The organism is Peloplasma aerotolerans (assembly GCF_030012175.1).
In the GTDB taxonomy this organism is placed as follows: Bacteria; Bacillota_I; Bacilli_A; order Acholeplasmatales; family Acholeplasmataceae; genus Peloplasma; species Peloplasma aerotolerans.
Map to the genome: position 1 here is coordinate 57,672 of NZ_JASCXW010000002.1, position 57,671 is coordinate 115,342.

A 57,671-nucleotide genomic window follows, 5' to 3' on the forward strand; every position below is an offset into this window, starting at 1 on the left:
GGTTTGTTTTTCAAATGTTTAACTTGATTCCAAACTTGACAGTTTACGAAAATATACTCTTGTCATCAGTCCTTGGAACACAAAAATCAAAATCTGAAATCCTAGATGTCCTAGACCTCGTGGGTATCAAAGAAAACAATGACTACTACCCGTACCAATTAAGTGGTGGTATGCAACAAAGAGTTGCTATTGCACGGGCATTAATCAATCATCCAAAAATTATTTTTGCTGATGAGCCTATCGGTAGTCTTGATTATAAAAACGGTTTGTCCATCATGCAACTATTCAAAAAATTGAATCAAGAGCTAAACGTGACTATTATTATGGTTACACATAATGAAGACACAACCAAGTATGGAACAAGAACATTGCATATGCTTGATGGGAAAGTGATTAAAGATGAAAACAGTAATTAACAAATTATTGTTTAGTTTTCGTTTTGCCTTTAAAAACATCATCCGTTTTAAAGTTCGGTCTATCTTAATTGTTTTAAGTTTTTTTGCATTATTTGCATCTTTACTTTTAGGTCTCTCGGTTAATGATTTTTTATATACATATTATTATGACGAGTTAGAAGACCAATATAGAACAATAGATTTTTCTATGAAAACAAATCTCAATAGTAATCTGAGATATTTTTCCATTACTCACCTTCAACAGAATACAGAGTTAAATGGCTACATAGAGACATATTACCCATTTTTTGAAATTGAGACAATTGTAGAGATTGATGCGTCAAATAAAACATATGTTAAGACGATGAGTTCGACGATTGAACATTTGATACCTGTGTCGAACTTAGACGAAAATACATCAATTGCATTAACAGATTCCCAAGTTGTCATAACAAAAAGTTTTTCTGAAAAGTATAGTTTAAACTTGAATGATTCATTTATGATGTACATTGGCTCAGCACAAAGAGATTTGCGAATAATTGAAATTGTTGAGGATGGGGGGCTATTTCAAGGCGATACTGTCTTCATCAACAAATCAAGTAGTATATCATTATTTTTAACCGCTATGAATCCTTCCTTAGGCACTTTGCCTCCATCTCTTTTAGTCAACATTTATAATAGAGTTTATTTTAATGTTGCCCAGGGTGTATCGGTAGATGAGGCAATGAATTTTGTCCAAAGTATAACCGCCTATGAGTCTTATGATATAGAGGAAGTCATTCAAACAAATGAAATCAATACAAGAATTAGACAAAATACCGTCATATTAGAACTTGTGATTTTTATCGTGATTGCTGCAATACTTCTTGTTATGCACACGACCTTTTTATTGTATTATGATGAGAAGAAAAAAACCTTTGCAGTCATCGGTTTATTAGGTGGACAATCTGCATTCTCATTGAGAATTGTTTTAATTGAACTTTTAATCCTTTACATCATCGCCTTTATTCCATCTATATTTATTGCCAACTTAGTTTTTACTAAAGGATTAACCTATCTAGGTTCAACATCAAATTATACAATAAATATTCAATCAGTAATAATAACCGCTTGCCTTACTACCGTGATATATCTTATGAGTACCTTATACTATTTGCATAAATTTAACAAAGCATCAAATATCACACAATCGAGTGATCTTGGCGCTGAAAAAAGATACCCAATGAAGACATTGACTTATTCACTTATTTTATCTGCTTTGTTATATGGACTCTTGTATCTTTCATTAATCAGCAAACCGCTGGGTAACATGCTACCTGTAATTAAAACTTTGTTTTCTTTGATCTTGCTATTTATATTATCATTCTTTTTAATTGGTCTCATCATACTCATATTTAAGAACAACTCGAAATTTACTCGATTTTATCTCCATTTAAAAACACTAGTTTCAAAAAATGCATTCCCTCAATATATATCAGTCATGATGGTTTGCTTCATTAGTATTTTTATGATTGTACAAGCAAATGATTACATGAAAGAACGCATAGAGATATTTGATCGGGAATATAGAATTGATTATGTCCTAACAAACTTCATCAGTCGTTACGATAGCACATATAACGATGTTCAAAACATAGAGAATGTTGAGACTGTAACAAAAGTAGGGTATTATCAAAACGTCGACTTTGGACATGAAATTGATAAAATTATTTCTGTTATCTCAATTGATAGTCAAGAGATAAGCACTTATTTCTCGCTTGATATCTCTCAAGATGATTTAAGTAAATTATCTCAATCATACGAACTCATCATTTTGCTTCCTCAAAAATACAATGAAATATATAAAATACATATTGGGGATCAGATCTATTTAACATTTAGCCCAACTAAGGAAAACATACCCTTTATAGTTGGTGGCTTCTTTGAAAAACAGTTATCCAATCAAGCTTTTATCAATATGCATCTAGTCGATGAGTATAAAGATTCCACATATAACGCAATGTTTATCAATAGCACCACTGATGATTCAACATTAAAAACAGAACTCATTGATAGGTACGGCCAAAATATGGTCTATATTATAGACTTTAATGAAATCATATCAAGTAGGATTTTTGAAATGGCTCAAACAACTTCTTATATTACTATGATCTTATCTGCAATCGTCCTTTGCTTCATTTTAGCTATTATTAATCACTCTTTCTTACTTCTTAATCAAATGGAAAATACTTATGCAAAACTGTATGTTGTAGGATTATCAATCAAGGGTATTCAAAAACTAATCATCAAAGAGTCGCTTATCGTTTTTACTCTTTTATTGCTTGTATCAATCTTTGGATACATACTAATAGCTTCACAGTTAAGAGGACTATTTATTTTACTGGGTCAATATGAAAATGTTGGTCTCTATGGAAGTTCCATTTGGTTTGGCAGTATGCTCTTGCTTATTGTGTACATATTAACAAAACTGATCTATTTACTTGGAATAAATCGAGTAAATCCTTCAAAAATACTCAAATATCATTAATTTTTTTGATTTTTTTAACTTTTAATCCCTCCTATTTGTAATATCTACAAATTTAGATGTATAATGTGGGTAATAACATGGGGGAAATAATCTTGAAGTAATTATATCCTTTGTGTTCGTATAATTATTTGTTGTTTGGCTGTTGGTCTAGACAGTATTTTGCTAAGTTTTATTGTGAACTATCAAGTGATATTTCATAGAATTAAAAGGAGGAAAAATGAGAAAATTATTAAGTTTTTTGGTTATGTTATTGGTCTCCTTAGTTATTGTAGCGTGTGGAGATACAACCATTGAGTTGGATACACCTGCAAATGTCGTTATCAATAACGGCATCGTTACTTGGGATGCAGTTGAAAATGCAGAAGAATATCGTGTTATTGTTGGTACAAACACTTACACTGTCACAACAACGACGTTTAACTTAAATACATTAGCTTTGGCAGAAGGTAGTTATCAGGTTACAGTGGTTGCAGTTGCGGGAGATACGGTTTCCTTACCTTCATCTTCAGCATCATATGTAGTTCAGGCTGATATATCTGATCCTGATCCAACAGTAATACCGATTAATGTCTACGCTGAAGTGCTTGCAATCATTAATGAAGAATATGTTCCAAATATGGTTGTTGGTGATTTTGACGAAGACTGGGAATTTGAAGAGTATCAAAGATTTTCTAATTTAGCTACTGCTTACAGTAATGCAACTCTTGCTAGAGGTATGACAGCTGTTAATGCAATTGGTTTCTTTGCACATATTAAAAATATGGCTGAATCAATGCCAATGATGGATTCTGTTAGTGGTATGATGGATGAACTAGATGCAATTTCTGATTTCAATATGTCAACTGAAGATTTCGCATACGTCGCTGTTGAACTCGGTTTAATCGCTATGGGAATCGGCTTAGATGAGATGGCCGAAAACAGTATGTATAGACAAGAAGAACTTGCACTTTATGAAGATCAGTTAGATGACATTTATGCAAGTCCTCAATATACAATGTTCTATAATGAACTAGAGGCATACACAACGACTGAAACACTACCTTATTTAGATGACGTTTTTACAGGTTATGATGAAGATTACTACTATATTACTAGTCAAATATCCTATATAGCAAGTCAATTGTTATATAATTATGATTTCCATGATTCAAATTATTTCTTAACACATTGGGATCCCGTTGTAAGAGCATTCTATGGAATACTCTTAGCTGCAAAGATGGATGGTAATAATGATTTACTTGAAGATTTGCTCGACAATAATGAAGCACCTCTATCTGTTTTAAATCAGGTTTACTGGCTTGCTGGTGAAATAAGATATCTAACACGAGAAATTGAAAAAGATCAAGAAAATATGATTAGATTAGGTGAATTACTCGCTTATTTCACTTTGAATAAAGCAATGTTGAGATCAACTATTCACGACGTTACTGATTATTTAGTAACAGTCTATAATAGTATAACTCCAACTTTAGTTGTTCTATTAGATGATGTCATGGAAGAAGGCCCATCGATGGAAGAAATGTTCTTAATTAAAGATGAAGTTGTGGCTATTTTACATGCAACACTTCCTGATGCTGAATATTTCTCTGATATGTACTATTTCATGTTTAATATCGCAAATGCATTAGGAGACTTTGATTTAGAGGACTTCTATGATTATACAGATTTTCTAGGTGAATTAGAACATGCTAAATTTGATCTATTCCTAGCATTTGCAGCTGCGGTAGATCAACAAACTGTTGAAGATATCATGATGATTGCTGATGAAATGGTTATCCCTGGTGAAGAACTCTATGACCCAGAGTATCAATATTGGTATTATACAGATGATACTTATGATTTTGAGAAAGTGGTAGCTTTAGCAGTATATGTCGGAACATTCCTAGAAGACTTCAAACTGGATAATGAAGCTAAGTTTACAACATTAGAAACATTACTTGGTGACGATGCGGTTAAAGAATTACTTCTTCTATTTGGTGATTTGGTCAAACAAGTCATGGCATTAGAGATGGATGAAGATGAATATGCAATGGCGGAATTCGTTATTGATGAAGTTCTAGCTGATTATGATAACATTGTTGCTGGTTTGAGTACTATATATGGTTTAGGTGCAGATGTGTTTGCTCAGTTTATTGCAACTGAAGGACAATTCTTCCTAGACTTCTATCAACTAACACAATCAGATATGGAAGTTATCGATCAAGCTACTGTTGCTCAAATCGAAAACGTATTTGCACAGCTTGTTGACTATAACAATATCTTAGCAGCAGGATTAACACAACCTGAAATCGAAAAGATTCTAACAGCAATTCGTGTTCCATTGATGATGCAAAATATGATGGAAGATGAAATGTTTGATCAAACTGAGTTCAATCTAACATTTGCACAATTAGTAACTCCTGTATCAACGGTGATTGCAAATGTAATTAATCTTGAAAACCAACTACTTACTATAGTTGTAGGTATGGATGTTGCTGAATTAATGTTTGACTCAAATTGGAATATTACTGAACAACATGCTTTAATGGGTATTGTGATTCTTGCTCTAGATGATTTATTTACATTAGCTAATGAGACATTATTCTTTGACACAATTGGTATCATAGGTGATGATATTCTATCAAATTCATTTATTATGGACAAAATGGGAACAACTCAACAAGAAATCGATGATATGATTGGTGGTATTGAATCTCACTTCCAAGCAGTATTTACAGATCTTCATATGATCGCTGCTTATGATTTCACAGATTTAACTGAAGGTCAAATTTCAGAAATCGAACAATTCTTTGCTTCAATGTTTGCTCTATTTCCTGAAGATTAATCCTTGATTAAATAAAACATTCAATAAATTGAAAGAGGCTATATCAAATTAGCCTCTTTTTCTTTTATTTGATATAATGATATTAACTAAATTCTTGAGGTGAGTCATGTATATTATAACTGGAGCAACAGGACATATAGGTAATAACGTAACCAGATTTCTAGTAAATAAAAACCAAAAAGTTAGAGTCCTTGTTAGAAAAATAGATGACTCAATTAATGATTTGCCTATAGATATTAAAGTAGGTAATATTTTTGATGAAGATTTTTTAAATGAACATATTCTAGAAAATGATATTGTTATTCATTGTGCGGGATATATTGATTTACTTAACAAAGAAAAGATGCAGAGTTTTCGAACTAATTATCAAGGCACTAAAAAAATAGCAGATCTTTGTTTAAGAAAAAAGAATCGCTTTATCTATATTAGTTCTGTTGATGTTATACCAAAAAGCAAACGAGGATTGGTTTATGAACCTATTTCATTGACACCAAAAAAGATGAAAACATATTATGCAACCTCAAAGGCAATGGCAACAGATTATGTCTTAAATCAAATATCTAATGGCTTAAATGCGCTAGTACTCTATCCATCAGCAGTTATTGGTGTCCATGATTATAAACCTTCAGCTGCAGGCAAAGAAATACTATCAGTACTCAATCATAAAATATTATTTTCATTAAATGGTGGATATAACTTTATTGATGTGAAAGATGTTGCTAAAGCAATATTTATAGCAGCTAACTCATCATATAGAGGGCATATGATTTTATCTGGTGAGGATCAAACGATTAAAAGTTTATATCGCTCAATAGAAAAAGCAACCACAGTGCCAAAATTAATCATACCATTGCCCACAATTATCGTTAGACTTGCTGTATTTTTTTCTCCAAAGTACTCACAAATGATGATTACAAAAATAAAAGAAAACTACCATTATAGTAACCAAGAGATGAAAAAACATTTAATACCTGAATTAACACCATTTGATCAAACGATTAAAGAGTCTATTGAGTGGTTAGTCAAATATTATCTATAAAAAAAAGAATTTAGCAATTGCTAAACGCTCTTTTTTTATAGTATACCTAATTCATCTGCTATTTCTAAAAATATATCATTAATTGCATAATACTCAACATCAAGTCTCTTAAATAAATCAAATGTCATTTGATCCAATTTAACAAACATATCCATTGGCACTTCTTCTTTACTTTCAAGTTTTTTTAGAATATCTTGTTCAAACTGGACAAGACTATCCATATCTTTTTGCTCAAAATTTTCAACACCTAATAATTCATTCTGAAAATCTATTGTGCTTAACAATAAATTGACATCCTTAGCTCTATTTTCTAAGTCTTTAATGTTGTTGTCATAAGCACGATTGAGTAATTCAACAATTTCATGAATCTGATCAGCAAGATAATAAAATCCTGTTTCAAATATATGATCTTCTTCATCAGTATATGTCGTATCGTCAATCAATTTATCATATAGATGATCTGTTACGTCGATGACATGCTTAAAACGAATAATCAAGTCTGAGTTTTTATCAACTAAATACTTTAGCAACTCATGATGTTCAAGCTTCCAATTGGCATACTCGTGATAAACTTTTTCATCACGCATACAATCACCTCTTCTTAAGCTTTATTAACCGAACCAAACATTTCAAGTTTTTCTCTAATTGTTTGTTTGATTGCTTCATATCCTGGATTTAATAATTTTCTTGGGTCAAATCCCTTACCTTGACGGTCTTTACCTTCTTCAATGTATTTACGCGTAGCTGCTGCAAATGCTAATTGAAGTTCAGTATTCACATTGATTTTTGATACGCCTAATGAAATAGCCTTTTTTACCATTTCTTCAGGAATACCTGTTCCACCATGTAAAACTAGAGGTACACCACCAGTAACACGTTGAACCTCTGCTAACACTTCAAAGTCTAAACCTTTCCAGTTTGGTGGGTATGTCCCATGAATATTACCAATACCAGCTGCAAACATATCTACACCGGTTGCTGCAATTGCTGCACACTCTTTAGGATCTGCAATTTCTCCAGCTCCGATTACACCATCTTCTTCTCCACCAATTGATCCAACTTCAGCTTCAACAGAAACACCTTTTGCATGACATGCTTTTACGATTTCTTTTGTTTTCGCTAAATTTTCTTCAAATGGGTAATGTGAACCATCAAACATAATTGATGTGAATCCAGCTTCTAGAGCTTTATATGCTCCTTCATATGTTCCATGATCCAAATGAACAGCTACTGGTACGGAAACATTATAATGCTCATCTAATGTTCTTACCATCGCCATAACATTCTTATATCCTCCCATGTATTTAGCTGCACCTTCAGATACACCTAAAATAACTGGTGATTTAAGTTCTTCTACAGTCGTTAAAACTGCTTTAATCCATTCTAAATTATTAATGTTTATTTGAGCAACACCATATCCTTCTTTGTGTGCTTTTAATAACATTTCTTTTGCTGATACTACTGCCATTATTATATTCCTCCTTGAATTTTGGTCAAATCTATTATATTACAAAGTATTGCTTTTAGCAATAAAACTGGGCTTGTAATCGGTTGCATGAATCATTATGTGAAACTTACTTTACAATTGCCCCAATAAAATCTCTAAATAGCGGATGTGGACGTAGTGGTCTTGATAGAAATTCTGGGTGAAATTGAACAGCAACAAACCATGGGTGGTTTGCAAGCTCAACCATTTCAACCAATTGATATTCACTATTATATCCAGATATAACCATATCGCTTTCTTCGAACTGTTCTAAGTAAGCATTATTGAATTCATATCTGTGACGATGTCTTTCTTGAATGAGTTTAGTCTGGTAAGCTGAAAATGCACGTGTTCCTTCTTTTATTTCACAGTCATATAATCCTAAGCGTAGTGTGCCCCCTAGATCTTCATCTGAGAGTCTACCTCTTTGTAGAGAAATAACAGGATTTTTGGTGTTTGGTTCAATTTCTGTTGAAGAAGCGTCTTTAATATTTAATACATTTACTGCATACTCAATGACTGCAAGTTGCATTCCATAACATAATCCCAAATATGGAATATTGTTTTCTCTTGCATATTGGATTGCTGCCAATTTTCCTTCTGTTGCTCTTTTCCCGAATCCTCCAGGAACAACAACACCTTGACAACCTTTTAAGTTTTCTTTAATATTTGATGCATCAACAGCTTCTGCGTTGATCCATTTGATATTGATTGTATGATTGTGAAAGTATCCAGCATGTTTCAAAGCCTCGCTAACCGATAGATATGCATCATATAATTGAACATATTTACCAACCAAGCCGATTGTAACTTCTTTTTTTAAGTTTTTAATACGATCGACTAAATCTATCCATGGTGTTATATCTGCATTAGGCTGATGTTGGTATCCAAAGTGTTGTAGAATCCAATCATCTATTTTTTGCTTGTGTAGATTAATAATAACTTCATATAATACATCAACATCTAGCGATTCAAATACAGCTTTTGCGTCTACGTCACAAAATAAAGCTATTTTGTCTTTGACTTCTTGAGATATAGGCTTTTCGCTTCTAAGCATAATAACATCTGGGTGTATACCTAAACTCATTAGCTCTTTAACGCTATGTTGAGTTGGTTTTGTTTTAATTTCATTTGCTGCTTTTAAATAAGGGACCAAAGTATTGTGAATATATAGGGTATTGTTGAAACCAAAATCACGTCTTGCTTGACGAATAGCTTCTAAAAATGGAAGTGATTCAATATCGCCGACTGTACCACCAATTTCGGTAATGACTACATCAGGATTCGAGTGTTTAGCAACATCGACTAACTTCTTTTTAATTTGATCTGTAATATGCGGGATAACCTGGACAGTAGCACCTAAATAGTCGCCACGTCTTTCTCTTTTTAAAACAGTTTGATAGATCTTTCCTGTTGTAATACTTGAATGTCTATTGAGGTTTTCATCAATGAATCTTTCATAGTGTCCTAAATCAAGGTCAGTTTCTGCCCCATCTTCAGTCACAAAAACTTCCCCATGCTGATATGGACTCATTGTCCCTGGATCAACATTAATGTAGGGATCAAATTTTTGCATAAATACTTTCAGCCCTCTACTTTTCAATAATTGACCGATTGCTGAAGCTGTGATTCCTTTTCCCAAACTAGAGACAACTCCTCCAGTTACAAATATATATTTAGCCATTTTTTACCCTCCTACTTTTTAAAAGAAAAGAATCTCCTGTAATTAGGAGACTCTTTGGTGTGCCCTTATCTATTATATCAAAAGATGGTTGAAACACAACATATATTTAATTTTTTTCAGATTTCTTTTATGAATACATTATTGTTTTCGATAAAACCCATTTTCTTTAAATATGCTTGGTGTTTTATGTTTCCAGGATGTGTTGTTAGTTTTTTAACACCTAATTTTGAAAAAAAGTCTTTTTTATCTTCATAGAGAAACTGTCCTACTTTAAAATCACGATATGTTGGAGTAACATAATCAATAAGAATTTTTAATGTATGCTTATCTTCATATTCACCTACAACTACACCTGCGGGTACTGTGTTTCTCAAAATAAATAATTTTAAATATTGATCATCTTCTAAATGATCATCAACATTCATAAAACTTTTCATGTTATCGCGATAAAAACTCATAAAATACTTAAAATATTCTGTGTCTTTTTTCATTTCAATCAGTGTAAAGTAATCTTTTTTTGTATACATTTGAAATAAGTAGTAAACATTGATCATTGCAATACCGGTATTCATAACTCCTACTGGGATTGCTCCAATTAAAAATCCATATACAGCAAAAACTAGAGACCCAAACAAGTTGATCCATCTCAACCTCTTTACAGAACTCATGAGCAATGACACCAGAACAATAAAAGATGCCACATAACCTAATATTTCATAAAAATTTTCCATAAATAAACCCCACCTTCATTATTTAATTATATTGATTATATCAACTAAATCAAACTTTTTGTTTGATTCGATGAAAAAAGGGTATACGCAATGTATACCCATTAGAATACATTTTTATAGCTGATGTGTATTACTCATCATACATATCTTCATAATCGTCCATGATTTCGTTATAATCGTCTTCGTCATAATCATCGTCGAATTCAATTTCAACATCATCATCTACATCGTCATCATCTGTTGACTTCGTTGGTAGATCAATTTCGATATAAGCTTTTTCTTCCTTGATTTCTTCGTCGACTTCTTCATCTTCTTCATCATCATCTTTTTCAACTTTCACCTTAACTTCTTCTTCCTCTTCTTCAAGAGTATACTCAGTAAAGTCTAAGTCTTCTTCGACATCTTCTTCAATATCTTCAGCTTGAACAAAGGCGAAACCGTCTTTATCCCATAATTCTAAATTTCTTTCTTTCAAATCCCATTGGTCATCACCACAATACACAAACTTTGCGCTTTGTGTTATATCCATGTAAAGTTGCGTCAATTTGTCAACATCTTCTAGTGAAATTTCTTTGATTTCAGCAACACTTTGAATTAATTGTTGGATGGTCATTGGCTTCTTGCTGTCTTTTAATAGAATTTCTGCTACATCAAGCATTGCTAATGATTTCATTTTATCGCTCATTTCTGCCTCCTAAAACCGTATATATTGTATACTAATCATCTTGTTTTTGCAAGTGTTATTTATCTTAATTGAGTAATTAATAAAACGATAGCAAGAATCACAGCAAGTACAATGAATAATTTTAGCATTTTCTTAACAAAACTCATAACGCCAAGAACTAAAATAATTCCAGCAAACACAATACCGACAATCTTTATTAACTCTGGCAATGGTACGACAAACTCTTCATAGAGTCCGATTAACTTTTGATCAATGTTTAATGTTGTCTGCAAAAACTCGTTAAACCTACCATAAATAGATCCTAAAAATCCTTTAATTGTATCCCACATCGTTTTTTCCTCCTAATACTTCAGTCTGTTTTCAACAGCCTTACTCAATGTTAATTCATCTGCATATTTCAAATCTGCTCCAACGGGTAGTCCATATGCTAATCTTGTTACTGAAAGTCTATTATCATCAAACAAAGATTTTAAATACTTAGCTGTCATCTCACCTTCAACAGTTCCACTTGTTGCTATAATCATCTCTTTAGCATTTTTTAAGCGTTCCTCTAAAGTATCTATGTTTAAATCTTTATCTGTAATACCTCTTGAAAAATCTACTAAACCACCAAGAACATGATAAAGCCCATGGTATGTCTTCATCTTTTCCATAACAAATACATCTTTTGCATCAGCAACCACCATGATGATATGATGATCTCTATTTGGGTTGCTGCAAATCTCGCAAACATCATGATCGGTAATCATATGACATTTATTGCAGTATTTGATTTCCTCTTTAAGGTTTGCTAAATGGTTAGAAAATTGAATAATTTCATCATTATCAATTTTAGTAACAAGATGTAGTGCTAACCTTTCAGCAGTTTTTTCTCCAATACCTGGAAGTTTTTGAAAATCTTCAATGATTTTCTTTAGTATGTTAGGATACATTAAAATCCAAACCCACCTAAACCACCACTAAACTGTCCCATCGTTTCTTCTTGTTCTTTTTCAATCTGTTTCAATGCGTCATTCACTGCAAGCAAAATAGAATCTTGGAGTAAATCAACCTCTTCTAAAAACTCAGGATTGATTTGCACATCAATGACTTGTCTTGTGCCTTGCATAACGACTGTGACTCCAGATGCTTTACCAAAGAATTCTTTTCTTTCTAACGCTTCTTGAGCTTCCATCATTTGCTTTTGTATTTTTTTTAGTTTGCTTAACATATTTGGATTCATTTTGTTACTCCTTTATTATCGCTTTTTCACCGAAATAATCTTTTGCTAACGATATAATTTCGGGTTCTTTCTTTTCTTCGTCAACCAAATCAACATATAATTTAAGATCATATGGAGGTAATTTAGGTTTTTTGCTACCTTTCTTCCAAAGATCTAAATAAACTTCTTTTATAACTAGCCAGTCTGTTTTAAGTATTGCTATATAATCATCTATTAAATGTTTTTTGCTATTAATGATTTCTAGAACCATCTTTTTAGTTTCGGGTTCTAATATGCGTTTGCACAAGTTAATATCATCATATACAAGAAGCATTGAATCTGAGACAGCTTCTAACTCTGCTTGCGAAAGCAAGTATGCAACCATTTTCAAATGGTTCTTAGGGTAATCTTTTAAGTGCTCCCAACCTGTTTGTAATAGTTTCTTTTTTTCTTTATCGCTATGATTTAAAATGCTTTCCACTTGTTTGATTGATACGAGTGGTTTCTTACTACTTTGGACAACTGCTTTGGGTTGAATCTTCATTTGTTCTTTAATTTCTTGCATGCTATTTTTCAAGTCCATAATCGTTGCTTCATAATCGATAGCATGTAATGTTTGATGCTCCATCATTTTGATCAATGCTAATTCAACATAGGCTCTTTTTTGATGTGTCCATTTCATATCTTGTTGTAGACGATTTAAAATATCTAAGTAAAAGTATATTTTGTCAAATGAGAAGATACTCACTAAGTCTTTATACTTCACATATTCAACCTTAACAGATTTTTCTAATAAGATATCACGAAGTGCTAAGATAAGATCGTTAACAATTCTGCTAATTTCTTTACCTTCAGCAAGTAAGTCTTTTAGAATAATCATTGCATTACTGATTTCTTTATTTGAAATCGCTGTTAATAATTTTATTAACGCTTTTTTTGAAACACTACCTGAGACTTGGTGTACATCATCTTCTGTGATTTCTCCATCTGCATAAGAAATGGTTTGGTCAAGCAAACTGATGGCATCTCTTAATCCACCTTCTGCATTTTCTGCAACTGCATAGATTGCATCATGGGAAATCTTAATGTTTTCCTTTTCAGCAATATGTTTTAGTTTATCTACAATATCATTAGTTTCAATGTTTTTAAAATCGAAACGCTGACATCTTGATAAAATTGTTGGTGGAATCTTATGAACTTCAGTGGTTGCTAAAATAAAGATGACGTGTTTTGGCGGTTCCTCTAAAGTTTTCAATAAAGCATTAAATGCTCCTGGTGTTAACATATGAACTTCATCGATGATGTATACTTTATAGCGACCAACACTTGGCATGTACTTAACTTTATCTCTTAACTCACGGATTTCATCAACACCATTATTTGATGCAGCATCAATTTCTATAACATCAGGAATATCTCCTTTGTCGATGCCTTTACAAATACTGCATTCATTACATGGTTCATTGTTAGGTTGATGTTCGCAATTTACTGCTTTAGCAAAAATCTTAGCGATACTTGTTTTACCAGTACCTCTGGGTCCACTAAATAAATATGCATGGGCAACCTTATCATGCAACAACGTATTTTGAAGTGTTTTGATAATTACTTTTTGTCCTGATACTTCACTAAAAGCTTTTGGACGATAAGCACGATACAATGCTACATATGCCATAAGAATACCCTCGCTTTCTTTCTTTTTTCATTATAACACATATTATACTTTATAATATGATAGATTCTTAAAAAGGAAATGACTTATTTACCTAGACAAAATTTAGAAAATAATTCATCTAATAAATCATCTTGATAATTTTCGCCTAAGATTTCACCTAATGCTCTCCATGCTGCTGTTAGATCAATTGCATACACATCTACTGGCATGTCTAACTCAATTGACTTTAAAACATTGATTAAAGATTCTTTAGCCTCTTTAACTTTCATAATATGTCTAACATTCGACAAATAATTAAAGTCCCTTTGTCCGATATCCTCTAGAGATAATAATCTTAGAATAGCTTTTTCGAGTTCTTTTAATCCCGACTTAGTAATCGTTGAAACTTGAAGAACTTCTTCTAAAGATAACACTTTTTTTAGATCCGATTTGTTGCCAATTATTAAACGCTTTTTGTCTCTTGTAAGATCTAAAAGTCTCATGTCTTCTTCAGATAACGCTTTACTTTGATCTAAAACAAGCAAGACAAGCTCAGCATCCTGAAGTGCTTCAATTGAGCGATTTACACCAATTTTTTCAACGAAATCTTCTGTGTTTCGTATACCTGCAGTGTCGATTAACTTAAGCGTAACACCACTGATATTTATATAGGCTTCAATTGTATCTCTAGTGGTTCCTTCTATATCAGTTACGATAGCCTTTTCTTCATCTAAAAGTGCATTTAACAAACTACTTTTCCCTACGTTTGGTTTACCTACAATAACTGTCTTTACACCTTCGCGAATAAGTTGGTTCTTTTGAGATTCTTTTAAGAGGTCGTTGATATCTTGAATGAGTTCTTCAGTTCTTGGCTTTATAATTTCTTTGCTCATAATGATTGCATCATCATATTCAGGATAGTCAATATTAACTTCTATTTGTGCAACAATTGTAAGCAGTTTCGATCTTAGATTTCGGATTAATCTTGATGTTTCTTTTTGAACACCAAGGTTAGCTATCTTTAAAGCTTGTTCACTTTTTGCATGAATAAGGTCCATGATTGACTCTGCTTCGACTAAGTCAATTCTTCCGTTAAGGTAAGCTCTTTGACTGAACTCACCTGGTTCAGCTAATCTGATATTTAAATCTAATATGCGCTCTAAAACTTTTTGCGTGATTAAAATACCGCCATGTGTTGATATCTCAACTGTATCTTCAGCAGTAAATGATTTAGGGGCCTTTAAAACAGCGACCATAACTTCATCTATGATTGAACCATTCTCGTCGAGAATATGTCCATAGTTTAAAGTATGGCTTTTCACTTTATTTAAATTTTTCCCTTTAAATATTTTATTGAATTCAGAAATTGCATCTTCACCACTAATACGAATCACAGAAATACCTGCGGTTCCAAAAGCGGTTGAAATTGCTGCAATTGTATCAAAATTCATGTATTATTCTCCATCTCTTGAATGGGTATGTTCACGGTTTGCTTTTGGTTTTAATGGGTTGAATCCTCTCGCGATATCTCTTGATAAAACAAATATGACGATGAATACACCTAGGATTGTTCCTACAACCAAATAACCACTACCAAGAATTAATCCAATCATTGCTGTAAACCAAATGGTTGCGGCTGTTGTTATACCTTTAACAACATTTGCTTGATCTTTGATAATGACACCTGCTCCAACAAAACCAACACCAGTAATGACTTGTGCAATAACTCTTTGCTGTTCTGGGTCACTAAATCCTGCTGAAATTTGTTGTTCAAACATTAATCTTTGCATAACTGCGATACCTGCACTTGCCATAGCAACTAAAATGTGTGAAGATAAACCTGCAGCCTTCCCTACATTTTGACGCTCAAGACCGACGAAAGCTGCAACAAAAAATGTAAGTGCTAATGGAAGTATAACTTTAAGTATGATATCCGTTAAAGTTAAATTTGCATCTAATATCATTTCTTTTTTCTCCTCTCATCATAGAGTTCATTAAAATGTACTCTCTTTGTATCATTACGATAGCCTAAGATAGCTTCCAAATTGACGTTGGTAGCAGAGTTGAATATTTGCTGATCAACGTCTGGGTTGACTTTTCTTAAGTTTTCGATTAATTCCTTAATTTCTCTTCTTTTCGAAGATGTCTTTTCAGCAACAACTGTACATCCACAGTTCATTGCTTGAATCCCACTATGTTTTATCCACCTTATAATATCTTTTTCTCTAACAAACATCATAGGTCTAATTAATTCAATGTCTTCAAAATTCTCTGCCTGAATTTTGGGTACCATTGTCATAAATGCTCCATTATAGAAGATATTTAAGAGTGTTGTTTCAATAACATCATCCTTATGATGCCCTAATGCTAACTTGTTGCATCCTAGATCTTTAGCTGCTTTATAGAGAAATCCTCTTCTCATCCTTGCACACATATAGCAAGGATTTTCTTTTGCAATTTTTCCTATAACATCAAATATTTCAGATTCTTTAACAACAACTGGGATGTCTAGGTAGCTACAATTATTAAGTAATAATTCTTTATTGACTTGTCTAAATCCAGGATCCATTGCAAGAAATACAAGTTCAAATGGTATTTTATTATGTCTTTTTAATTCTTGAAATAACTTCGCAAGGATTAAACTATCCTTGCCTCCTGATATACCAACGGCAATCTTATCTCCTGGTTGAATCAGATTATACTCGTTTATCGCTTGTACAAATGGTCTAAATATATCTTTTTTGTATGTTTTAATTAAACTTCTTTCAATTTCATTTAAAGGAAGCTTAGGGTTTTCTACAATAATGGTCTTACATTCTTGTTGCATGATTGATTAAACCTCATGTTGATAAGCTTTGATCACTTCTTCAACATCTTTTATAAATTCGGGGAGTTGTTCCCAGTTTTCTAATTTAGCACCAGCAGCTTTGGCATGTCCACCACCACCATATTGATTTGCTAATTTGTCAATCGTAGGACCGTTTGATCTTAAACGTATTCTGATTTCTCCTGGATATTCAATAAACAACGCCCATACTGGAAATCCTTCAATACCCCCAATTAAACTAACAACAGAGGCTGCTTGTTCATCAGATACATCATATTTTTCAATAATGTCTCTTGTCATTTTGAGATATACAAAACCATTGGTTGTTACAAAATTGCTGTAAACATAACCTTTTAGTGCAATCATTTGTAAAGATTCTTTACCTAAATTTCCATCAATGTATTCAACATCTACACCTTTTTCAATCAACATCCCTGCTATTTGATGTGTGAGTTTTGAAACCCCTCTAAAACGGAATCTACCTGTATCAGTAACAATGCCCGTATATAAAGCATTAGCACCTTCTAATGTCATACTGAGTTCATTTTTAAACTTGTTATAGAAATAAGCAATCATTTGGGAACAAGCAGGAAATGATGTGTCAACCCAACGAAGGTCACCATAGTCATCTACTGGAATGTGATGATCTATTTTGATGACTTCTTTTCCTTTTGTATATCTACTATCACTAATTCTATCTTGTACTGCTGTATCAACAACAATAGATAAAGCATTTTCATAAACATCATCGGTTATTGTATCTACTTTTCCTAAAAAATCAACAAAATGGCTCGTCTCCCCCACAACATAAACTTTTTTGTTTGGAAATGATGTTTTAATAATATTTGATAGACCAAATTGAGAACCATAACAGTCTCCATCTGGTCTTTTGTGTCCATGAATAATAATTGTGTCATATGACTTGATTTTATTTAATATTCTTTGCATAGTCTTTTGCCCTTTCATCAAAATCTTTTAGTACAAGATCAACTTCATCCCAATTCTTGAGGCTTGCTCCACAAGCTTGGTTATGGCCACCACCACCATATTTTTTTGCAATATCTACAATGGTAATGCCTCTAGATCTAAACTCTCCAACGATAACATTGTTTTCAACATCTTCAGTAAAGTTCGCCCAAATAGGAATTTCCTTAATTCCAGCCATTTGATTAACCATACCTCTAGATATAGCTTGAAACTCTAATCCACTTTTTTCAATTAACTCAACATCGTTTTTTCGATATGCAACACCGTTTGGTGTTATATCAAATGATGAGAATAAATTTTTGGTCTGTCTTTTTTGTAATGTCTCTGTATAAATATAATCATAAAAATTTTGATACGATGGATTGAATTTGGTTATATATGCCGCAAGCTCAAATGTTTTACTCGCATTGTTTAAGTATAAAAATCTTCCTGTATCTGTTACCATGCCACCATATAAATAAGTTGCTGCTTCTGGTGATACTCTAAGACCGTATTCTTTGATTAAATCGATAATCATCTCTGATGCTGATGCAAAAGTTGCATCTTTATAAAATATGGAGACATCAGGTAAATCAGTGTCATTTTGATGATGGTCAATAATGATGATTTCCTTAGCGAGTTTGTATCGATCATCACTAATTAATTTGGACACAGACACATCAGTAATAATCGCTAATGCATCTTGGTAATATTCATCTGGTATTACGTCCATTGATGCAAGATACACCATGTCGTTTACATCACCGACGATGTAAACTCTTTTATTTGGATAGTTCTCTTTGATGGTCAAATATAAACCATACTGTGAACCAATAGCATCCATATCTGGTCTTATATGTCTATGGATAATTATTTTATCATATGCTTCAATTTTTTTGATAATTTTTTGTTTAATATTCATGGTGAACTCCTTTTTTTAGTGATTAGAATAGTATATCATAACTTGAGTAAAAAAGCGATTTTTATTTATCGCTTTTTCAAATTATTTATGCTTTTTTTGTTCGGTATTATCTTGGTGTATTCTTTTAATATCTTTTTGTAAATTACTTGATGGTCTTGCTTTCCCAAGTTTTCTTCTTGGTCTAACAGAATAGATATAGTAAGTATATAATACAATAAGTACTAATGTGATTCCTCCTGAAATAACTAAAGCAGGAAAAGTGTTAATTTCGACATGTTGATGTAATTTTATCTCATCTGTTTCTAATGTAGGATAATTATTATCATGATTATTGTAATAATCTATGATTATATTTGCAAACACAAAATCCGCTTCTTGTTTTTGAACATCGATGATGATTTCTGTTTCAGATGTAGCATTTTCAGGCGTATAGCTTAGTATTAAAGATTCTAAAACCGTTGCTCCATCTTTAAAAATATCTGATACTTCAAAAACTTTATAACTTGATGAATCAGTCACCACTGTATAAACTTCTAAATTAAAATATTTTAAAAACCAAATTGGTATTTCTTCAGTATCCGTTTTAAGGGTAGCGGCCATATCAGTTAACCCGATTTCACCATCAATGGTGACGATTGTGAACTCAAAATAATGCTTTAACTCACTATTAACTACCGCTGCTGTTTCAAAACCTCTAATGTTTAAAGTGAACTCATCTGTTGTGATAACTTCATTTATCATTGGCTCTTTACTTTGAAAGTTTGCTCTTAATAAGACATGATAGTTATCTTCTTCTAATGCAGTATTGATGACATCTGCCATTTTTCTAGCTGCAAAAACACCTTCTACAAAAATGATGACACCAAAAAATATTAAAGCCATTAATAATGTAAATAAAATTGCCTTGAAATACTTCATTCCTTATGCCCAAATTCCTATTCTTTGTGCTCTAGCGCTTGCCTCTGCTCTTCTAAACCACTCATTTAATGTAACTCCATTATATATAAAGTGCTCATTTGGATCTGCATAGTTGTTTTCGCTATGACCCATTAACATCATTTGATAGTTCGTAAGAACACCATCGGCCCATACTAAACCTAAACTTCTACCATAGTGTTCGACTGGTCCCAAATATGGATCATGTTGAACATAGATTGCTGATGCATTTGAAAGTAAGCTATCCAGATAGTTTTTCGCTTGTTCAGCTAGAGCTCTATCTTTTGGATCTGGTGCGCTTATTTCTCGAGCATTAATACCACCAAATCTTACTCTTTCATCTCCCATGAATCCAGGGCTAAAATATGCAGTATCACCATCAACGACTCCAGCTCCATCCAAGACAACTAGCGACATACCTCTTGGTGTATCAAATCCACCAGGAAGTTCTAAATCTTCTTGTAAAAACGTAAATGATTGTGGGAATGGTGTTGGATGACTATCTAGAATCTCAAAATAATCTCTGTGATAAGTATCCCATTCGCTATTAACAAACTCTAAATTAGATTCAACTATATTCTGATTTCTAACCATAATTCGATTAGCAAAAAACATCACATAGACTTTATAAAATCCGAATTCATCAATAAATGACCCTTTGTGATCGAGTAGTTTAATATAATCTTTACCCACAAACGTGAGTTCATCTGACAAGATATCTGCTTTTTGTTTCATCTCATTTGATGCGTCCGGATGCACAATCAGTAATGTATCATTAGCACCAAGTTTTGTTCCCTCTGGAATAACAAAAGCATTAGATTCTTCTTCAGCACCATCTAAATAGAATGATAGTTTATATCCCTCTAGTGATACTTCTTTATCCAATGAGTTATATATTTCAATAGCACGATTAAATCCAGTACCTGATGCATATTTAGATATATATATTGGTGATCGATAAGCACTAGGATATCTAGCGATAACAATTGATACTATCGAACCTGCTTGTAGTTCTTGACCAACTTCAAATGTTCCGCCATACTCAATAACAGTCCCTTCATTGTGTTCAGTTGAATCACGATATGTAACGTTATATTGCAGATTAAGATTGGTAAGTGCTACAGCTGCTTGAATTTCTGTTCGACCTGACAAATCAGGTAAAAGAATCTTATGTATTGAAATATAGATTAAAAGATCAGTTTCAGATAAATTTACCAACATGCCTGCTGATAATCCGTTACCATATCTAATAAATGAATCTTCAGGGATATTAAAGTTAATCTCTTCAGTAAACTCGTAGTTTGCTCCCAAACTATCAAGTTCAGCTATTATTTGTGTTTTTGTTAAGCCATTTAAAACTGGTAATTGTACTTCTTTATTTGTATTGCCATTACATGCAACAAGCGTTAATCCAATAATTAATATGGATAATATGCTATAAATTCTCTTTAGCATTTCATATTCCTCTTTTCTTTGCTTCTTGTGTAATTATTATAACATATTTAGTGAGAATTTTTATTATATAATTACTTATGTAATAAGTAACTCAGGATTATATTGAAAGAAAAAGACTTGGTTCTTACGAGGTGTAAGTACCAAGTCTTTTGATTGTTTGTAAATAAATGTGCTAATTAACTATTCTGTAAATCCATAAAGCTTGATTCCGTCGATGTTCATTCTTGAGTTATTTCCATCTGGTCCACTAAATACCCATTGAACCATTAAGCTGTCACCATATTCAACATCAGTTAAATCTTCATAATCTAATACAACAACAACTTCTTCTAGAGTGCTTTGAGTACCTTCAGGCATTGTCCAAACATTAATCCATGTTGTCCCACCATCTGCTGAAACTTCAAATGATAAAACTCCTAATGTAAGACTTCCATAGTGAGCATAATTGAACTCAATTTGTGTTAAATTATTGTATGCATTATTAATTCTTGCATATCCAGGACCACGTCCTCTAATAGCCCAACTTCCAATTTTCTTATCATCAGCTAAGTTCCCTCTTACAGCCTCACTTAGGGTCCATTCTGTACCTTCATCATCCATGGTTCCTGTAGCATACGAAGTTTTAGCTGTTGAAGTCTCAAAACTTGTTTCATATAATACTACGGCTTGTGGTTCAGATGAATCAACATAATTAACTGTTACAGTTACAGAAACAGCTAACTCTTCTACACCTAATTTAAGTGTTAATGAAATTGTATAAACTGTGTTTTCAGTAACATCATCCCATACTTGTACTTCTTCAACAACAACGATTGCTCCAATTGGATCAGATATGATATCTTCAACTGTTATTGCTTCATCACCTAGTGAAGGTGTAGGAACTGCTGTTCCCATATCAAAAGTTTTACCTTCAAAAGTTTCTTCCATAATAACTTTTGCTGCTTCTAATTTTTCCATATCTGTTAATTCAACAAATTCGAATTGATTAACTGATATTGGGAAAAGTCTTGGCCCAAAATTCCAATCTACATGAATTTCAGTAATGTTAACGGTTTGTCCAACTACAGCATCTTTAAATAAGTCATTGATGACGCCTGAAGAGGTTCTTGCTCTAACGGTAATTGTTTTACCATCAAGTTCTATAACCATTTCTTGTCCGCTTGTAGTTACACTTACTACTTCACCACTTAAACTAACTCTTCTTCCTTGATATAAAACATTATCAAGAACATCTAGATCAGTAATTACTTCTGGTGCTGGTAATACAAAATCACCTTCTGCTGGTGTATATGTAGCACCTTGGGCAACCTGTATCAATCCATTGAAGTTACCAATTTTACCATCGACATGGAATATATCTCCAATTTCAACATCGATTGGTAGTGCTGGGTTGTGTAGAACAATTGTTCCAGTCTCATCTTCCATAAAAGCTTTGGACCAGTTTAGGAAAGTAGTATTCCATCCATCAAATCCAGTCACAACACCAACAAATAAAACTTCTTCATTAACTTCTTTAGCTGCTGCTTCAGCAATTGTCATAATAACAATTTCTTCCCATAAAGCAACTAAAGTTATATCTTCAGTTATAGGTGTATTGAAATCAAATAAATCTGTTTCTCCAAATAATGCCCAACCTAAGAAAGTAAAGCCTGCTCTTGTTGGGTCTGAAGGTTGAGTAACTAGTTCATCTTTTTCAATAGTTACGATTGTAGGCTCATCTGCATCATCATAATTTAAATCAAATGTCACGTCAACTGGCTCATCAACAGTAATAAACTTATGAACTTCAATAGACTTAACAGCTAATCTTAATGAGAAAGTTCCTGATTGTACTCCAGCAGATCTTACAAATAATCGAACATATACGTCACCTGTTAGATCAACTGAAATGATATTAGATGCTGAACTAGCAGTATCCCAAGTATCTTTAAAGTTCGTTCCATCTGTCCAAGTGATTCCATCATCTGAAGTTTGAATATAAATGCCCTCTGCAAAATCTATATTGTATTGTGCATCCGTTGTCCAGTTTTCAATATTGAATACTACTTTGTGTGCTCCGACAACTTGATTTTGAATTAACAAGTATGGACTGTTCCAACTATTTCCAGATCTAATTCCTAGTACAATTGCTGAATAGCTTGTGCCAGTCGGAGTACTAATGTTTGCATTCAATCTTGTAAATGTTTCTCCATTTACAATTGCATCCGTTGGTACTGTTACATATGAGGTCGCATTATCTAAATCATTAAAATCATAAGTCGTAACTTGATTGATAGCTGCTACCCATTTAGCATATAATGTTAAATCAGCTTCAACTTCTGTATCAACATCCCATTCTAATGTTAATTCAGCATCAGTAAACCAACCATCAAATGCGAAATCTTCTTTTATCATTGTTGGATATTCTAAAATTTTTCTTCCATCAACAACTTGAATTGTTTCAACTACATCTTCACCATCCATGAAAACAACATCGTGTCTTTCAAGATTAGGATCTGCTTCTACTGTAACTTGGCCAGAAACATAATAGCCAATTTGTGGGTTGTTGCTTGCCCAAGTTAATGGCGCATCAATAACATCAATTAAGTCGTCTACTTCAGCATTTGCTAATATGTTAGCTCCGCCTGTGATTGCAACTCTTGCATCCCATCTAATAACAATAGATTTTTCACCTAATGTAATTGTTACTGCAATGTTTCCATGTTGATCAACAGCTACATCACTAACTGTACCACCTGTAATTGAAACTAATTTACTTTGGTGAGTCAATAGTGCTGCTGGAGTCCAATCTAAATCTGTAATGTCAACTTTTAGAATATGAGCAGCTTCTGTTGTTACTTCAACCTCTACGATATTTCTCAATTGCTCTAATCCATTAAATGTAGATCTATATCCTTCAATAACAACAACTTTACCGAAAGCTGCTCTAATAGCATCAGCATTGTCAGTAGGGGTTCCACTACCAATAAATAATGCCATTGCTCCAGTTTCATCATGAAGGATAACGGTATCATTACCACTATAACCCACGACTGTACCTTTAACTTTAATATTATCAGTACTTGTTATCGCTAGTGCTTCTTCAATCGTTAATACTGGTAGTTCACCAACAAGAATTACTTTTTCAAATTCTTCTACTGCATCACCTCTAGTAATTGCTGCTGTTAATGTAACTGCAATTCTTTCACCTTCTACCGGTGTTACTACACCATCTGTCGAAATAACATCTTCATTATCAGATGACCACACAATCGTAGTACCAAATAATTCTGTTATTAAATCGATTGTCGTTTCTTCAACGGCTGTATTAGGTGTTGTCATCTGTAATGTTTGCTTAACTGCTGCTACTGCTTGTTCATCTGTCATTTCATGAACAATAACATCACCAATAGTACCTAAGAATACTGCGTTATAAATTAATCTGTCATCTCTTAATCCATACATAACAACATCAATAGTAACTGTTAATCCGTTTAATGGGGCTAATGCGGTATTATTTGAAGAGTAATAAACAACTATAGCTTGATCAGTATATGGTGGGTTACCTGCTCTTCTTTGAGCATCTATATCAGAATAATCTCCATCATAATCAACATCTACTAGGAATATACCATAATCATCAGCAGCATTTTGAACGTAAACTTTAGCTTCTAACGTTAAGTATTCCATTTCAAATATACTAGTAAGTGAATAAGTTGGCATTGTATCTGGTAAGTAAGCCGCAAGACTTTCGACAACAGTTGGGTTAACAGTTACTGGATCGCCTTCTTTTTCAATCAAAATGGTTGGTTGACGGCTAGATAAAGTGCCCGTACCATTAATCTGAATTACTCCATAGTAGTAAGCAAAGTTCCCGATAACATCATATAATTGGTCTTGTTTAGCGTTTCTATATGCATTGCTTTGACTACCGAATGCAAAGAATACACTACCTTCGCTATCAACAAACATTAATCCGTCATCTAAAATACCGATGACTGAAACATCTGTAATCTTAACGTATCTACGTTCGTTTGTTCCATCAACATCATCTAAATAATAAGCTTGAGCAGCTAAGAATGAATCGAACTCTTCGTATGGTTCTGCTTCAGCTAAAACTCTAATTTGAATTTCTTTTGTAGTTGTTTGTTCCTGATATGAAATTGTTGCTGTTAGAGTAACAATTTCATCAGATGCTTCTAAACCAGGTCTTGTGACCACACCAGTATTCGTAATATAGTTCGTATTAGAAGAAGACCATGTAACGCTTGCGTTATATAGTTCATCATAAATACCTTCAACTACGATGGTTGTAGGAAGCGTCATATTTTCAACAACTTCTGTCGGAGATAAGATTAATTGAGTACTTGCCGTATTTAATATATCTGTTACAGGCATATCAGTAATTGCTAATACGTCAACAATAAACTCTTTCTCTAAACTACCAATATATGCAGTTAAAATAACTCTAGCTGTACTTTGGCCATAAACTGGTCTTGTTACTGTACCATTGACTGCAATCGCCGCTGCAGATGATTCCCAGTTTACTGCTAAACCTAACGAAGTTGCTGGTAAAACAACATTTTTAGTAGTAGAATAAATACCCTCATCTTCTTCTAGGTCTTCACCGGTAATCACAAGTGCATCAATTGCTTCTTGTGGTGTTGTCGTCGCAGGTGCCATAATAACTTTAACGGTAAACTCTTTTGTATCACTTTCCTCACCTTTTGTTAAGGTTGCAGTCAATGTTACATTCGTGTCTACTGCCGGTCTTGTTACCACGCCAGTTTGAGTCACTATAGCAGGATGAGAAGTTGCCCAAGTAATCACAACTTCATTAATTCCGCTGGTAGGTAAAACCAAGTTTTGTGTAACACTGTTTGCATTATCGTTACTTGCGTACACGATTGCTAAAACTGTTTTCGCTTCTGCAACATCAGCTTCATCAGTGTTTCTACCTGAACAACCAGCAATTACAAAAACCGTAGTTAGTGTTAATATCATCATTAACAATAACTTAAATACTTTTGTTTGCCCTTTCATTTTTTAACCTCCATTTTTTATAAAAATCTGTTACCTTGTTTTATATGTTTTAAACCTTATTGCTTAAACTAATTTATGAACCTAAACTTGCCTCTGAATAGGCCCTATCTAGTGCTGCTTGAATATTACCATCACCAGTAATAATCATTTCGAACGCTAGACCAACTTCAGTTCTTGCTCTTGAAGATCCAACAAATGCAGGATCAAAGAAGAAATAATCTCTTTGTTGGAAAGCTGCTTGTGCAGATAATGCATTAGCTTTTTGAAGATCCGTCATCCCTGGTAAGGTTTGATTAAGGAAATTAGTATATCTTTCACTTGTAATTCCGCTTTCTCTAACTGGAATATATCCTGTTTGAATTGCAAAATCAACAGTAACATCTGCTCTCATCAAATATTTCAAGAATAACCAAGAAACAAGTTTTTGTTCCCTCGTACCTGAATCAGTTAAACTAATATTTGTCCCTTGTTGAATGACTGCTCTGTTATTAGGACTAAGTGCATTGTACGGTATTGGTGCTGTGCCTAATTCAAATTGATCTGCAACTGGTAAGCGTCCAATCTCGATTTGATTGTGGCGAACACCTGCAGATGATGAAATTGCAAATGCAACTTTTTGTTGTGCGAATGGAGTCGTTGCGTATTGTTGATCCCAAAAGTCAGGAACAACAAAAATATCTCTATTATCTTTCACAAACTGCATTGCAGCAAATGTATTTGCATTAGTATTCCATAGATATTGCCCACGGTATGTTTGTGGATTAATTGCTGTGTATGCACCATTAAATTGACGAGTAAATGTAATAAAACCATTACCATTTGAATCATATGCACCAGCTTTAACTAAATTTTGTTCAGTTGGATTTTTTGATTTACCAAATTCAATGAGTTGTGGTGCGATTGCAAACCATTCTTGCCATGTTTTCGGTAGATCTTCTGGATCAGTAATACCTGCATATGCTAAAGCATCCTTGTTATAGATTAATACTTCAGTAGACTTATTAAACGGTAACGAATAATATGTTCCACCTTGCAAGTACTGTTGGTTTTCTAAACGATAAGACTCTATAATGTCACTTAATGCATCAGCACCGTGTAATCCAAAAGTTCCATGTTCGATATATGGATTAAGATTCAAAATTGCTCCACCGTTTAAATATTCAGCTACATGATCCGGATAACCTTGAATCATATTTGGTAATTTTCTTTCAATAATTGCATTACTCATGTTTGCCTTAAGTGTGTCGTAATTTCCAGTTCCGTTTGGAACAATAACTTCAAAATCATAACCTAATGCTTGATATTCAGCTCTAAAATCTAGTGCTGCTTGTCTCATCCAAGTCGTAATATCTCCACCCATAGCATGCCATATTTCAACTTTAACAGGACCAGTTGGTAATGATGTTGGAATATCTGGACGAATAACACGTAGTGTGATCGCGATGTTTGCTTGAATTCCAGCTGCGTTGGTTACTCTTATTCTTACAGTATAAGTTCCAGGAACATCAAGGTCATAATGAACACCTTCTGTATCTCTGACTACAATATTCTCTGTAATATCTAATTCTTTATCTTCATTTTCCCAAGCAATTATATTTGCAAGTGGATTCCAAGTTCCGCTTCCAATATAGTATGTTTGGTTTAAATTAACACCTTCAATAATTGGTGGGCGAGCACTAGGGTCTTCTGACCTAACGGTTAATTCAATTGTTAAGGTTGCTTCTAACCCTTCTTTATCGCTAACAGTCAAAGTAATTGTATGAGTCCCTGGGCTGTCGTTTGTTTCTTCATCCCATCCTCTGACTATAATTGAACCTGTCAAATTACCATCACGGTCATCGTTTGCTGTAACACCTTCGAGTGGATCAAAATCATCTCCAACATCAATAACAACAGTTTTTCTACCGTCTGCATCGAAACCTTCACCAGTTAGCACTGGTGGTTTGTTTGCCACCGTAACACACGCTACTAAAACTAATGTAGAGAGTACTACAGTTAATAAAGTAAATATTTTTTTCATTATTTTCCTCCTTTTTATCCTTTCGTACCACTACGCCCGACGCCAGCCAAAATGTATTTCTTCAAAGAAAAGAATACAATTAATAAGGGGACTGTAACGACTGTTGTAGCAGCTAACTGCAAATTATACATCGGTCTTTGGTCAGCACCAACGCCGATTGAAAAATTCTCATTTCTTAATGCAACAGAAACTAATCTTGTTGCCTCCGTTCTACCAACTAATTGTGGCCAAATATATGCATCCCATGCACCAATTGAACTTAAAATAATAATCGTGATAATTGTTGGTGAAGCAATTGGGATCATAACTCTTGTTAAATACTTAAAATCACTACACCCATCAACTTTAGCTGCTCTATATAATGAGTCAGGTATTTGTCTAAAGGTTTGTCTTAAGAAGAATATATAAAATACACTTGCTGAGAATGGAACGATTAATGCATAAAATGTATCAATCCATCCAAGTCTACTTACAGTAATATAGTTTGTAATTGTGTACAATTCTCCTGGAATCATCATTGTCATTAGTAATAAGGAGAAAATGAAATCTTTTCCTTTAAAATCTAGTCTTGAGAATGCAAAAGCGGCTAGTACTGTAGTTATCACTGTGAAAAACATTGAAGTCAATCCAACAAAAACAGTATTTCCGATATATCTTAAAAAGTTGAATTCAGTTAATGCAATTTTGAAGTTAACCCATTGCATATCTGACAAACTAACAAAGAATGATGGGTTACTTGACATCGAAGACTCAGCATAAGTTTTTAATGCTGTAATAATCATCCAATAAAACGGAATAAAGATGAACAAGGCAGTAAATGATAGTGTCCCATATGTTAAAACCATTCTTACTATCTTCATGACAACATCTTTTCTTGTAATTTCATCTAATTCATCTTGTGTTCTAGTTTTATCTTTTCCGCTTTCTATTAAAGCATCTAGAGCAATTTTTTGATCAATACGCTCTTGCTTGCGTTTTTCACGATAAGCAATTAAAGCTTTCTTATCTTTTTCTTTTGTCTTCAAATACTTCTCATACTTCTCCGAGCCTTTGCTGACAAATAAATAAATTAGTGCCAAAGCAATAACCTTCAATCGTATTAATATCCACTTAAATACAAAGATAATCGCATTGAATATATTTAGAATTATTTGAATTATTTGTTTTGTAAGTATTCGTATAAATTTCCAAAATTTAATGCTTGTACTTTTTATAACTTGATAGGTTGAGATTAATCCTACTTTGATTGATTTCCCAGAATTAATAAACCCTTGTTTCATACCATACTCAGCAACATATAATTGAACGTGTCTTCCTAAATAAATTCTAACACTAGCGCTGAATGGATTTAAAGTTGCAATTTCAAAAGCTGATAATAAATATTGATGGCGATACGACCATTCATCAACTTCAATTGTCTTTTTATCTAGATATCTTTGAAAAGATTTGAATGTCATTGGAATTGTAACGATTAAAAACCCTACGAGTAAAGAAATTATTATATTCATTGTGGTTTGCACAAGATTAATACCAAAAATCAGTTCGTATTCGTAATTAATTGGATTTCTTTCCCATTGGGATCTTTCTGGAACATACATTACTGTAAATAAATAAATCACTAGTGTGATTGCAACCGCTATATATAGTAAATTGATTAGAGAGGCAACCAAATCAAGTTTTTTGATCTTAGGCGTAATACGTTTCATATTGATTTCCTCCTATTAATAGTGAACTCTACGTTTACCAACTTGAAGTTGGATCACTGTAAAGAACAATATAATGACGAACAAAATAATTGATGCAGCTGCGGCTAATGATAAATTACCTGGTTGCCCTGGATTTTCGAGGAAACTATAGACATAGAAAACAATAGTTCTCATATCAATAAATCCCGCACTCCCTGATGTGATTCGCCCTGTTACACCAATAATAGCAACGACCGATGAGTAAGTCTTAAAAGCTCCAATTAAAGAAGTAATTAAGATGTAGAAAATCATCGGTGAAATAAGTGGTACTGTTACTCTTCTAAAAGTTCTATATTTTGATGCTCCATCTATTTGAGCTGCTTGATAATATTGCTTATCAATACTTTGAATACCCGTTAAAAATACGATAATCTTAAAAGCTAATCCATTCCAAATTGTGTATAGTAATACCACGCTCATCGCATACCAGTAAATTGTTCCAATCCCTAACCATGGTATTGGTCCAAATCCTAACCATTTCAAGACCGCGTTTGCTAAACTTACTTGAGTATGCATCGTATGAATGTTTCCACTGAACATATAAGCAAATACAAGGCCTAAAGCAATGGAGTTCGTTACATAAGGAAGGAAATAAACTGTTTGAAAAAGTCCTTTTAGCGGTTTGATTGCGGCTAAAGCAACTGAAATTGCTAATGATAAAATAATCGTAATTGGCACGGAGATAAATGCAATAACTGCAGTGTTAATTACAGCTTGATAAAAATCTCGATGACTTAAAACGCGAAGATAGTTGTCAAACAATGTATATCCTGAAATTTCTCCAGTATAGATATTATATTGAGATAAAAATGAAATAAAGACTGAGTTGAATATTGGGTAAAAAGTGAAAATACCTAATACAATTAGGGCTGGTGACAAGTATATCATCGCACGGATGAAAGGTGGTAATTTAAAAAGGAATCCCAAACCTATTTTCATTAATCCTTTTTTTATGCCTTCACCAATTGACTGAGAGAAGTTTCTAACGTGCCATCTAGCAGAGGCAAGTTTAACTCTAAAACGAGTTTGCCTTTTTTGCATCATACAACAACACGCCCAGTTTCAATGTCAAATAATAACACTTTTCCTTTTTTAACACCTATTGATAGTTCATCTTTATCTAGAATACTGTCAGAATCAACAATTGCACGCACTTGAGAACCACCAAAATTAAATCGAATCATCGTGTCACGACCAATGACTTCAATTTCAACTTCATCATGTTTAAAATTAAAAACACCATTTTGGACGATTCTAAAGTCTTCTGGTCTAATTCCAATATTATACTTTCCGTCTTTAGCATTAGTTTTATCCAAGACTAATCCGTTAATTTTGATTTCTTTGTTAATAACTTCAGCTGTCGAAGTGTTAATCGGTGGACTTCCTAAGAATTTCGCAACAAACATGTTTTTTGGATTGTAATATATTTGTTGAGGACTATCCATTTGTTGTTCTTTACCAAAATCAAGAACAATCATTAAATCACTAATACTCATTGCTTCTTCTTGGTCGTGGGTTACAAAGATTGTTGTAATTCCCGTTTCCCTTTGAATCCTTTTAATTTCTTCACGCATCTGAAGTCTTAAACGTGCATCTAAGTTTGAAAGAGGTTCATCAAGTAATAACACGTCTGGTTTTTTCACTAAAGCTCGTGCAATTGCAACACGTTGTTGTTGACCACCTGAGAGTTCTGCAGGTTTTTTATCTAGTTGATCACTAATACCTACTAATTCTGCCATTTCTAGAGCTAGTTTTAATGCTTCTTCACGTTGAATATTCATGTTTTCTAACGGAAAAAGAATGTTTTGACGTACTGTCATATGTGGATACAAAGCGTAGTTTTGGAAAACTAACCCAATACCTCTTTTATCTGGTGAGACACGGGTGACATCATTATCCCCAAAATAGATTTTTCCATCTGATGGTCTTAAGAGCCCTGCAATCATATAGAGGGTTGTAGATTTACCACAACCAGATGGACCTAGTAAACTTACTAGTTGTCCAGGTGGAATAACAACATTTAGGGCGTCTACAGCTAAAGTCTCATTTCCTCGTTTATCAGTAAAGATTTTTGTCAGGTTTTCAAGTTTGATTGATAAACCAGCATTTTTTTCATTAATGTCGTTCACATCGAATACTCCTTTTCGTTTTTCTTAAAGTTCATAATTACAGCCAATCAAACCTACTTTACTCTCGCGAGAGTATAATATTTCATACATTTTATTGATTTTTTTTAGCAAAAAACGCTTATAGGACTCCCCATAAGCAGAATTTTATTAAAAATATTTACACATGTTTTGTGGTTGAAATATAATTAGTTCTTTACACATTAATCATTCACCTCATGTTTACATTTATTATACAACAATGAGCATAAAAAAACAATTGAAATTGGCTGTTATAAAATGGATTTTTACGCTTTTTTTCAAAATTAAAAATTGAAAGCGCTTTTAGTGGTAATTAAATTATAGTATGTTGATATCACTTTGTCAATTAAATAAGTTTATTTATGCTACTCTTTATTAAAAAAACACCTTTCGGTGTTTTCTTTTCATTTTCATACTTCTTTCAGTGCATTTCTAACGTAGTTAGGCAAGGCAAATGATCCTTGATGGACATCACCATTATAATATTTAGTTTCTAAACCTAAACTTGTAATATGTGCTTTTTTAAAATCTTTAATTGGATGATATTTTTTTGATGCAAATCCGAATAACCAATGTCCCGATGGATATGTTGGTATAAATGCTTGGTATACCTCAGCAATTGGGAACAAAGACTTAATCTTTTTATGTGCACGTTTCATTTCAGTAGATTCTTTTTCAAAATATGGACTTTCATGTTGATTGATTAAGATGCCATCTTCAGCAAGAACCCTCTTGCAGTTGGTGTAAAATTCCATTGAAAACAATCCTTCACCTGGTCCAATTGGATCTGTTGAATCTACGATAATGAGGTCATATACCTTTTGTGTGTTTTTGACATAAGCTAACCCGTCTTCAAATTTCAAAGAGACTCTAGGGTCATTTAGACCTGTTGTTGTGATTGTAAAGTACTCTTGGCAAACTCTGACAACTCGTTCATCAATCTCAACCATATCAATCGACTCGATTGTTTGATATTTTGTCAGTTCTCTAACACTGCCACCATCTCCACCACCTATAACCAGTACATGCTTTATGTTTTGATTAATTGACATTGGTGTATGAACAATCATTTCATGGTATATAAATTCATCTTTTTCATTTGCCATCATAATGCCGTCTAACGTGAAGAATCGTCCCAACTCAAAAGAATCATAAACTTCTAGCTGCTGAAATGGTGTAGTTTCACTATGCAAATGTTCTTTAATTCTCACTGAAAACTTGATATTTGGTGTCCAATTCTCTGTAAACCACTCCATATATCTTACCTCCTATATCATGTGTGGGATGTTCATACCGTAAAAGATTTCTGCAATCTCTCTATTGATATCTGTACGTATTTTTTCTTTTTCTAAATCCGATAAATCATCGCTAGTTATATTAAAAATATAATTGTTTAGAACAAATTGGTTTAACATCATTTTTGTGTGAAATATATTTGAATGATCTAAATTAATATCAATCGATGTGTACTTTTTCAATACGTCTGAATCTATATAATCCTGTATTGAACTTATTTGATGATCCATATAATGTTTATTACCTTCTAGGTCACGTGTAAATCCACGAACACGATAATCCATAATAATAACATCTGAATCAAAACTATTAATTAAGTAATTTAAAGCTTTGATTGGTGATATTTTACCACATGTAGAAACATCAATGTCGACTCTAAACGTTGAAATGTTCTGATCTGGGTGACTTTCAGGGTAAGTATGCACGGTTAAATGGCTCTTATCCAAATGTCCTACAACACTTTCTTTTTTGGGTACACAACCTTGATTGCAAGATGGGTCTAGAGAAGTTGTTGTTAAAGGCTCTTCTGAAATCAAAATTGTAACACTTGCACCTTGTGGATCGTAATCTTGTTTAGCTATGTTTAAAACATTGGCGTCAATAATGTTTGTAACGTCAGTGAGTATTCTTGTAAGTCTTTCAGAATTATATTGCTCATCTATATATTCGATATAAGCTTTTCTTTCAGCTTCTGTTCTTGTATAGCAAACATCATAGATGTTGAAACTAAGTGTTTTTGTTAAATTATTGAATCCATATAATTTTAGTTTTTCCATTTGTTTTTTGTGCTCCTGTTTAGTATATTTAAACCCTGTGTTTAGTAGACCGAAACTATTTTATCACAAATCAAAATAAATGCAATCCTTTTATTAAAAATAAAAAGGCCAATCGGCCTTTCTAGAATTCACAATTTTTTGGTGTTCTTGGAAATGGTATAACATCTCTAATGTTTTCAACACCAGATAGATACATAATCAATCTTTCAAATCCAAGTCCATACCCAGCGTGAACACAACCACCGTATCTTCTTAAATCAGTGTACCATTTAAGATCCTCTTTAGGTATGTCCATTTCTTCCATACGCTTCATGAGCATATCATAGCGTTCTTCTCTTTGAGAACCGCCAATTAACTCGCCACTACCTGGAACTAAAAGATCCATAGCTGCAACCGTTTCATTATCATCATTCATTCTCATGTAAAATGCTTTTATACCTTTAGGCCAATCTGTTATAAAAACAGGGCAATCAAAATGTTTTTCAGTCAAGTATTTTTCGTGTTCAGTATTAATATCTTGTCCATGCTTTGGTAGGTTTTCAAATTTAGTATTGCTTTTAATAAGGATGTCAATCGCCTCTTTATGCGTAATTTTAACAAACGGTTGTGTTAAGACTTTCAACAGTCTATCCGTCAAACCTGGCTCGACAAACTTATCGAAAAACACCATTTCCTCAGGAAGTTTTTCAAAGACATATTTAATGATGAATTTGACCATATCTTCAGCAACATCCATATTTTTATTTAAATCTGCAAATGCCATTTCTGGTTCAATCATCCAAAACTCTGAAGCATGTCGAGTTGTATTAGAGTTTTCAGCTCTAAAGGTTGGCCCAAATGTATAAACATTCTTAAATGCTAATGCAAAAGCTTCAGCCTCTAATTGACCGGTTACGGTTAAGTTTGTTCTTTTTCCAAAGAAATCTTTTTTGTAATCAACTTGTTGATCTTCATTCATCGGTACTTTGTCTAGCGGAAGTGTAGTGACGTTAAACATTTGCCCTGCACCTTCCCCATCGTTACCGGTAATAATTGGCGTATGAGTGTATATAAAACCTTGACTTTGGAAAAACTCATGAACTGCAAATGCAGCTACGCTTCTTAATCTAAAAACAGCATGAAAAAGATTGGTGCGCATTCTTAAATGCGCAACCTCTCTTAAAAATTCTCTAGAGTGTCTTTTTGGTTGTATTGGATAATCTTCTGGAGAATCACCTAGCAATTCAATATAGGTTGCTTTAACCTCAATAGGCTGTTTTGCATCAGGGGTTAAAATTAACTCACCTTTAACTAGGATTGAACTTCCGACTCTTATTTTTTGAACATCCTTAAAATTTTTCAACTTTGAGTCTTCATAAACCACTTGAACACTGTCAAAAAATGTTCCATCATGAAAATTGATAAACCCAAACTCTTTTTGAGCTCTATTGTTTCGTACCCAACCAAACAATGTTATTTCTTTCCCTATATATTTTTCTGTTGTTCTAAACAATCCTTTAACTGTTGTTTCCATATAATACTCCTTTGTTATGCGATTCTATTTAAAAAATAAAAGCCCCTAGATTAATATCTAAGGACGTAATTATACGCGGTACCACCTTAGTTCTAGAATAAAATTCTAGCCCTTAAAACCTTTAACGCAGGTGTACGGATAGTTCTACTTTCCAGTGGATTTCTTCTATCTCTCAGAGTGTTTTTCATGATTTGGTTTTGATTGGGCTTACACCATCCCCAACTCGCTAACAAAACGATAAATCATTACTCTCTCGTCATTGATTTCCTATTTATTATATATTTTTTTATAGCGTTTGTCAATTGTCAGTATCTTCTATTTCTTCTTCGATTTCTTCAACTTCATCTTCTTCAATTAAATCGAATTTTGCGCTTGAAATATGCTCAAATCGACGATTAATCTTAGAGCTTGTTGTATGAACTTGGTCAGCTGTTTTAGAGACGCTTTCAATTGATCTTTTGAGTTTGTCCCATCTATCAGTATAGCGTTTAAATTCTTCACCCAATTTTGCTAATTCTTCGATAATAACTTTTGCTTGTTTGTCTCTTTCAAGATTATTAACAACAAGTTGAATCATCGTCAATGTGGAAATAAGTGTTGTAGGGGAAACCAACCATACCTTGTTCTTTGATGCATACTCAATCAAATCATCGTGATATGCAGATATTTCAGCGAATATCGCTTCAGCCGGGATAAACATAAACGCTTGATCTCCAGTCTCGTTAAAAATAATATATTTATTTTTAATATCGTTAATATGTTTTTTTACATCATTTTTAAACTCTTTTTCTGCTGTTTTGCGGTCAGCATCTCCTAAAGCACGATTGACCATACGCTTATAATTGTCAAGTGGAAATTTAGAATCGATTGCAACCATATTGATTGGGTCTGGTGCGTAAACGACTGCATCGGCAATAAACCCGTTACTCATGGTTTTTTGTTTTTCATAAAGTTCTTTGTTATCGCCTAAAACTGCTGATAGCAATGAATATAATTGAACTTCTCCATAAATACCTCTTGTTTTTTTATCCGTTAATAGCGTATTTAAAGAAACAACTTCAGTTGATAAACTTTCAATTTTCTTTTGTGCTTCATCAATTTTACTTAATCTTTCAACGACATTTACGAAAGTTGCTTCTGTTTTTTTAAATCCTTCTCCAAGTCTATTTTCAACTCGATCGTTAATCTCTTTCATTTGTCGATCTATATGAAGCATCATGTGATCCTTAAATGTATTTAAATCGTTTTGATTACTCTTATTGGCTTCGCTAAATAATTTGCCCATTTCAAATTTTAACTCTCCATATTCTTTTTGAAAGTAAATTTTTAGGTCGCTTTGATTTTCTCTTTGGTCTTCTGACATATCAATTTTGTTGTTTTTGCTTTTATGCATAACAATAATAATATATATTGCTAAAACAACTAGAATCGCTAATAAACCAATAATAATATAGTCTTCCATACTTGCCGCCCTCCTTAAATATCTTCAAGATAATAGATATGCACAATATCGTCTCTAATTTCTACATAAAATGCAATATATGTTTCTCTTGATAGAATGATGTCATTTACCGATGTAATAAAGCCATCGTCATTTAATGCTCTTGAGTAGTTTCTTTGATCTTTTTCATCAACTAAAGCGTGTTGATATGCTCTACTGACTAAATCTGTACAATAGTACTTATATGACATATCTAAGAAATATAAGAAATTGTATAGATTCTTGTCAACTTTATCTGTTGCATAGTCAACTGCATCATCAAGTTGAGTTTGTGTAACACCTTTAACTCTTAATCCGATAAACTCTCTTCGATATGTTGACCCATAATACTGATAATCGGGGTCGCTTTCATTTCTATACATTGGGTTTAACCAATAATTAGATCTTGTTAAATTAACGGTCGCACTATAATCGTGTGGTTGATCTCCAGGATGCTTTATAAAATCCCATACGGTTTCATCTTCATCAGGAAATCCAACAGCCTCAACAAATCTATTATCTCCGTTGTTTATAGCGGCATGTCCCCCAAAATAAAAAGTTATAAACTGATGAACAACTGGTATACCAGGAAATGGAGATTTATCTGTCATGAAAATATCACCCTTTTGTCCTAGGTATTTTCTTGACTCATCATAAAATACACTTCGTGTATCTTCTAGCTCATAGGATGTTTCACGTGAAACTTTATAGTATCTTCTTGTTTGAAAAATGTTACTGACATATTCGAATTCTTCTTCATATTCAAACACTGCTCTACTTTTGAATGCTTCTATAGCTCGATTGCTTCTAATATTTTCAGAAACAGCGACACCAAGAGAATAAATCATCCCAGCAACGATTAAAATCAAGATTAATTTTAATACTCTTAAAAAATTGAATCTTCTTTTTTTTCTAGACTTCATGCTCATCACCAATTTTGATAATCTATGTTTTTACAATATTTCATTGTCTACATTATACCACTGATATTGTTTTATATGAAACATCATACTAATAAAAAAAGTAGTCAAAATTGACTACCTTTTAGGTTTGATTACTAGTGCTCTTTCTTCGCCATCACCTTCTGATTCGGTGACAACGTCTCTCCATTCACTTAACTTCGTATGAATAATGCGACGATCAAATGCGTTCATTGGGTCCAATTTAACTGCAATTTTAGTTTGTGCAACTTCTTTTGCTGTCTTGGTTGCTAATATTTCTAGTTGTTTTCTTCTATTTTCATGATAGTTCCCAATATCAAGAGATACGATGATATGTCCATCAACATATGTATTCAAGAAATTGCGTAACATAAATTGTAAAGCTAACAGTGTGCGTCCTTCTCTACCAATTAGAAGTGCATTTTCATCACTTTCGACATTGTAATGAACTTCGTCACCATCGGATAACGTTCTAACTTCCATTCTAGTCTTTATACCAAGATTTTGGAATATGCCTTCTAAAAAGACCTTCCCTTCGGTTGCTAGATTAATATTGGGTGTCGCTTCATACAAAGCTGATGATCCAATTCCAATAAATCCTTTTTTCTCTTTTAAAACAGTTAGTTTAATCTTATCCTTTTGAATTTTTAATTGTTCTACAGCAATCGCTTCAGCTTCCTGAAGAGATTTTGCTTCAAATTCTACTCTTTTTAACATTCAATTCACCCCATCAATTGTTTTTGTTTCAATTGCTCGTGTTTTTTCTCGTTAAGTCTTCTATTAAATAATGTTTGTCCTAGTGAATATATATTACCAAATATCCAGTAAAGTGCTAGTGCATTGCTTTGATAAGATGCAAAAGCCATCATAATCACCATAAAATAACTGACAAACTTCATTGTTTTCTCTGTTTGCGCTGCTTGTGGATTTGGATTATGTTTCGCTGTATTCTTAGCATAACTTGGTTTCTTCATGGAAATTTTTTGCAATAAATACATCGTTCCACCTACGATACCAGCTAAAACCATCCCTATAATACCATCTTGTGTGTTTGCTAGATTAATACCTAAGAAGTTAGTATTTGATACACCTTCTGTGTACATACCGCCTTCAATAGTAATACGTCTAACTACCCCATACATAGCAATGAAAATAGGCATTTGTAGGAATGGGAATAAACATCCTAAAACATTAATTCCATGTTTTTTATAAACCTGCATCATTTCCATCTGTTGTTGTTGTTGAGACTGTGGATCTTTTTTAGTTGCATATTTTGCTTGAACACGTTGCATATCTGGTTGAGCAAGATTCATCTTAATCGACATATCATTACTCTTAGCATAAATTGGCCATGCAATGGTTCTTACAACTAAAGTTGTAAAAAGAATCCCAATTGCAAAACTATTTCCCATAAGTGAACCAAAAAAGTTCATTAAAAATGCTACTGGAATAACTAAGATCCAATCAAAGAAGTTTGCATCATGTGTTGATAGAGGTCTTTCTCCTCCAGCAACATAAACTGAAAAGTCTTGCTCGAACCCTTGATATGTAAATGTAACTGTGTATTCGTGTTGATCTTTAAATCCGTCTTCATCATAAGTTACATAATCATGATCATCAAATAGATCAGCAACTTCTTCACCTTTTAACTCAATGATACTACCATCTCTTTGAACAACTAAGATTAGCATCCCTGTTGGATCAAATGTTTGTCCTTTGCGGTATAAAACATTTTCTACTTCATAACGAAATGCAATCATGACAATATCGTTAGGATCTCCAACGATTGTTTCTGGTTTAATGTAAACTTGAAAACTTGGTGTAAACCCTTCTACATTAAACGTGTACGTGCGTACACCATCATCATTTGTTACTACATTACTTGGTAAGGAACCTTCAAAATTTGTTAAAGTTCCATTTCCTGATTTTGTCAAACTCCAGTAAGAAAGTCCATTATCGCCTTTAAATATAATTTGGTCGGCTTTATCATGGTCAAAAACAAGTTTTTCACCTGCTTCTCCATATGGATTGTTAACTGCAATTAAATCCACAGTGTTATCTGCTCTTCCACATGCTGCTAAACTGAAGATAAGCATCAAAATCATGGCTAAAAAGAATATTTTCTTATTCATTATCGTTCTCCACTAGTTTTGATTTTTTAAATAAATTTGATAATCTTGTTTTGATATCTGTATATGATAACTCAGAAGCTTGAGGTTTAATCACAATAACAAACAATTTATTTTTAATAAATTGTTTTTGATTCTCATTCACAATCATTCTAATTCTTCTTTTGACTAGATTTCTAGCTACAGCATTACCATACTTTTTCCCAATAGATAATGCGAATCTAAAATGTGTGCCTTCTGGATCATCTGATTGATAGATAGCAAAATAACTGTCACCTTTAATTTTTTTATGTTTGAAAATCGCATCGATTTCGCTATTCTTCTTTATGCGATATCTTTTTTTCATAGTTTTAAATAAAAAGATTACTCAAAAATAACAAACGTTATTATTTTAATCGAGTAATCCTGGTATTTTAAAATAATTAAATTATACAGTTAATTCTGCGCGGCCTTTCAATCTGCGACGAGCAAGTACGCGACGCCCACCGGCTGTTGCCATTCTAGCTCTAAAGCCATGAGTCTTTATGCGCTTTCTCTTACTTGGTTGATATGTTCTTTTCACAAATAAAACCACCTTTCCTGCGAAACCATGCTTTTTAATTATATATAAAGACATTGTTTTTGTCAACAATAAACTTTGTATTTTGAGATAAAATATTTCCTTTTCATACAACTAGGGTTTAACAATGTGATTTTGTGTCTTTTTCATTATAAATTTAAATTATAGAATGTGGGAAACTTAGTCACAATTTTGGGGATTTGTGGATAAATGGGCAATTTTACTTCTCGGCTTAATAAAGTCGTAAGAATTAAAGGGTTATCCACAATCTATCAACATATCCACATACTAAATTTTAAAGTTATCCACAAAAAGTGTTGATAAGTTCTTTGCTCTAAATCTTTATTATATGATATTCTAATTGTACATCAATTGAGGGGTAATTTTATATGAATACGTACGACCTTTTGTGGCAAAAGATTTTGAATGAACTCGAATCGACTTTTAATGAAGAAACATACACCGATGTTTTCGAACCTTTGAAGTCCACACACAAGTATGCAAACGATCATGTTTATGTCCTTGTACCAAATGAATTTATTAAAAATAGAATCAATCGATTATACTTGTCGAAGATTAATGAATTGGCTACGAAATTTAATAATGCGCCGATTCGTTTTAAGTTTGTAACTGAATCTGAATTATTACCTGAAGAAACACTTGTAAGCCCAGAAAGAAATTTAAGCTTGAAGTATAGACCTGGTAATTTAAATGCAACTTACACGTTTGATAACTTTGTTGTTGGTAAAAGTAATATGTTTGCTTTTAGGATGGCAATGAAAGTTGCTGATCAACCTGGAGCTGTAGCAAATCCTTTATATATTTTTGGTGATGTTGGATTAGGTAAAACCCACTTAATGCAAGGTATAGGTAATTATATTCTAGATCAAGATATTAATCAAAAAGTGATGTATGTAAAAGCTGATGGTTTTATTGAAGATTTTGCGAATCTTTTAAAAAGAGAAAAAATGGAAGATTTTAATGCAAAATATCGTGAAATTGATGTCTTACTTGTTGATGATATCCAAATTATGGGTGGTGCAACAAGAACACAGATGGAATTTTTTAAATTATTTGATTATTTATATCAACAAAACAAACAAATTGTTATTACTAGTGATAAACCTGCATCAGAACTAAAGAATATAATGACTCGTCTTACTTCACGATTTGAAGTTGGATTAACTGTCGATATTCAAGTTCCTGATTTGGAACATCGGATTGAAATATTAAAAAGAAAATTAGCTTCTGAATCATCAGATGTTCATGATATACCTGCTGATGTTTTAGAATTTATAGCATCTTCGTTTGTAACAAATATTCGGGAGCTTGAAGGAGCACTAAAACGTGTCTTATTTTATTGTTTAACGAATAACCTTGATTTAACTATTGAATGTGTTAATGAAGCCCTAGAACCCCTTTTAAAAACAAAGAGAAAAAGTGATTCATTAAACGAAAATAACTATGATAGAATTCAAAGTATTGTTAGTGATTTTTATGGGATTTCATTAGAAGATTTAATTGGTAAAAAACGTCATTCTAAATACATACTTCCAAGACATATCGCTATGTATCTTATTAAAACACGTTATAATATTCCATATAAGACAATTGGAAATTTATTTGGTGATCGGGATCATTCAACTGTATTAGCTGCTTGTGAAAAAATAGATAATGAGATTAAACAAGATTCATCATTAAAACTTGCAGTCGATACAATTGTCAAAAAAATAGATGCATTTAATAAAAAATAAATGTTCATAGATTGTTGAAAATATGTTATAATTATAGCAGTATAAAGCCTTTCTAAGATTTACCCACAAACCCACATTTGTAATAACAATAATTAAAGATTTAAACTATTAAAATAAAAGGAGCCCCATTATGATTTTCAGTATTGATCGTGATGTTTTATTAAACCAATTATTAATCATTCAAAAAGGATTACCTTCAAAAACTCCATTGCCAATTTTGTTTGCAATAAAATTTGAAGTTCATGAAGATTACATGCTACTTACATCTAGTAACACAGATGTTGCTATACAAGTTATGATCGATGACCACTCATTATCAATTAAAGAATCAGGTAATGTAGCTATTCCAGGTCGTTATTTAATTGAGATTATGAGAAAAATTACTTCACAACGTGTTGAATTTGCACTTATCGAAGATAAATTAATCGTTATTAAAGCAGATCGTTCTGAATTTAAATTAAGATTAATGGATGTTGAAGATTATCCTGAGATTGATTTTCTTGATTTAGATGATCCAATTGTTTTAGATAGTCAATTAATTAAAACGATAATTAAAGAGACAAATTTCGCAACCGCAACAAGTGAAAAAAGACCGATATTAACAGGTGTTAATTTTAAATATCATGATAATCATTTATACTGTGTTGCTACTGATAGTTATCGTTTAAGTCAAAAGAATGTTAAATTAAGAACACATAGTAAAATGTTTGATATTGTTATTCCAAATAAAAGTTTGGATGAATTAAATAAAATTCTAGATGGAATTAATGATGATGTTGAGTTATACATCAATCCAAATAAAGTATTATTTAAGATGAATAAAGTATTGTTTCAAACAAGATTATTAGAGGGAACTTATCCAGATACATTAAGAATTATTCCAACTGAATTTCCAGTTGTTATTCCATTTAATAAAGAAGAATTATTAGCTGCAGTTGAACGTGTTTCATTACTTTCTCCAAGAGATCGAGAAACAAATTATAATATTATAAAATTGAGTCTTCGTCAAGACAAAGTTGTGGAGATAAGTTCAACAAATAACGAAGTTGGTGATGCAAATGAAGAAATCATTCCATCATCTGATGTTATTGGACCTATGATTCGAATTGCTTTTAGTTCAAGATATTTAGTGGAAGCGTTAAAATCTTTTAGTTCAAGTGAAGTTTTAATTCAATTTGCTGGTGAAGTAAAACCATTTGTTATTAAGGGAAATTTAGATCAAGATTTATTACACTTAATTTTGCCGGTAAGAATTGACTGATAAAAAGATTGAGCCTTAATTTAAAGTTTAAGGCTTTTTTTTATGCCTACTTTCGCTTAGGACTATAGTTCAAAAAATATGCTAAAAATGGATGTTTTTTTTGTTATATTATGTTATAATATAAATAGATACAGAGGGAAATGTGATGATAAAATTTAAAATTAACTCAGAATTTATAACTTTAGGACAATTTTTAAAAGCGAACAGTTATATTGGTTCCGGAGGAGAAGCCAAGTTTTTTTTATTAGAAAATGACGTTTTTGTTAATCGAGAAAAACGAACTGAACGAGGAAAAAAACTTTATAATGGTGACCAAGTTTCTTATGGAAAAGATGAGTATTTAATCGTATATGATAAAAAAGCTAGTTCTTAAGAATTTTAGAAATCATGAATTCATCGAATTGAAATTTGAAAAACCCTTTGTTTATATTCATGGCATCAATGGAAGCGGGAAAACAAGTGTATTGGAGAGTATTTATTTTTGCGCAACTACAAAATCACATCGAACAGCTGATGAAAAAGAATTAATACTACGAAATGAACCATTTATGCAAATCAAATTAACTACTGATGAAGATCGTTATGATATCGTACTTTCAAAAAACGGTAAAAGAGCTTCAATCAATGGTGTTGAAAAAAGAAAAATCAGCGATTTCATTGGTCATTTAAGAGTTGTTATGTTTGCACCTGAAGACCTTGATTTAATCAAAGGATCACCATCCAATCGTCGTCAATTTTTAGACCTTGAATGGATGCAATTGAATAAAAACTATTTAAAAAATTTAAATACTTATAAAAACGTGCTGAAACAAAGAAATAGTTTACTTAAAAAAATAGGTGTTGATGATGATTATACATTTTTAAATATTCTTGGAGAACAACTATTTGAGGCAGGTTCTGAAATTATAAAAGAAAGAATCTTATTTATTGAAGAATTAAACCGATATTTAGAAGAAATATACCCATTATTCAGTAACCATAAAGTAAAAATAATTTATGAACCCGATGTTAACGAAAAAGGATTTAAAAATTATCTCCAAAAACAACAAAAGCAAGACATATTGTATCAAACCACACTTTCAGGACCTCACAGAGATGATTTTTATATAGATTTTAACGGTTTTGACGCAAAGAGTTATGCATCTCAAGGGGAACAGCGTCTAATCGTTGTAGCTTTAAAATTAGCGCTTCTAAAGTTAATTGAAAAGAAAACAAGCAAGCAAGTTGTACTACTGCTTGATGATGTCCTTAGTGAATTAGATTTAGAGAAACAGGAATTATTTTTGAAACATTTACCAAAAGAACACCAAATTCTTATGAATAGTGCATTACCAGTACAAGGTGATCATATTCAGATGATACATTTGAAAAAGGAGATTTAACATGTCAAATTATGATGCATCGAACATTCAAATATTAGAAGGATTAGAAGCTGTACGTAAAAGACCAGGTATGTATATTGGTAGTACAGGGTCTAGAGGACTACACCATTTAGTGTGGGAAATCATCGATAACTCAATTGATGAAGCATTAGGGGGTTATGCAACCAACATTCGATTAGAATTGCTTAAAAACGATGTTGTACGTGTTACAGATGATGGTCGTGGTATTCCAGTAGACCTTCACCCTAAAACAAATAGACCAGCAGTAGAAACCATTTTAACTTCACTTCACTCAGGTGGTAAATTTGATGGGAAATCATATAAAGTATCAGGAGGGCTACATGGTGTAGGTGCTTCTGTTGTTAATGCTTTGTCTGAAGAGTTTTTAATTCAAATTCATCGTGATAATAAAATTTACCAACAAAATTATGAAAGAGGATTTCCTGTTTCAGATGTCATCGTTGTCGGTGAAAGTTTGCATACTGGGACGATCATTACATTTAAGGCAGACCATTTGGTCTTTACTGAAACCATTTCTTATGATTTTGAAATTTTAAGAAATAGAGTACAACAATTAGCATTTCTAAATAAAGGTATCAATATAACTATTATTGATGACCGTGGAGAAATTCCTGTAGAAAAATCATATCACTACGAAGGTGGTATAGTTGAGTATGTTGGCTTTTTAAACGCAGGTAAAGGTAAAGTAAACCAAGATATTATTTATACAGAAAAAGAAATAGATGGCATTACTTTGGAAATTGCAATGCAATATAATGATTCATATGCAGCTAACCTATATTCATTTGCAAATAACATTCCAACTCACGAAGGCGGGATGCATGAGGATGGATTTAAGATGGCGATGACCAGAGTCTTAAACAAATATGCTGGTGAAAACAATATGCTCAAAAAAGATGATTCTTTTTTAGGAGAAGATACTAGAGAAGGTCTAACAGCTATTATTTCTATAAAACATCCAGATCCGCAATTTGAAGGACAAACAAAAACAAAATTGGGAAATCCAGAAGTAAGACAAATCACAAGTCAAATCGTTGGTGAAGGATTAGAACGTTATTTACTTGAAAATCCTAATGATGCAAAAATGATTGTAGAAAAATGTTTAATGGCATCAAGAGCAAGACTCGCTGCTAAAAAAGCAAGAGAAGCAACCAGAAGAAAATCACCACTGGATGCATTAGGTTTCGCATCAAAATTAGCAGATTGCAGAAGTAAAGATCCTGTTATTTCTGAAATCTACATTGTCGAGGGTGATTCAGCTGGTGGATCTGCAAAACAAGGTAGAGAATCAGAATATCAAGCGATTCTACCACTCCGTGGTAAAGTATTAAACGTTGAAAAAGCAAGACTTGACAAGATTTTAAATAATAAAGAAATATTATCTTTGATTCAAGCATTAGGTACTGGAATTGGAGATGAATTTGATGCTGAAAAAGCTAGATATCATAAAATCGTTATTATGACCGATGCTGATATCGATGGTGCACATATTCGCACACTTCTACTCACATTCTTCTTTAGATACATGAAACCTTTAATCGATTTAGGGTATGTGTTTATTGCACAACCCCCATTATATAAAGTACAACAAGGTAAGCGTATTGAATACGTTTATACTGATGATGAGTTGTCAAAGATATTAACTGAAATGGGTGGACGTCCAGGTATCCAAAGATATAAGGGTCTTGGTGAAATGAACCCAGAACAACTTTGGGAAACAACAATGGACCCAGAACATAGAACACTACTTCAAGTTTCTCTTAAAGATGCCATGGATGCTGATCAAGTATTTAGTATGTTAATGGGTGAAGAAGTTGAACCTAGAAAAGTTTTTATTCAAGAAAATGCAATTTATGCCGATAACATCGATGCATAGGAAGGAGATTTCAAATGGACAATCAAAGCTCAAAAACAACTGAAGGATTTGTTAAAGAAATAAATATATCAACAGAAATGAAGACATCCTTTCTAAATTACGCAATGAGTGTAATCGTTTCTCGTGCGCTTCCTGATATTCGTGATGGACTAAAACCTGTTCAAAGACGTATTTTATACGCAATGAATGATTTGGGCATGGGATCAGATAAAGCACATAAAAAATCTGCTAGAATCGTCGGAGAAGTTATTGGTAAGTATCACCCTCATGGTGATTCAAGTGTATACGAAGCAATGGTAAGAATGGCTCAACCATTCAGCTATAGAATGCCTTTAATTGATGGACACGGAAATTTCGGTTCTGTCGATGGTGATGGTGCAGCAGCAATGCGATACACTGAAGCGAGAATGTCAAAACTTGCAGGTGAACTCGTAAGAGATCTTGAAAAAAATACAGTTAATTTTATAGATAATTATGATGGTTCAGAGCATGAACCAAGTGTACTTCCTGCAAGATATCCAAATTTATTAGTCAATGGATCTACAGGTATTGCCGTTGGTATGGCAACGAATATTCCACCACATAATTTAGGCGAGGTTATTGAGGGTTTATTAGCTTATATGGATAACGAAGAAATAACGAACACTGAGTTAATGGAATTTATTCAAGGTCCAGACTTTCCAACTGGTGGGCAAATTTTAGGATTAACTGGATTAAGACAAGCATATGAAACAGGTAAAGGTATTATTGCAGTTCGTGCAACAGCTGAGATTATCAGTCACAAAAATAGAAACAGTATTATTGTAACTGCAATCCCATATCAAGTTAACAAAACAACTTTAATTGAAAGAATTGCAGATATAGCAAAAGATAAAATCGTAGAAGGTATAACAGACTTAAGAGATGAATCAAATCGTAAAGGTATGCGTATTGTTATTGAACTCAGAAGAGATGTCAATCCACACGTCATGTTAAATAATCTTTATAAGTACACACAACTACAACAATCATTTGGTATTAATATGATTGCTCTTGTCAATGGACAACCTAAAATGGTTACGTTGAAAGACACATTGAAATATTATCTAGAACATCAAATTGAAGTTATCCAAAGAAGAACAATCTACGATCTAGAAAAAGCAGAAGCTAGACAACATATTTTAGATGGATTAACCATTGCACTTCACGATATCGATCGTGCGATTGAAATTATTAAACAGTCTAAAACTGGTGAGGAAGCTAGAGAAGCTTTAATTGCAGAATACAATTTTACGGATATTCAATCCAGAGCAATTCTTGACATGAGACTTCAAAGATTAACAGGTCTTGAAATTGAAAAAATTGAAAATGAATTACAAGAACTCATAATCAAAATCACTGACTTTAAAGAAATCATCGAAAGTCATGAACGTAAGATTGGAATCATCAAAGAAGAACTTTCAGAAATTAAACAAACATATTCAACACCTAGAATGTCTGAAATCAATTTACATGAAGATTTGAGTATTGAAAATGAAGACTTAATTCCAGTAGAAGATGTCATTATTACAGTAACTAATAATGGATATATTAAACGAATGAAAGTTGATCATTATAAAACTCAAAATCGTGGTGGAGTTGGTATGTCGGGTATCAAGGTCCATGAAGATGATTATGTCGAACACATCTTAATGACATCAACACACGACTACCATTTATTCTTTACGAACAAGGGTCGAGTATATAAAATAAAAGGATATCAAATTCCTGAAGGTTCAAGACAATCAAAAGGATTACCAATTGTCAATTTACTAGACTTTGATAAAGATGAAAAACTTGCATCATTTACGAATGTCAAAGACTTTGAATCTGATGAAGAATATCTAACGTTTGTTACTAAAAAAGGTATCGTTAAACGGACGAAAATTTGCGATTACCAAAACATTAGAACAAATGGAATTATTGCAATTAATCTACGTGAAGATGATGAATTAATGAGTGTTAGATTGACCGATGGAAACCAAGAAATCATTCTTGGAGCATCAAATGGGAAAGCGATTCGCTTCGCTGAAACTGATGTTAGATTTATGGGAAGAACAGCTAGTGGTGTTCGAGGAATGAGCATTGGACCTGATGACGAAGTTGTTGGAGTTGCCGTCGTGGATAATGACCAACAAGAGATTTTAGTAATCACGGAAAAAGGCTTTGGAAAGCGAACTATCGTTGCTGAGTACCGCAAACAAATCCGCGGTGGTAAAGGTGTTAAGACAGTTAATGTAACAGAAAAAAATGGACGTCTTTCAACGCTTAGAACTGTTTCTAACGATCAAGATTTAATCGTTGTTTCTGATAAAGGTGTCGTGATACGTACACACGTTGATCAAATATCTCAAACGAAGAGAGCGACTCAAGGTGTAAGAATAATACGTCTACGTCCAGACCATAAAGTTTCAACAATTGCATTGATTCCAAAACAAGAAGAAATTGAAGAAGAAGAAATGATTGATGATCATCAATTTGTTCAAGAGACAATTGAAGTTAATCAACAAAAAAAGGTTGTCGAAGCAGCCGAATTAGCACCTGATGAAATTGAAGAGGATGAAGAGGAAATCATCACTACAGACAGTTTATTTGATGAATAAAATATAACCAATTTTATAGGGGAGTTCACCTTAAAAAGGTAGCTCCTTTTTTTATTTTTCACAGGTATTTTTATCGTGTGAAAGTAAGTAGTATTTTACATATTTATATTTTCACGTTCTATATTTTTTACTATATATTAAAAATAGAGTATAATATGAAATAAGGTTAACAAAAGGGGGCAACCATATGAAAAACAAAAATCCATGGCATATTTACTTTATATTTATTGGAGCCTTTTTTTTACTCAATATCTTAAATACATATATGTTGACAGTTCAAGGATTGAATCGATATATAGCACCTTTTAAACATACATTTTTAGGTGAAATTAATGCATTTTTTGGGAACTTCTCAGTTCTATTTTTAATGTTATTACTTCTATTTATATTTATTAAAAAAGCTAAATCAAGAATGATATCTCTAATTATTTTAACGCTCATTCTCAACTTGTTCATCTTTTCGTTGGGTGTTTTTAATCTATTTTTTGGGACTGCATTTTCATTACCCGCAAGTACGATATTTAATAATCCAGCAGATGGATTTGCGATGGGAACATTCCTTCAAGCGATACTTGAATTAATTACATATTACCGTATCATCGTTTTTTTACCAACCATCATATTGACCATCCTATACTTTATGGCAGATCGTGTAAGGCTTAAAGAAATGCAATTTCAAGTAACTATAAAAAAGACAGTATCTGGTCTACTTATAGTTGTATTATTTATGTTCTCTGCAGTCACTACATACTATGATGAGTTCGCAAAAACACTACCTTTAAATTCTGCTAAAAGTACATTTGCAATTCAAAATTTAGGAGTATATCCGTATTATTTAGGTGAATTCTTTGGGCAACCTTTAGATATCGATTTAGTTAGATTTCTTGAATTAAACGATGAACAAAAGCTTGCTACAGCATACCAAGAATATAATAAAAACCAATCCTCATACACTAATTTTTTTGATGGTAATACATATAGCAATCGACTTCATTTAAGTCAAGCTGTTGATGGATTATATGTTGATCCAGCTATAGCAAATGGAAACAATCTACATGGTATTCTCGAAGGTAAAAATCTAGTTTTAATTCATCTAGAATCGTTAAACTCATTTTTGCTTGAGAACCAATATACAAATGAAAGGCTTATCTTTTTAAATAGATTGATGTCTCAAAGCTTTGTGTTCAATAACTTTTATAACAACGTTGGTATGGGTGTAAGTTCAGATGGAGAGTTAGCGGTTCTTACCGGTTTATATCCAATGGGTGATCGTACTTTATATTGGGAGTTCGATAAGATTCAATATGTCCTAAACACAATACCTAAATATTTCAATCAATTAGATTACCATACAGAAGTTATACATGGGGATAATGAAAGATTTTACAATAGAGATCATGTGTATCCAGAGTTGATGATGTTTGACAACTTCTATTCATTAGAAGATTATATAGAAGATGGTTATATTATTGATGAAGGATATGTCTATGACACAATCAATCAAAAAGTACATCACAGCCCATGGATCAGTGATTATCATCTAGCTGAGACAACAAATACTTTCGGGCAACAACTGATTCAACAAAGTAAACCATTTATGTTGTTTTCTATTACGATGATGCCTCATACACCTTATGAATTTGATCCTAATGGATTAAGAACAGATATATATCCACAGTATGCCGAAACCATTAATCCAATTACACTTAGATATATCAATTATGTCGATTATGTTGACGACATCATCAAAAGATTCTTGTTAACTGAGTTCAACGAAGATCAAACATTAGATAATTCAGTTTACGTTTTCTATAGTGATCACGGATCAGGATTAAAAAACGGTGATATAAATGTTTTGTTAGATCGCGATATTAGCGTTATGGAAACGAGAAAAATCTTACAACAAGTACCTGCATTTATCTATGTACCTGGAGATGAATTCATTGATTATGGCGATTACCAAATTAGAAAAGGTCTTTTAACTGGAGAACAAAATCTTGTCAGAAGTCAAGTTGATTTATATCGAACAATTATTGAACTTTTCAATCTTCCAGTCGGTCAAGATGCATATTATGGTGTTCACGGAATGAGTACTGAACCGACATTTGCATTAGATAATAGATTGATGGATGTTGTTTTAGATCAATATTTTTATTCAATGAGGAATAAAGAAAAAACACATCCTGAAGCTGCAATAGTTTCAAATGATGTGTATGATTATATTTTAAGATTTAAAATATTAAGCGATATTTTAATTTCAACAGCAGATATGCAGAAACAAGTTAATCAAGCGATAGTTAATATCTACGGAGACTAACCATGCGATTGAAAATAAAGTTCCATCCTTATTATTTGATGACAGGAGTATATGTATTAGTTTCAATGATTTTAGGAATGATTTTAAGTGATGGATTGGTTATCTTTTTGGGGTGGAATATCATTTTAGCAACACTTGTATTTGTTATGAGCAAAATTATTCATAATCAATATCAAAATAACGTTAAAAAAGTATATTTGATCATCCTTTGTGGGATATATGTCCTTTTATTTCCAAACACAATCTATGTTTTAACAGACTTTATTCACTTTCAAAATTATCATTTCTTTATTGATTATCCAAATACTTATGCATTACAAGTAAGTGATTGGTTGGTTTACGGACATATCGTGATTGGAGCGCTTTACGCAACCAAACTTGGAGTTACATCTTTAGAGAATATTAACATTCTTTTCAAGTCATATCATATTAAGTTCTATTATTTAGGATTATCGTTTCTATTTTTATTATCAAGTTTAGGTATTTATATCGGAAGATTTTTAAGATTTAATTCATGGAACGTTTTAAAATTTTTCGATATTATTAAAGAAGTATTTTCACAGGGGATATTTATGCTCTACTTTGTACTTATATTTTTCGTGATTCATTGGACTAGTTATTTTTTACTAAAGGAATATTATAAGAAAACATAAAAAAAGCCAAATCGGCTTTTTCTTTATATGATGTATAGAATAATCGATAATACCCCAACGACCAAACAATAGATTGAAAAATAAATCAAATTTTTCACCTTAACATAATAATATAAAAATTTAACTGCTATAAAACTAAAAATAAAACTAAATATAAATGCTAATGAATAACCTATAAAGTGAATACTTTCAGAAGCATTAAGCGCTTCAATAAGACCTAAAAATGAAACTGGTATAGAAATCAAAATATAGCTTAAGAATGAAAACTTAAGAATTTTCTTTAACTCTATTTTTTGAGTTAGACCACCAGCTACTGTAATACCACTTCGAGAGATACCTGGAAAGATTGCGAACATTTGAAATGCACCAATAACGATTGCATTTTTCCATGTGACATCTTTCTTCCATTGAATATCTCGTTGGATATAGACATAAAATAATAATAAACCGGTTAAAATTAATGCGAAACCTACAGACAATAAGTCTGAGGGAAGCTTATCTTTAAATAATAACCCAAATATTCCAATCGGAATGATTGCTATGAATAGCTTTAAAACATATTGGAAATCTTCTTTTGTTGTTTCATCTCTTTGCACAAGGTATTTCCATGTTCCTGTTGCAAGCTGACCTACATCTTTTCTAAAGAAATACACTAAAGCTAAGAAAGATCCAGTGTTCGTAATCATTAAAAAGATGGTTAGATGTGTTAAATCCATATTAAAAAAATGACTAAATAAAGTCAAATGTCCGCTACTTGATACTGGAAAGATTTCTGTGACACCTTGTATTATTCCTAAGAGTATATATTTTAATATTTCTATGAACTGTTCCATTTTATCACCATCTACATTATAGCACACCAGAACTCTAAAAAATATGATAAAATAGAAACAATCAAAAATGAAATATGAAACACATCGAAGGAGCATATATGAATCACTTAATTAAAATCATTAAGGGTATATTTGTTGGTATCGGAAGTATCCTTCCTGGTATCAGCGGTTCTATGATTGCTGCTATCTTAAAAATATATCAAGATTTAATTCAAGCTTTAAACAAATTTACTAAACAGCCACTTAAAGCAATTTCAGATGTATGGCAGTACATTGTTGGTGTCATTGTTGGCTTAATGATGGGTTTCTTGTTTATTAGTACAGTATTAGAATTATTTCCAATACCACTTACTCTACTTTTTATTGGATTTATTTTAGGCGCAGTACCTGGGATTATTAATGAGTTTAAAACGGATCATTATCGTTGGCATCATTTTTTAGTAATGTTTATTGCCATGGCATCAATGATTGGATTTTTATTCGTTAAAGAGCAAACAGCAGATGTCAATAGTTGGTACTATTATTTCGTGATATTCATGATAGGTGTCATTACAGCTGCATCATTAATTACGCCTGGTTTAAGCGCAGCAACCATGTTGATGGCACTCGGCTATTTTAGAACATTAATAGAGTTAGGTGATGGTTTTATACAAGCATTTCTTTCCTTTAATTTCAGTGAAATTGGACCTCAACTACCTATGTTAGGGTTACTTATAATAGGTGTTGTTGTAGGATTATTAATTATAGGGAAGATCATGTATCAATTACTCATACGATATAAAGCACATTTTTATTTTGCAGTATTAGGGATAGTCATCATTACACCGTTTAATATTTTATTTACTTTACAAGGAAATACTTCTGAAAATGTATTTCAAGTACAATGGTATATATGGGGAGTTGGACTAATCTTATTTATTTTAGGATTGTTTATAACCTATAAAATTTCCGATATAGGACAAAAAGAGGAGGATTTTGAATGATTAAAAAAGCAGTAATACCTGCAGCAGGATATGGAACAAGATTTTTACCAATAACAAAATCTTTACCAAAAGAATTATTACCTATTATAGACCACCCAACAATTGAATATATTGTTAATGAGGCAATTGAAAGTGGGATTACTGATATTTTGCTTATTGTAAGCAGTAATAAAAATGCAATTATCGACTATTTTGATTACAATTTGGAGTTAGAAACAATATTGTTAAGTAAAAACAAACACGAAGAATATGGCATTATTAGAAATATTGCTGTGGGTGCTAATATTCACTATATTAGACAAAGAGAACAACTTGGACTCGGACATGCTGTTTTACAAGCTGAAGCATTTATTGGAAATGATCCTTTTGCTGTATTACTAGGTGATGATATGTATGTTGGGAAACCCGAACCTGCAATCAAGCAATTGATTGATGTTTATGAAAAAGTACAATCTAGTGTATTAGGGACAATTGAAGTTGATTTAAAAGACACATACAAATACGGTATATGTATTCCAAAAGCAGAGAAAAAAGGACCTTTAGTTGAACTCAAAGGTGTTGTCGAAAAGCCTAAAGTTGAAGATGCACCATCTAGAAGTGCAATTGGTGGACGATACATACTGACACCAGCAATATTCTCTTATTTGAAAAATCAAACAAGAGGGGCTGGAAATGAAATTCAGTTAACTGACGCGATTTTAAGGTTGATGGAAAAAGAGAAAGTTTTTGCATATGATATATCAGGTAAGCGATATGATGTAGGTAATAAGATCGACTATATTGAGGCAATCCTTGATTTTGGACTTGAAAAAGATGAAATTAAAGAGGACCTTCAAAAACTTATTAATAGAAAAAGCAAGTAATTGAATGTACCTATCATTTCAGTGTTTACAATTACACTCAAAAAACATATAATATAATTAACACGTATAAGAGACTAGTAATCAATGCTATTTGTCTAGAGAGTTCGCGGAAGGTGAAAGCGAATCAAAGAGCTTGATGAATCTACTCTTTAGTGATGCTAACCACATCCGTATGCCTGCGTTAAAGGTTTTAAGGGCTAGAATCTAATTCTAGAACTAAGGTGGTACCGCGTATATTTACGTCCTTAGATGATAATCTAGGGACTTTTTATTATTTAAAGGAGGAAAGTAAAATGTTGGATTTAAGATGGGTAATAGAAAATATTGAAGAGGTTATTAAGAAACTATCAACTAGGAATGCTGATTTTTCTTATTTGAATGAGTTGGTTTTATTACAAGAACAAAGAAAAATAGTAATTGCAGATGTTGAAACCAAAAAAGCATTAAGAAACACGCAATCAAAGAAAATTGGTGAACTAAAAAGAAATAAACAAGATGCATCACATTTTCTCGATGAAGTTGCTAGTCTCGGAGATGAAATCAAAGATTTAGACGATCAATTGAAAAATATTGAAGATAAAATCTTCAATATACTTTCGGTTACACCAAATATACCTCATGAAAGTACACCAATTGGAAAAGATGAAAATGATAATATTGAAATCAAAAAGGTTGGGACACCAAGAGTTTTCAATTTTCCTATTAAAGATCATATTGAGCTGGGAGAGAAACTTAACATACTAGACTTTGAACGTGCGGCTAAAATAACAGGAGCAAGATTTATTGTTGATAAGGGTTTAGGAGCAAGATTAGAACGTTCTTTAATTCAATTCATGATGGACTTGCATGCACATCAACATGGGTACACTGAAATTATTCCACCATACATTGTAAATGAAAAAAGCATGTTTGCAACAGGGCAATTCCCTAAATTTAGAGAAGATTCATTTAAAGTTACAGCCGGAGAAAATGTTTGGTATTTGAATCCCACAGCAGAAGTTCCAACGATTAATTTACATCGTGATGAAATTATAGATGGCAATCAACTACCTTTTAATTACTGTGCATTTACAACAGCGTTCCGCTCAGAAGCTGGATCTGCTGGACGTGATACTAGAGGTATTTTAAGACAACATCAATTCAATAAGGTCGAACTGATTAAGTTTACAAAACCTGAAGAATCATATCAGGAACTTGATAAAATGTTATTACATTCAGAAGAAGTTTTAAAACAATTAGAGATTCCTTATCGTATTGTCACTTTATCAACTGGTGATTTAGGTTTTGGAATGGCAAAAACATATGATCTTGAAGTATGGTTGCCAGGACAAAATATGTATCGAGAAATAGGATCCATTTCAAATGCTGAAGATTTTCAAGCTAGACGTGCAAACATAAGATTTAAAAGATCAAAAGAGAGTAAAACTGAATATGTACATACACTCAATGGTTCAGGACTTGCCGTAGGTAGAACGATGATTGCTATTATGGAAAACTATCAAAACAAAGATGGAACAATCACTGTCCCTAAAGTATTAATTCCTTATATGAAAGTTTCCGTTATTGAATAACATAATTTCACATCAAAAAAACACAGACTTCACACACATTTTTGTTAATATAGAGGTACTTCAATTTTCTCTTTCTAAAATTTCTCTATGGTATAATAAGTGTGCGAAGGCACGCTTATTTTACTAATTAAAGGTGGGTACAATGAAAATATATTACGTTGAAGACGAAAAAGATTTGTCTGAAATTATTAGGAAGTATTTGGTTAGAGAAGGTTATGAGACGACCGTTTTTCATGATGGAGAAAGCGCAATGGAGCATATTAATGATCGTGTTGACCTTTGGATTTTAGACATTATGTTGACCGGTGAAATTAGCGGATATGACCTTATTAAAGCCCTTAAACAAAGAGGAAACCCAGCAGCAGTTATTTTCACTTCAGCTAGAGATCAAGACCTAGATAAGATTATGGGTCTAGAATTAGGTAGTGATGATTACTTAGCAAAACCTTACTCACCAAGAGAACTAATTCTTCGTGTTAAAGCTGTATTGAAAAGAAGAAATACGGGGCAGCAATCAGAGTTGGTTCATTATGCAAATTATGAAATTAACTTAACAAGAAGAGAAATTAAAGATAAAGA

47 protein-coding genes and 2 other annotated features (2 of these 49 cut by a window edge) are annotated in these 57,671 nt (G+C 32.5%); of the genes, 16 read left to right on the forward strand and 31 right to left on the reverse strand.

The window, feature by feature from the left end; translation table 11 throughout:
- The 4 genes from QJ521_RS01240 to QJ521_RS01255 form a co-directional block, all read left to right on the forward strand.
- On the forward strand, positions 1 to 416 hold the 3' portion of the coding sequence (locus tag QJ521_RS01240) for an ABC transporter ATP-binding protein (RefSeq protein WP_282838587.1). It extends 262 nt beyond the left edge of the window; 416 of the gene's 678 nt are visible here — the last part of the coding sequence; its start codon lies off the left edge, out of view; it ends in the stop codon at positions 414 to 416.
- Positions 400 to 2,922: an ABC transporter permease family protein gene (locus tag QJ521_RS01245; RefSeq protein WP_282838588.1), complete on the forward strand. Its 2,523-nt coding sequence runs from the start codon at positions 400 to 402 to the stop codon at positions 2,920 to 2,922. The genes QJ521_RS01240 and QJ521_RS01245 overlap by 17 nt, the downstream gene beginning before the upstream one ends.
- Positions 2,923 to 3,139: 217 nt before the next feature.
- Positions 3,140 to 5,746: a hypothetical protein gene (locus QJ521_RS01250; protein WP_282838589.1), complete on the forward strand. Its 2,607-nt coding sequence runs from the start codon at positions 3,140 to 3,142 to the stop codon at positions 5,744 to 5,746.
- 106 nt (positions 5,747 to 5,852) lie between these two features.
- Positions 5,853 to 6,785: an NAD-dependent epimerase/dehydratase family protein gene (locus tag QJ521_RS01255; RefSeq protein WP_282838590.1), complete on the forward strand. Its 933-nt coding sequence runs from the start codon at positions 5,853 to 5,855 to the stop codon at positions 6,783 to 6,785.
- A 35-nt stretch (positions 6,786 to 6,820) separates the two neighbouring features.
- Here the strand turns inward: QJ521_RS01255 and QJ521_RS01260 are convergent, their stop codons facing one another.
- The 30 genes from QJ521_RS01260 to rpmH all read right to left on the reverse strand — a co-directional run bounded on the left by QJ521_RS01260 (position 6,821) and on the right by rpmH (position 40,960).
- On the reverse strand, positions 6,821 to 7,372 hold the full coding sequence (locus QJ521_RS01260; protein WP_282838591.1) for a hypothetical protein: 552 nt from the start codon (positions 7,370 to 7,372) through the stop codon (positions 6,821 to 6,823).
- Between the two features lie 14 nt (positions 7,373 to 7,386).
- Positions 7,387 to 8,253, reverse strand: a complete 867-nt coding sequence (gene fba, locus QJ521_RS01265) for a class II fructose-1,6-bisphosphate aldolase (protein WP_282838592.1) — start codon at positions 8,251 to 8,253, stop codon at positions 7,387 to 7,389.
- 106 nt (positions 8,254 to 8,359) lie between these two features.
- Complete coding sequence (gene pyrG, locus QJ521_RS01270; protein WP_282838593.1) at positions 8,360 to 9,955, reverse strand: CTP synthase; 1,596 nt, start codon at positions 9,953 to 9,955, stop codon at positions 8,360 to 8,362.
- Between the two features lie 116 nt (positions 9,956 to 10,071).
- Positions 10,072 to 10,686 (reverse strand): GNAT family N-acetyltransferase, encoded by a 615-nt coding sequence (locus QJ521_RS01275; protein ID WP_282838594.1) that lies wholly within the window; start codon positions 10,684 to 10,686, stop codon positions 10,072 to 10,074.
- Positions 10,687 to 10,816: 130 nt separating this feature from the next.
- Positions 10,817 to 11,371, reverse strand: a complete 555-nt coding sequence (gene rpoE, locus QJ521_RS01280) for a DNA-directed RNA polymerase subunit delta (RefSeq protein WP_282838595.1) — start codon at positions 11,369 to 11,371, stop codon at positions 10,817 to 10,819.
- A 59-nt stretch (positions 11,372 to 11,430) separates the two neighbouring features.
- A complete protein-coding gene (locus QJ521_RS01285; protein WP_282838596.1) occupies positions 11,431 to 11,700 on the reverse strand; it encodes a hypothetical protein in 270 nt (89 codons plus the stop codon).
- Positions 11,701 to 11,712: 12 nt separating this feature from the next.
- Positions 11,713 to 12,303: a recombination mediator RecR gene (recR, locus tag QJ521_RS01290; protein WP_282838597.1), complete on the reverse strand. Its 591-nt coding sequence runs from the start codon at positions 12,301 to 12,303 to the stop codon at positions 11,713 to 11,715.
- On the reverse strand, positions 12,303 to 12,593 hold the full coding sequence (locus QJ521_RS01295) for a YbaB/EbfC family nucleoid-associated protein (RefSeq protein WP_282838598.1): 291 nt from the start codon (positions 12,591 to 12,593) through the stop codon (positions 12,303 to 12,305). The genes recR and QJ521_RS01295 overlap by 1 nt, the downstream gene beginning before the upstream one ends.
- A gap of 4 nt (positions 12,594 to 12,597) precedes the next feature.
- On the reverse strand, positions 12,598 to 14,244 hold the full coding sequence (dnaX, locus tag QJ521_RS01300; protein WP_282838599.1) for a DNA polymerase III subunit gamma/tau: 1,647 nt from the start codon (positions 14,242 to 14,244) through the stop codon (positions 12,598 to 12,600).
- A gap of 83 nt (positions 14,245 to 14,327) precedes the next feature.
- The gene (gene mnmE, locus QJ521_RS01305; protein ID WP_282838600.1) at positions 14,328 to 15,674 is read right to left on the reverse strand and encodes a tRNA uridine-5-carboxymethylaminomethyl(34) synthesis GTPase MnmE; all 1,347 of its coding nucleotides are present in this window, start codon (positions 15,672 to 15,674) and stop codon (positions 14,328 to 14,330) included.
- Between the two features lie 3 nt (positions 15,675 to 15,677).
- Complete coding sequence (locus tag QJ521_RS01310) at positions 15,678 to 16,187, reverse strand: MgtC/SapB family protein (protein ID WP_282838601.1); 510 nt, start codon at positions 16,185 to 16,187, stop codon at positions 15,678 to 15,680.
- Positions 16,184 to 17,050, reverse strand: coding sequence for a tRNA 2-thiocytidine biosynthesis TtcA family protein (locus QJ521_RS01315; protein WP_282838602.1), 867 nt, complete (start codon positions 17,048 to 17,050; stop codon positions 16,184 to 16,186). Before QJ521_RS01315 ends, QJ521_RS01310 begins: the two co-directional genes overlap by 4 nt.
- Before the next feature lie 6 nt (positions 17,051 to 17,056).
- On the reverse strand, positions 17,057 to 17,998 hold the full coding sequence (locus QJ521_RS01320) for a DHH family phosphoesterase (protein WP_282838603.1): 942 nt from the start codon (positions 17,996 to 17,998) through the stop codon (positions 17,057 to 17,059).
- Positions 17,979 to 18,938: a DHH family phosphoesterase gene (locus QJ521_RS01325; RefSeq protein ID WP_282838604.1), complete on the reverse strand. Its 960-nt coding sequence runs from the start codon at positions 18,936 to 18,938 to the stop codon at positions 17,979 to 17,981. The genes QJ521_RS01320 and QJ521_RS01325 overlap by 20 nt, the downstream gene beginning before the upstream one ends.
- 81 nt (positions 18,939 to 19,019) lie before the next feature.
- Positions 19,020 to 19,856 (reverse strand): hypothetical protein, encoded by an 837-nt coding sequence (locus tag QJ521_RS01330; protein ID WP_282838605.1) that lies wholly within the window; start codon positions 19,854 to 19,856, stop codon positions 19,020 to 19,022.
- 3 nt (positions 19,857 to 19,859) lie between these two features.
- Entirely contained in the window at positions 19,860 to 21,329 is a 1,470-nt protein-coding gene (locus QJ521_RS01335) for a lamin tail domain-containing protein (RefSeq protein WP_282838606.1), read from the reverse strand.
- Between the two features lie 180 nt (positions 21,330 to 21,509).
- Complete coding sequence (locus tag QJ521_RS01340; protein WP_282838607.1) at positions 21,510 to 26,351, reverse strand: InlB B-repeat-containing protein; 4,842 nt, start codon at positions 26,349 to 26,351, stop codon at positions 21,510 to 21,512.
- Between the two features lie 73 nt (positions 26,352 to 26,424).
- Positions 26,425 to 28,371 carry an extracellular solute-binding protein gene (locus QJ521_RS01345; protein ID WP_282838608.1) on the reverse strand — a complete coding sequence of 649 codons (1,947 nt, stop codon included), beginning with the start codon at positions 28,369 to 28,371 and terminating at the stop codon, positions 26,425 to 26,427.
- Positions 28,372 to 28,385: 14 nt separating this feature from the next.
- Positions 28,386 to 30,077 carry a carbohydrate ABC transporter permease gene (locus tag QJ521_RS01350; RefSeq protein WP_282838609.1) on the reverse strand — a complete coding sequence of 564 codons (1,692 nt, stop codon included), beginning with the start codon at positions 30,075 to 30,077 and terminating at the stop codon, positions 28,386 to 28,388.
- 15 nt (positions 30,078 to 30,092) lie between these two features.
- On the reverse strand, positions 30,093 to 31,160 hold the full coding sequence (locus QJ521_RS01355) for a carbohydrate ABC transporter permease (protein WP_282838610.1): 1,068 nt from the start codon (positions 31,158 to 31,160) through the stop codon (positions 30,093 to 30,095).
- Positions 31,157 to 32,245, reverse strand: coding sequence for an ABC transporter ATP-binding protein (locus tag QJ521_RS01360; RefSeq protein WP_282838611.1), 1,089 nt, complete (start codon positions 32,243 to 32,245; stop codon positions 31,157 to 31,159). The genes QJ521_RS01355 and QJ521_RS01360 overlap by 4 nt, the downstream gene beginning before the upstream one ends.
- A gap of 428 nt (positions 32,246 to 32,673) precedes the next feature.
- Positions 32,674 to 33,519, reverse strand: coding sequence for a polyamine aminopropyltransferase (gene speE / locus QJ521_RS01365; protein WP_282838612.1), 846 nt, complete (start codon positions 33,517 to 33,519; stop codon positions 32,674 to 32,676).
- 12 nt (positions 33,520 to 33,531) lie between these two features.
- The gene (speD, locus tag QJ521_RS01370) at positions 33,532 to 34,335 is read right to left on the reverse strand and encodes an adenosylmethionine decarboxylase (RefSeq protein WP_282838613.1); all 804 of its coding nucleotides are present in this window, start codon (positions 34,333 to 34,335) and stop codon (positions 33,532 to 33,534) included.
- A gap of 121 nt (positions 34,336 to 34,456) precedes the next feature.
- Entirely contained in the window at positions 34,457 to 35,848 is a 1,392-nt protein-coding gene (gene asnS / locus QJ521_RS01375) for an asparagine--tRNA ligase (RefSeq protein WP_282838614.1), read from the reverse strand.
- A 56-nt stretch (positions 35,849 to 35,904) separates the two neighbouring features.
- Positions 35,905 to 36,117: a binding site (T-box leader), on the reverse strand.
- 29 nt (positions 36,118 to 36,146) lie between these two features.
- Complete coding sequence (locus QJ521_RS01380) at positions 36,147 to 37,310, reverse strand: DNA recombination protein RmuC (protein WP_282838615.1); 1,164 nt, start codon at positions 37,308 to 37,310, stop codon at positions 36,147 to 36,149.
- A gap of 14 nt (positions 37,311 to 37,324) precedes the next feature.
- Positions 37,325 to 38,251 (reverse strand): YiiX/YebB-like N1pC/P60 family cysteine hydrolase, encoded by a 927-nt coding sequence (locus QJ521_RS01385; protein ID WP_282838616.1) that lies wholly within the window; start codon positions 38,249 to 38,251, stop codon positions 37,325 to 37,327.
- A 114-nt stretch (positions 38,252 to 38,365) separates the two neighbouring features.
- The gene (gene jag / locus QJ521_RS01390; RefSeq protein ID WP_282838617.1) at positions 38,366 to 38,986 is read right to left on the reverse strand and encodes an RNA-binding cell elongation regulator Jag/EloR; all 621 of its coding nucleotides are present in this window, start codon (positions 38,984 to 38,986) and stop codon (positions 38,366 to 38,368) included.
- A 5-nt stretch (positions 38,987 to 38,991) separates the two neighbouring features.
- A complete protein-coding gene (locus tag QJ521_RS01395) occupies positions 38,992 to 40,401 on the reverse strand; it encodes a YidC/Oxa1 family membrane protein insertase (protein ID WP_282838618.1) in 1,410 nt (469 codons plus the stop codon).
- Positions 40,394 to 40,744: a ribonuclease P protein component gene (gene rnpA, locus QJ521_RS01400; RefSeq protein ID WP_282838619.1), complete on the reverse strand. Its 351-nt coding sequence runs from the start codon at positions 40,742 to 40,744 to the stop codon at positions 40,394 to 40,396. Before rnpA ends, QJ521_RS01395 begins: the two co-directional genes overlap by 8 nt.
- An 81-nt stretch (positions 40,745 to 40,825) precedes the next feature.
- Complete coding sequence (rpmH, locus tag QJ521_RS01405; protein WP_282838620.1) at positions 40,826 to 40,960, reverse strand: 50S ribosomal protein L34; 135 nt, start codon at positions 40,958 to 40,960, stop codon at positions 40,826 to 40,828.
- A 386-nt stretch (positions 40,961 to 41,346) separates the two neighbouring features.
- Here rpmH and dnaA point away from each other — a divergent pair, with 386 nt between their 5' ends.
- The 8 genes from dnaA (at position 41,347) to QJ521_RS01445 (ending at position 52,842) form a co-directional block, all read left to right on the forward strand.
- On the forward strand, positions 41,347 to 42,711 hold the full coding sequence (gene dnaA / locus QJ521_RS01410; protein ID WP_282838621.1) for a chromosomal replication initiator protein DnaA: 1,365 nt from the start codon (positions 41,347 to 41,349) through the stop codon (positions 42,709 to 42,711).
- Between the two features lie 130 nt (positions 42,712 to 42,841).
- Positions 42,842 to 43,972: a DNA polymerase III subunit beta gene (gene dnaN, locus QJ521_RS01415; protein WP_282838622.1), complete on the forward strand. Its 1,131-nt coding sequence runs from the start codon at positions 42,842 to 42,844 to the stop codon at positions 43,970 to 43,972.
- Between the two features lie 145 nt (positions 43,973 to 44,117).
- A complete protein-coding gene (gene yaaA, locus QJ521_RS01420) occupies positions 44,118 to 44,345 on the forward strand; it encodes a S4 domain-containing protein YaaA (protein WP_282838623.1) in 228 nt (75 codons plus the stop codon).
- Entirely contained in the window at positions 44,323 to 45,354 is a 1,032-nt protein-coding gene (gene recF / locus QJ521_RS01425) for a DNA replication/repair protein RecF (protein ID WP_282838624.1), read from the forward strand. The genes yaaA and recF overlap by 23 nt, the downstream gene beginning before the upstream one ends.
- Before the next feature lies 1 nt (position 45,355).
- Entirely contained in the window at positions 45,356 to 47,251 is a 1,896-nt protein-coding gene (gene gyrB / locus QJ521_RS01430; RefSeq protein ID WP_282838625.1) for a DNA topoisomerase (ATP-hydrolyzing) subunit B, read from the forward strand.
- Between the two features lie 14 nt (positions 47,252 to 47,265).
- A complete protein-coding gene (gyrA, locus tag QJ521_RS01435) occupies positions 47,266 to 49,872 on the forward strand; it encodes a DNA gyrase subunit A (protein ID WP_282838626.1) in 2,607 nt (868 codons plus the stop codon).
- Between the two features lie 187 nt (positions 49,873 to 50,059).
- Positions 50,060 to 52,189, forward strand: a complete 2,130-nt coding sequence (locus QJ521_RS01440; protein WP_282838627.1) for an LTA synthase family protein — start codon at positions 50,060 to 50,062, stop codon at positions 52,187 to 52,189.
- A 2-nt stretch (positions 52,190 to 52,191) separates the two neighbouring features.
- Positions 52,192 to 52,842, forward strand: coding sequence for a DUF1361 domain-containing protein (locus tag QJ521_RS01445; RefSeq protein ID WP_282838628.1), 651 nt, complete (start codon positions 52,192 to 52,194; stop codon positions 52,840 to 52,842).
- 23 nt (positions 52,843 to 52,865) lie between these two features.
- On the opposite strand, the gene QJ521_RS01450 is transcribed toward QJ521_RS01445, so the two are convergent.
- Entirely contained in the window at positions 52,866 to 53,675 is an 810-nt protein-coding gene (locus QJ521_RS01450) for an undecaprenyl-diphosphate phosphatase (RefSeq protein WP_282838629.1), read from the reverse strand.
- A 98-nt stretch (positions 53,676 to 53,773) separates the two neighbouring features.
- On the opposite strand from QJ521_RS01450, the gene QJ521_RS01455 reads away from it, so the two are divergent.
- The 4 genes from QJ521_RS01455 to QJ521_RS01470 form a co-directional block, all read left to right on the forward strand.
- Positions 53,774 to 54,658, forward strand: coding sequence for a DUF368 domain-containing protein (locus tag QJ521_RS01455; RefSeq protein ID WP_282838630.1), 885 nt, complete (start codon positions 53,774 to 53,776; stop codon positions 54,656 to 54,658).
- Positions 54,655 to 55,521, forward strand: coding sequence for a UTP--glucose-1-phosphate uridylyltransferase GalU (gene galU / locus QJ521_RS01460; protein WP_282838631.1), 867 nt, complete (start codon positions 54,655 to 54,657; stop codon positions 55,519 to 55,521). Before QJ521_RS01455 ends, galU begins: the two co-directional genes overlap by 4 nt.
- A gap of 56 nt (positions 55,522 to 55,577) precedes the next feature.
- Positions 55,578 to 55,771 (forward strand) — a binding site (T-box leader).
- A gap of 43 nt (positions 55,772 to 55,814) precedes the next feature.
- Positions 55,815 to 57,092: a serine--tRNA ligase gene (gene serS / locus QJ521_RS01465; RefSeq protein WP_282838632.1), complete on the forward strand. Its 1,278-nt coding sequence runs from the start codon at positions 55,815 to 55,817 to the stop codon at positions 57,090 to 57,092.
- A gap of 142 nt (positions 57,093 to 57,234) precedes the next feature.
- On the forward strand, positions 57,235 to 57,671 hold the 5' portion of the coding sequence (locus tag QJ521_RS01470) for a response regulator transcription factor (RefSeq protein ID WP_282838633.1). Its footprint extends 226 nt past the window's final position; only the first 437 of its 663 coding nucleotides appear in the window; the start codon lies at positions 57,235 to 57,237; its stop codon lies beyond the right edge, outside the window.

Coding starts and splice junctions, on each gene's coding strand:
- QJ521_RS01345 (WP_282838608.1), bottom strand. CDS start 28,371: ATGAAAAAAATATTTACTTTATTAACTGTAGTACTCTCTACATTAGTT.
- QJ521_RS01450 (WP_282838629.1), bottom strand. CDS start 53,675: ATGGAACAGTTCATAGAAATATTAAAATATATACTCTTAGGAATAATA.
- QJ521_RS01395 (WP_282838618.1), bottom strand. CDS start 40,401: ATGAATAAGAAAATATTCTTTTTAGCCATGATTTTGATGCTTATCTTC.
- dnaX (WP_282838599.1), bottom strand. CDS start 14,244: ATGGCATATGTAGCATTGTATCGTGCTTATCGTCCAAAAGCTTTTAGT.
- speE (WP_282838612.1), bottom strand. CDS start 33,519: ATGGAGTGGTTTACAGAGAATTGGACACCAAATATCAAGTTTTCAGTG.
- QJ521_RS01440 (WP_282838627.1), top strand. CDS start 50,060: ATGAAAAACAAAAATCCATGGCATATTTACTTTATATTTATTGGAGCC.
- jag (WP_282838617.1), bottom strand. CDS start 38,986: ATGTTAAAAAGAGTAGAATTTGAAGCAAAATCTCTTCAGGAAGCTGAA.
- recF (WP_282838624.1), top strand. CDS start 44,323: ATGATAAAAAAGCTAGTTCTTAAGAATTTTAGAAATCATGAATTCATC.
- QJ521_RS01315 (WP_282838602.1), bottom strand. CDS start 17,050: ATGCAACAAGAATGTAAGACCATTATTGTAGAAAACCCTAAGCTTCCT.
- fba (WP_282838592.1), bottom strand. CDS start 8,253: ATGGCAGTAGTATCAGCAAAAGAAATGTTATTAAAAGCACACAAAGAA.
- QJ521_RS01325 (WP_282838604.1), bottom strand. CDS start 18,938: ATGAATATTAAACAAAAAATTATCAAAAAAATTGAAGCATATGATAAA.
- QJ521_RS01355 (WP_282838610.1), bottom strand. CDS start 31,160: ATGATGCAAAAAAGGCAAACTCGTTTTAGAGTTAAACTTGCCTCTGCT.
- QJ521_RS01385 (WP_282838616.1), bottom strand. CDS start 38,251: ATGAAGTCTAGAAAAAAAAGAAGATTCAATTTTTTAAGAGTATTAAAA.
- mnmE (WP_282838600.1), bottom strand. CDS start 15,674: ATGAATTTTGATACAATTGCAGCAATTTCAACCGCTTTTGGAACCGCA.
- gyrA (WP_282838626.1), top strand. CDS start 47,266: ATGGACAATCAAAGCTCAAAAACAACTGAAGGATTTGTTAAAGAAATA.
- speD (WP_282838613.1), bottom strand. CDS start 34,335: ATGGAAAAACTAAAATTATATGGATTCAATAATTTAACAAAAACACTT.
- QJ521_RS01285 (WP_282838596.1), bottom strand. CDS start 11,700: ATGTGGGATACAATTAAAGGATTTTTAGGATCTATTTATGGTAGGTTT.
- QJ521_RS01260 (WP_282838591.1), bottom strand. CDS start 7,372: ATGCGTGATGAAAAAGTTTATCACGAGTATGCCAATTGGAAGCTTGAA.
- pyrG (WP_282838593.1), bottom strand. CDS start 9,955: ATGGCTAAATATATATTTGTAACTGGAGGAGTTGTCTCTAGTTTGGGA.
- QJ521_RS01310 (WP_282838601.1), bottom strand. CDS start 16,187: ATGATATTAGATGCAAATTTAACTTTAACGGATATCATACTTAAAGTT.
- QJ521_RS01380 (WP_282838615.1), bottom strand. CDS start 37,310: ATGGAAGACTATATTATTATTGGTTTATTAGCGATTCTAGTTGTTTTA.
- recR (WP_282838597.1), bottom strand. CDS start 12,303: ATGTATCCTAACATACTAAAGAAAATCATTGAAGATTTTCAAAAACTT.
- QJ521_RS01250 (WP_282838589.1), top strand. CDS start 3,140: ATGAGAAAATTATTAAGTTTTTTGGTTATGTTATTGGTCTCCTTAGTT.
- rpoE (WP_282838595.1), bottom strand. CDS start 11,371: ATGAGCGATAAAATGAAATCATTAGCAATGCTTGATGTAGCAGAAATT.
- QJ521_RS01340 (WP_282838607.1), bottom strand. CDS start 26,351: ATGAAAGGGCAAACAAAAGTATTTAAGTTATTGTTAATGATGATATTA.
- yaaA (WP_282838623.1), top strand. CDS start 44,118: ATGATAAAATTTAAAATTAACTCAGAATTTATAACTTTAGGACAATTT.
- QJ521_RS01445 (WP_282838628.1), top strand. CDS start 52,192: ATGCGATTGAAAATAAAGTTCCATCCTTATTATTTGATGACAGGAGTA.
- gyrB (WP_282838625.1), top strand. CDS start 45,356: ATGTCAAATTATGATGCATCGAACATTCAAATATTAGAAGGATTAGAA.
- asnS (WP_282838614.1), bottom strand. CDS start 35,848: ATGGAAACAACAGTTAAAGGATTGTTTAGAACAACAGAAAAATATATA.
- QJ521_RS01320 (WP_282838603.1), bottom strand. CDS start 17,998: ATGCAAAGAATATTAAATAAAATCAAGTCATATGACACAATTATTATT.
- QJ521_RS01350 (WP_282838609.1), bottom strand. CDS start 30,077: ATGAAACGTATTACGCCTAAGATCAAAAAACTTGATTTGGTTGCCTCT.
- QJ521_RS01335 (WP_282838606.1), bottom strand. CDS start 21,329: ATGCTAAAGAGAATTTATAGCATATTATCCATATTAATTATTGGATTA.
- dnaA (WP_282838621.1), top strand. CDS start 41,347: ATGAATACGTACGACCTTTTGTGGCAAAAGATTTTGAATGAACTCGAA.
- QJ521_RS01255 (WP_282838590.1), top strand. CDS start 5,853: ATGTATATTATAACTGGAGCAACAGGACATATAGGTAATAACGTAACC.
- QJ521_RS01245 (WP_282838588.1), top strand. CDS start 400: ATGAAAACAGTAATTAACAAATTATTGTTTAGTTTTCGTTTTGCCTTT.
- QJ521_RS01275 (WP_282838594.1), bottom strand. CDS start 10,686: ATGGAAAATTTTTATGAAATATTAGGTTATGTGGCATCTTTTATTGTT.
- dnaN (WP_282838622.1), top strand. CDS start 42,842: ATGATTTTCAGTATTGATCGTGATGTTTTATTAAACCAATTATTAATC.
- serS (WP_282838632.1), top strand. CDS start 55,815: ATGTTGGATTTAAGATGGGTAATAGAAAATATTGAAGAGGTTATTAAG.
- QJ521_RS01330 (WP_282838605.1), bottom strand. CDS start 19,856: ATGAAGTATTTCAAGGCAATTTTATTTACATTATTAATGGCTTTAATA.
- rnpA (WP_282838619.1), bottom strand. CDS start 40,744: ATGAAAAAAAGATATCGCATAAAGAAGAATAGCGAAATCGATGCGATT.
- galU (WP_282838631.1), top strand. CDS start 54,655: ATGATTAAAAAAGCAGTAATACCTGCAGCAGGATATGGAACAAGATTT.
- QJ521_RS01295 (WP_282838598.1), bottom strand. CDS start 12,593: ATGAATCCAAATATGTTAAGCAAACTAAAAAAAATACAAAAGCAAATG.
- QJ521_RS01455 (WP_282838630.1), top strand. CDS start 53,774: ATGAATCACTTAATTAAAATCATTAAGGGTATATTTGTTGGTATCGGA.